A 57,671-nucleotide genomic window follows, 5' to 3' on the forward strand; every position below is an offset into this window, starting at 1 on the left:
GACTCTGCGCCGAAAATGTAACGGGGCTAAACACACCACCGAAGCTATGGCTTGATGCGTATGCATCAGGGGTAGGGGAGCGTTGTATGTAGGTTGAAGGTGTACCGTAAGGAGCGCTGGACAGCATACAAGTGAGAATGCCGGTATGAGTAACGAAAAGATCAGTGAGAATCTGATCCGCCGAAAGCCCAAGGTTTCCTGAGGAAGGCTCGTCCGCTCAGGGTAAGTCGGGACCTAAGGTGAGGCCGAAAGGCGTAATCGAAGGACAACAGGTTGAAATTCCTGTACCACCGTAAACCGTTATGAACGATGGGGTGACGCAGGAGGGTAGTGACGCGGACTGATGGATGTCCGTCCAAGCAGTGAGGCTGATGTGTAGGCAAATCCGCACATCGATAAGGCTGGGCTGTGATGGGGAGTGAAAATTACAGTAGCGAAGGTCATGATCTCACACTGCCAAGAAAAGCCTCTAGTCAGGGGAAGGTGCCCGTACCGCAAACCGACACAGGTAGGCGAGAAGAGAATTCTAAGGCGCGCGGAAGAACTCTCGTTAAGGAACTCGGCAAAATGACCCCGTAACTTCGGGAGAAGGGGTGCCTCGGTAGGGTGAATAGCCCGAGGGGGCCGCAGTGAAAAGGCCCAAGCGACTGTTTAGCAAAAACACAGGTCTGTGCGAAGCCGTAAGGCGAAGTATACGGGCTGACGCCTGCCCGGTGCTGGAAGGTTAAGGGGAGCGGTTAGGGGCAATCCGAAGCTGTGAACCGAAGCCCCAGTAAACGGCGGCCGTAACTATAACGGTCCTAAGGTAGCGAAATTCCTTGTCAGGTAAATTCTGACCCGCACGAATGGCGTAACGACTTGGGCGCTGTCTCAACGAGAGATCCGGTGAAATTTTAATACCTGTGAAGATGCAGGTTACCCGCGACAAGACGGAAAGACCCCATGGAGCTTTACTGCAGCTTGATATTGGATTTGGGTACGATCTGTACAGGATAGGTGGGAGCCTTTGAAGCATGAGCGCCAGCTTGTGTGGAGGCGACGTTGGGATACCACCCTGATCGTATCTAGGTTCTAACCTGGTACCGTAATCCGGTACGGGGACAGTGTCAGGCGGGCAGTTTGACTGGGGCGGTCGCCTCCTAAAGAGTAACGGAGGCGCCCCAAGGTTCCCTCAGAATGGTTGGAAATCATTCGAAGAGTGCAAAGGCATAAGGGAGCTTGACTGCGAGACCTACAAGTCGAGCAGGGACGAAAGTCGGGCTTAGTGATCCGGTGGTACCGCATGGAAGGGCCATCGCTCAACGGATAAAAGCTACCCTGGGGATAACAGGCTTATCTCCCCCAAGAGTCCACATCGACGGGGAGGTTTGGCACCTCGATGTCGGCTCATCGCATCCTGGGGCTGAAGTAGGTCCCAAGGGTTGGGCTGTTCGCCCATTAAAGCGGTACGCGAGCTGGGTTCAGAACGTCGTGAGACAGTTCGGTCCCTATCTGTCGTGGGCGTAGGAAATTTGAGAGGAGCTGTCCTTAGTACGAGAGGACCGGGATGGACGTACCGCTGGTGCACCAGTTGTTCCGCCAGGAGCATGGCTGGGTAGCTACGTACGGACGGGATAAGCGCTGAAAGCATCTAAGCGTGAAGCCCCCCTCAAGATGAGATTTCCCAATTAGTAAGACCCCTTGAAGACGACGAGGTAGATAGGTTGGAGGTGGAAGTGCAGCAATGCATGGAGCTGACCAATACTAATCGGTCGAGGGCTTATCCAAATATATTTCAATGTGCTGCAAATATCGTTTCGTATCTAGTTTTCAGGGAATCAATCTCTGTAACTGCATACAAGTTATGATGGAGAGATACCCAAGTGGCTATAAGGGGACCCTCTGCTAAGGGGTTAGACTGCGTAAGCGGTGCGAGGGTTCGAATCCCTCTCTCTCCGCCATTTGAATAACTTGGATGCAATAAGGTTTATATGGCGGTGTAGCTCAGCTGGCTAGAGCGTACGGTTCATACCCGTGAGGTCGGGGGTTCGATCCCCTCCGCCGCTACCATACATACCTGGAGGCTTAGCTCAGCTGGGAGAGCATCTGCCTTACAAGCAGAGGGTCGGGGGTTCGATCCCCTCAGCCTCCACCATGTATATTTTTATTACCTTGCCATGCCGGTGTAGCTCAATTGGTAGAGCAACTGACTTGTAATCAGTAGGTTGGGGGTTCAAGTCCTCTCGCCGGCACCATCTTTAATAATGCGGAACTGTGGTGTAGAGGCCTAACATGCCTGCCTGTCACGCAGGAGATCGCGGGTTCGAATCCCGTCAGTTCCGCCATTATTTACAAGCTTCAGGGATGAGAATCCATAACCGGGTTCGTCGGAGCATATCCTCGTTAGCACAGACTTCGCAGTCTGGAACGAAGAGAGAGTATTCCGTCAGTTCCGCCATTATTACTCCTAAGGAATAAAAATGGTCGGTTTTCCACAGATTAAAGTGGGAAGTGTTGCACTCCGCACTTTATTTTAATGTTATTCATGTTTGGCTCGGTAGCTCAGTCGGTAGAGCAGAGGACTGAAAATCCTCGTGTCGGCGGTTCGATTCCGTCCCGAGCCACCTTTATATTTTGGAGGATTAGCGAAGTGGCCAAACGCAGCAGACTGTAAATCTGTTCTCGTCCGAGTTCGGTGGTTCGAATCCATCATCCTCCACCAGTAATAAGAGCCATTAGCTCAGTTGGTAGAGCACCTGACTTTTAATCAGGGTGTCGAAGGTTCGAGTCCTTCATGGCTCATCCGAAAGGGTCGTCAACGTTGTTGACGGCTCTTTTTGTGTTGTTTTACTGAACTATTTCCTAAGGCACACGGACTTAAAGAGAAGGAATTGTCGTTTGTGCAGGATGATATGCTAAAATAAGAAAAAACGATAAAGTGGTGGAGTCATCAATGGTGGAGATGGAGCATATCGTTCAGAAACTGGAGCAGACCTTGGGTACCTCACTCGGCTTAAAAACATTGAATGAGCAGGAATCGCTATGGCTCACGGAATCGATGGCGATCACTTCGCGATACGGTGACCGGTTAGGTCGAGAAGAAAGTGCTGCAAGTTCAAATCGCCATGGAGAAAAAGTAAGCTCAAACACAACACGAATGGTTGATGGTGCTTATGTGCATAAGGAGCTTGGTGAGATTTGGTTTCCCGTTAATCAACAGGATCTGAGCCGAGTACTCGTGGCGGATTCCAATGCTTTGACGGAGTCGGAGATTGGGCTTGTCGCTCTTTTATTGGCGAACCTTCAGGAAGCGCCTTCAGGTGCGATGTCAAAGAATGCAGCCAAGGTTGAAGAAGAACGGCGCGCCCAGCAGTTGGGCGGTTGGTTGAAAGAGCGCCTTCAAGCCGGCGAGCTGCTTGCTGAACTGCCGGATGAGATGCTGATTCGGACAAGCTTGACGGAGGAAATGGTCCCCTTTCTACTCATTCATGAGAGCGAGCATGCTCCCACGCCAAGTTATAAAGCGCTGCTGCGGTTGTTGCGCAGTTATTTTGACGGGGATATCGTTCTTGTGCCGCTGCTGGATAAGGAATGGATTATCCTTGCCAATCAAGAGCTGTTGGGTGGCATAACGACGGATGATAAAGAGGAAGCATCCTCGGAAGCCGATCAGGATTTGCTGTCCTTATTCTGTATGGGGCTGTACGAGCTCATTTCAACGGAATGGGTGGGCGATTTTCATATTTCGGCGATCCCGGCAGTCAATGCGCTTCATGCTTTGCCGCAGACGGTTGGCATGCTGCGAGAGACCATGACCATTGGGCGTACTTTTCAGGTCAAGGAGCATATTCATCTGTCGACCGGTCTTCATCTGGAACGTCTGGTCTACAGCATTCCTGAGTATCAACGGAATCAATTCCTGCGGGAGTACGCTGCCGGACATACCGACTTATTCGAGGACAGTGAGACTTTGTCGACGCTGGAGTCTTTTTTTGAATTGGACTGCAATGTGAGCGAGACGGCCAAACACCTGTATATTCACCGAAATACGCTGCTGTACCGACTGGATAAGATCAAACAGGAGACGGGGCTTGACGTTCGCAGCTTCAGTGACGCGGTATTGGTGAAAATAACGCTTCTATTGTATAAAGTGACGAAAAGGAAATAGGTTTTTTGTGCAGATTGTGTATAGCAAGTCAGGTGCCTATGGGGTAATATAAGATTATAAATTAATTGTATTCGATTTCATAACATTCATATGAGGGGGCAAATGCACATGGCTGGTGTACGCTTAGAGCATATTTACAAAAAGTATGCAGGTGCGGATAAAGCAACTGTAATTGACGTTAATTTGGATATTAAAGATAAAGAATTCTTGGTATTGGTAGGTCCTTCCGGTTGCGGTAAGTCTACGACACTTCGTATGATCGCAGGTCTTGAGGAAATTTCCGAGGGTAAACTTTACATTGGCGACCGCGTTGTTAACGATGTAGCACCTAAAGATCGTGACATCGCGATGGTATTCCAATCCTACGCCTTGTATCCGCATATGAACGTATATCAGAACATGGCATTCGGTTTGAAACTCCGTAAAGTGAAGAAAGACGAAATCGATAAGCGTGTACGTGAAGCAGCGAAAATCCTGGATATCGAGCATTTGCTCGAGCGTAAACCGAAAGCTCTTTCCGGTGGTCAGCGTCAGCGTGTCGCCTTGGGCCGTGCGATTGTCCGTGATCCACAAGTCTTCTTGATGGATGAGCCGCTTTCCAACTTGGATGCGAAACTCCGCGGTCAGATGCGTGCTGAAATTACTAAGCTGGTGAAGCGTCTTGAAACCACTTGTATCTATGTAACGCATGACCAAACAGAAGCTATGACGATGGGTGACCGTATCGTTGTTATGCAGGATGGCATCATTCAACAAGCGGATTCTCCAGAGCAGCTGTACAACAATCCGAACAACCTGTTCGTTGCTGGTTTCATTGGTTCCCCAACCATGAACTTCATCAACGGTAAATTGTCCGAGCAAAACGGTGGCGTATACTTCACTTCCCAGGGCTTGAACGTTCAAGTTCCAGGCGGTAAGGCACAATTGCTCAAAAATAAATCCATGATTGGCAAAGAAGTAATCATGGGTGTTCGTCCGGAAGATATTCATGAAGAGCCAGTATTCCTGGAAGCTTCCCCGAACACAATCTTCACAGCGAAAGTGGACGTAACCGAGAACCTTGGTCACGAAATGCTCTTGTACCTCAGCGGCTTGGGCACCGACACAGTTATCGGCCGTGTAGACGGACGTTCGACTACTCGCGAAGGCGACAATGTGAAATTGGCACTCGACATGAACAAAGTTCATATCTTTGATAAAGAGTCTGAATTGAACGTATTGCTCGAAGATTAATCTTCAGCAATCGAGATCTCTTGAAAACCGCCCCTCAAGGGGCGGTTTTTTTAGGAGAAAAAGACATAAAACTAGGCAGTTTCTGCCCTTATCCGAAGGGTTCAGGCAATTCTAGCAGACGGTAGAAGTGGTCCTAGTAAAAGTGTGTAAAGCAGACAACCAATTGTCGATATAGAAAGAGAGTTATCTTTAGTAATAGAACATCTGTTTTTTAGTCGCAGTATGCCATAGCAGCGTAGCTTCACTCCTGGATAAGTCCAATGTCCTGCTATCGGATAGCCGGTTAGAATTGCATTCATTGGCTTTTTTCGATAAGATAAGCACAAAGCAAGGCATACATAAGCATTGAACGTATGGGTTGTTGGGGCGTATTCCATGAAGCATGACCGACCGCCGGCAAGGCTTGTGACGTCCTATTTAATTAGTAAAGTAACCGATCATGAAATATATCATCCAAAACGAACCGTGCAGCATGCCGGTTGCGTTGTGATGTCAACATACAATGGAAGAAGAGGGGTAAGACCATGGCCAAGAAAGTGAAGGTATCCGAGCTGGTCCAGCAGTTTCAGCTGGAGGTCATCGCAGGTGAGGAAGGCTTGAAACGTCAGATTACAACGGACGATCTGAATCGCCCGGGATTGGAAATGGCCGGTTATTTTGAATATCATCCGCGGGAACGGGTTCAGCTTATGGGGCGCACGGAGCTGGCTTTCTTCGGAATGCTGAAGCCGGAAGAGCGGAAAGAACGCATGCGCAGCCTGTGTACGGAAGAAACGCCTTGCATCGTGGTTACGCGTTCCCTGGAAGTGCCGGAAGAGCTGGTGGAGCTCGGCAATGAAAGAGGTTTGCCCGTGCTGCGCAGCAGCATGGCGACGACCATCCTGACAAGCCGATTCACGAGTTTCCTGGAACGCAGACTTGCGCCAACGACGACCATCCACGGGGTATTGTGCGATGTATATGGCGTGGGGATGCTGATCACGGGCTCGAGCGGTATCGGGAAAAGCGAAACGGCTCTGGAGCTCGTCAAACGCGGACACCGCTTAATCGCTGACGACGCGGTGGAGATCCGCCAGACGTCGGATTTTCAGCTGCATGGAACAGCGCCTGAGCTGATTCGCCATCTGCTGGAGATTCGCGGGGTCGGTATTATTAACGTTATGACATTATTCGGTGCTGGCGCCGTTCGGAATAATAAACGGATTACGCTTGTTGTTCGATTGGAGGCCTGGCAGCAGGATAAACAGTATGATCGTCTGGGATTAGATGAAGAGACAACACGAATTATAGAGACGGATATCCCTCTGGTCACCATTCCGGTTCGTCCAGGACGTAACCTTGCGGTTATTATTGAAGTGGCAGCTATGAACTACAGATTGAAGCAAATGGGACTGAATGCTGCACTGCAGTTTACGAACAAGCTGACGGCAACGATTGCTGAAGATATGGACGATTTGGACTAGGACTAGGGAGGGTTATAAGTGATGCAAACATTGCTCATCGATCCGGTGGCGTTCTCCATCGGATCGCTGCGTGTTCATTGGTATGGCTTGATTTTGGGCCTGGGTGCCTTGGCAGGTCTGCTGCTGGCCATTCGCGAAGGGAAGCGTTTTGGCATTCCGCAGGAATTTTTCATGGATTTGCTCTTGCTTGGGGTTCCTTCCGCTATTATCGGTGCTCGTATTTATTATGTAGCTTTTAAATGGGAAGACTATAAGGATAACTTCCTGGATGTGTTCAAAATATGGAATGGCGGGATTGCGATATTCGGCGCCCTGATCGGCGCCATTATCTGTGCGTTGATCTATGTTCGCCGAAAAGGCTACAACTTCTGGCGGATTGCCGATATCTGTGCGCCGTCCCTGTTGGCCGGCCAGATCATTGGACGATGGGGGAACTTCGTTAACCAGGAAGCCTATGGCGGTCCTGTCAGCGAGTCTTTCTTGCGCGGAGAGCTGCATTTGCCTGATTTTATCGTGAATCAAATGAACGTACAGGGCGTATTCCATCACCCTACCTTCTTATATGAATCGCTGTGGAACCTGTTGGGTATCGTCATACTGCTTATCATTCGCAGACAGAAATTTCTGCGGGCAGGCGAACTCTTCATCGGGTACTTCATCTGGTATTCCATCGGCCGGTTCTTTATTGAAGCGGTGCGGACGGACAGCTTGGCTTTCCAAGGGGCCACAGGACTTGCCGATTTCATTAACAATACGTTATGGGCACCGATGACTTGGATGGGCTTTGAACTGGGCCACCTGGATCCGGCTTATGGCAACATTCGAATCTCCCAGCTGCTGTCCGTGTTGATCGTCATTGGAGGCATCGTGCTGATCATAGTGCGCCGTGTGACGGGCCGCGCCAATGTGCGTTATTTGGACCCGATCGTGTCGACGAAGTCGGGAGCAGGTCCAACGCCGGAAGCCGATCTTCAAACGAACAAAACCGTCAAGTCTTCTGCGCCGGCTCCTGCTAAACAGCATAAACTGGCCGCAGAACCGGAGGAAATGGCGGATAAAGACGTTGTTACCCAAGCAGAGGAGACAGAAGTCAAATCCTCACCACGGGCAGAAGAAGACACTCCGACAATAAAACCGGATACGGAGGACAAAAAGGAGTAGTTGCAGCATGATCGAAACCGTACTGTTTGATTTGGACGGCACCATTATCGACACGAATGAATTGATTATCTCATCGTTTATGCATGTTTTCGAGGCGCAGGCCCCGGGACCGTTGACCAGAGAGCAGATCATTCCGCATATGGGAACCACGCTGGAACAGCAGCTGCAGGCTTTCTCAGGGGGCGTCGAGGATGTCAGTCCGCTTATCAAAGCCTATCGCTCTTTCAACACGATCCATCATGATGACATGGTCAAACCATTCCCGCATGTGAACGAAGTCGTGGAGCGCCTTCATCGTCACGGGCTTTCGCTCGGGATCGTAACCACGAAGATCCGTCCTTCCACCATGATGACGCTGGAGAAGTACGATCTGGAGCGCTTCATGTCGGCGATTGTTACGGTAAACGACGTGGAGCATCCGAAACCGCATCCGGAGCCCGTTCTGACGGCGATTGAGCAGCTGGGGGCCAATCCGGCCACCACTTTGATGATCGGAGACAGTCCAGTGGACATTCAGTCTGCCAAGGCGGCGGGCGTGAAGGCCGCCGCTGTAGCTTGGTCCCTCAAGGGTGAGCAAAAGCTGATGGAGTACGGGCCGGATTTTATATTGAAGGATATGAGAGATCTGTATGAAATCGTAGGACTTCAAGAGGAATAGGAGTTTTGGCAGCATGGCCAGAAAGATTACCCGTTATCCTGTAGAAGGCCCCAACGCGTTATGGCAAATCTACCGCACCGTGAGCCCGTTCAAGGGCGTCAAGAACTTCATTTTTATCCAGATCGCCCGGTATTGTCCTATCCTGCCTATGAAGAATTGGATCTATCGCCATATGCTCGGGATGAAAGTGGGGAAGCATACCGCGTTTGGATTGATGGTCATGGTGGATGTGTTTTTTCCGGAGAAAATAACCATCGGCGAGAATTCGGTCATCGGCTACAACACGACCATTCTGGCTCACGAGTATTTAATAAAGGAATATCGTTTGGGTGAAGTGCGGATCGGGGAGAACGTGCTCATCGGCGCGAATACCACGATTTTGCCTGGCGTAACGATCGGAGACGGCGCGGTCGTTGCTGCCGGATCTGTCGTACATAAGGATGTGGCACCAGGTGTTTTTGTAGGCGGGAATCCATTGCGAGAGCTGAAGAGGACATCGACGGAAAGCGAGTCAATTTGAGGTAATGTGACAAGTCAGGTTCTCAAGCTTGCTGAATTGTTGTAGAATGAGTAAAGGATAACCTGACACAAAGCGAACAATAGTCCCCGGGGTATGATGGCCTTGAGGGACTTTTTTGCCCGTCCATTCGCATACATTGACTCTATCAACAAACTCGAAAACAAGGAGGCGACGCCTGACATGGGTGCAACGCTGAACAAAAAGGAAAGGCTGCCGCAGCTCGATATCTATCGTGCGCTGGCCATCCTGGGCGTGCTTCACGTTCATGCGACTTCATTTGCAACGGTGGATGCGATTGATTCGCGATTCTATTATATTATTAATTTTTTGAATATTTTCTTTAAATACGGTACGCCCTCTTTTATATTCCTAAGCAGCTTTGTGCTGTTCTATAACTATGCGGACCGGACGCTGACCAAGGACTTGATCAAAAACTTCTACAAACGGCGGCTCTTGTACATTTTGCTGCCGTACGTGTTGTTCTCGATCATCTACTTCTTTGTGCGGATGTATCAGAACGGGATGCTGAACAGTTCGTTTGATCTATGGGCACAGATGCCGCTATTCTTTGAACGCTTGGCTCGAGGGCAGAATTATACGCACTTATACTTTGTATTTATCAGTTTGCAGTTCTATATTCTGTTTCCGATCTTCCTCAAGCTGTTCAAATCCTCACGGTTTCTCGTAAGGTGGGCGGTGCCGATCGGATTCCTGCTGCAATGGGGTTTCATCATCTGGAACAAATACGAGCTGCAGTACACGTTTAAAGGCAGCTTGGCCATTTCGTATTTAGCCTACTATATGCTGGGCGCTTATCTGGCGATGAATTACGATAAATTCAAGGGCTGGCTGACGTCATCATGGAAAAAGCAAACCTCTGGTCAAAGAGCAGGCACGATCGTTTTATGGGCCGGCTGGCTCGCGATGGCGCTGACGCATGTGCAGATTTGGTACAATCAGAGATTGCATGGCGCCAAATATGATTCCCTATTGTACGAGTTGTTGTGGAATCTGCACACCGTGTTCTCCGCGATAGTGCTGATGCAGCTGGCGAGCTGGCTGTATAGCAGCGGCTGGAAACTCATCGTGAAAGTGCTGACGCGGATTGGCGAGCTGTCTTTCGCGATCTATCTCGTGCACCCGCTCTGGCTGTTCCTGTATCGGGAATTCGATCCGAAGCTGAATCCGGTAACCGATGATTATCTGATCTGGATATACGGGGGGATGGTAACGGCATTGATCGTCAGTGCGTTAGTGGTGCAGACGGTGTTCCGGTGGATTCCAGGGTCGTGGATGCTGCTGGGCAGCGTTCCTCGATCATTGAAGCCATCCTCGAAAGCACCTGCGACACCATCGCAGAGAAAAGACACCGTTACGGGCGACAGCAAGAAATCGGTCGATCTATAGGAACATCAGGCCTAATGTTAAAACTTCTTATCCTTCATCATGAAGCAAAGCCGTCCGGGCTGCCGGGCGGTTTTTTTATTGGCGCCATCCGGATCCATGCAGGGGTTCAGCCAATTAGACAAGCAAGCCACGCTGGTCCGTTCTTGTGTTACAATTATACCCAGAAGTTAGACGGATCTATTGATGCGTAAGGCGGGTAACGACAGAGAACGATACATAGCAGAACGCATGCGTATGCATTGACGATCAGGCAGGATTCATGGTAATATAGCCAATATCCTTTAATTTATTAGCAAGGTACCACTTTACCATATTAAAGACTTTTACTGAATTTGAGGTGGAGCGTCATGTCTAAACCGAAAGGCTTCGAGAAACCGGCAGGTGTTCGTGATTATCTTCCTCATGCGGTCACCAAGCTGCGTCGGATTGAACGCGAAGTGCTTGCATGCATGGACCGCTGGGGTTACCGGCAGATTATGACACCAACGATGGAATATTACGATACGGTAGGCGTGGCAAGCTCTACGTCGGACCAGAAGCTGTTTAAACTATTGAATAAACGCGGAACGACGATGGTGCTGCGTTCCGATCTGACCGCTCCCATAGCGCGGGTCATGTCCTCGCTGCTGAAGGATGAGCCGCTTCCGGTGCGTTTGTCTTACCATGCCAATGTATTTCGCGCCATTGAGGAGGAAGCGGGGCGGGAAGCGGAATTCTTCCAGACCGGCGTCGAGCTTGTGGGCGATGATACGCCGGAAGCCGATGCCGAAGTGATTGCGCTGGCCATCGAATCTCTGAAGGCGGCAGGCGTGGAGAAATTCAAAATCGCGATGGGTCATATGGGTTATCTGAATGGCCTGCTTCAAGAAGTGCTGCCGGATCGGACGGAGGATCAGGAGAGCCTGAAGCAGGATTTGCTGAACCGCGACTACGTCGGATACCGCAACACCATTGCCAGCCTGAGCCTGACGGAGGTACAGCAGGACCAGCTGGAGGGAATCCTGAAGCTGCGTGGAGGCAGGGAGATTGCCGGGCAAGCTCTCGAGATTAGCAGCAATGAACTCGCGAGAGCTTCTATCGAGCATCTGAGCAAGGTATGGGAAGTGCTTGAGGCTTACGACGTCTCCAGACATGTTCTGTTTGACTTGACGATGCTCGGAGACTTCTCCTATTACACGGGAATGACGTTCGAGGGTTACGCTGCGGAGCTGGGCTCTCCCGTCGCAAGCGGCGGTCGTTACGACAAGCTGCTTCGGCAGTTTGGCCGTGCCGTTCCGGCAACAGGATTTGCACTCAAGACCAATCGCATTCTCGATGGGGTGCAAGGAGAGGAGATTGTCGAGGAATTGCCCATTCTGATCCGGTACACGGCTTCCCATCGAAAGGAAGGACTGGCTAGAGCCTCAGAACTTCGGGCGCAGGGACATTCCGTCATCACTTCGATCATACCGGATTCGGCTAATGCCCGAGATGCCGAGGTACCCGTTGTGTCCGGCAGTCTGCTCAATAGAGGATACCGAGAGGTCATTACCCTTCGATAGGAAGCGGATCTATACGATTATCATATAAGTTTAAGGTCAGGAGGATTCGAACGTGGCGGAAACGTTGAAAGTAGCGATGCCCAAAGGGCGCATATATAAAAAAGCATCCGCGCTGTTCCGTTCAGCCGGACTTCCGATACCCCTCGACGTGGATGAGACGCGCAAGCTGGTCATTCCCTTGCCGGAGGCAGGAATGGAATTTATCCTGGCGAAGCCGGTGGATGTGCCGACTTATGTGGAATACGGCGTGGCGGATATCGGTATCGTCGGCAAGGACGTGCTGATGGAAGAGAACAAGGACGTCTATGAGCTGCTTGATCTCGGCATTGCGCGGTGCAGGATGTCGGTCATCGGCTTGCCGGACTGGAAGCCGGGCATCAGGCAGCGGGTTGCCACCAAATATCCGAACGTGGCTTCACAGTATTTCCGTGAGCAGGGCCAGCAGGTTGAAGTGGTTAAACTGAACGGTTCCATCGAGCTTGCACCGCTCATCGGCTTGGCAGACCGGATCGTGGATATGGTGGAAACAGGCCAAACGCTTAAAGAGAACGGACTTGTAGAGATGACCAGCATCTTTGAAATTACAAGCCGCCTGATTGCCAATCGCGTCAGTTATCGGATGAAGAATGATGAAATTCAGGCATTGTGCGATCGGCTGCAAACGGTCATTATGTCTGAGGGAGCGAATATTTAGCGCTAAGAAATAAGGCACCAACTGGATGAGCATGGATGATCGAATGGATCATCCTTCATTCATTAAGAAACGCTATGCATGTAACATGATGGAGCGGGATTGGGGGAGATTAAGATGAAGGTAGTGTCAGCACGGGACTTTGAGCTGAAACGGGAAAATGATTACGGCACACCAGAGCAGAATGAAGTCGTGAAGGCGATTGTGCGGGATATTCGGTCCGAAGGAGATGTCGCCTTGCTGCGGCATACCGAACAATTGGACCGTGTCCGTCTGACCGCAGGTCAGCTTCGCGTAACAGATGAGGAGCTCAAGGCAGCTTATGATCATGTGGAGCCTTCGTTCGTGAAGGCGATACAAGCCGCGGCAGACAACATTCGCGCATTTCATGTGAAGCAGAAGCGGAATTCCTGGATGGATCTACAGCCGGACGGCAGCATCTTGGGACAAATCATTCGTCCGTTGAAACGCGTCGGTGTCTATGTGCCCGGTGGAAAGGCAGCCTATCCTTCATCCGTGCTGATGAACGTGATCCCGGCCCAAGTGGCAGGCGTGCCCGAAATCGTCATGGTCACTCCCCCGGCAACCGGCGGGAAGGACGGAATCAATCCCTATATTCTGGTGGCTGCAGCGGAGGCAGGCGTTACGGAAATCTACCGCGTAGGAGGAGCACAAGCCATTGCGGCATTGGCCTACGGCACGGACACCATTTCCCCCGTGGATAAGATTTGCGGGCCCGGCAATATTTACGTTGCCCTGGCCAAACGTGAAGTGTACGGGGCAGTCAATATTGACAGCCTGGCCGGTCCAAGCGAGATTGCGGTATTGGCCGATGAACATGCAGATGCTTCGTATATTGCAGCGGATCTGCTTTCCCAAGCTGAGCATGACGAGATGGCATCGGCCATTCTCGTGACGCCTTCCCGAAAGCTGGGCGAGGCCGTTGCCGCCGAAGTAGAGCGGCAGCTTGAGCTGCTGCCGCGGCGGGACATCGCCCGCGCTTCCGTGGACAGCTATGGTGCGGTTATCGTCACGGAATCCCTTCGGGAAGGGATCGAAGTCATTAACCGTTTAGCGCCGGAGCATCTGGAAATCGTGACGGAGGAGCCGATGGCGATCGTGGGCCAGATCGAGAACGCAGGCGCGATCTTCCTGGGACCGTATAGCTCGGAGCCGGTAGGCGATTATTTTGCAGGACCGAACCATATCATTCCGACGAATGGGACGGCACGGTTCGCATCGCCAGTGGATCTGGACGATTTCATTAAGAAATCGAGCTTGATCTACTACAGTAAAGAAGCGCTGCTGCGCGACGGCGAACAGATCATGGAGCTGGCCCGGCGCGAGGGGCTTGAGGGCCATGCCCGGGCGATCGAAATCCGGCTTGAACAAGAACGATAAGAAATCAGACCAGAACAGGCATCATTTGTTCATCATAAATATTCCGTATAGAGGAGGCAATCCACGTGAGCAGTTTGGATGCAGCAGCAAGATCAGCCGGCGTGAGCCGCAAAACCAATGAGACCGACATTGCCCTGGATTTCAATGTCGATGGGACCGGGATTTCGGAATTGGAGACCGATGTGCCGTTTCTGAATCATATGCTTGATTTGTTCACGAAGCATGGCCAGTTTGATCTTCGCGTCAAGGCAAAGGGCGATATCGAGATCGATGACCACCACACGGTGGAGGATATCGGGATCTGCTTAGGGCAGACGTTCCGCGAAGCGCTGGGCGATAAAAAAGGCATCAAACGTTATGCCAGCGTGTTTGTCCCGATGGATGAGGCGCTTGCTCAAGTTATCGTGGATATCAGCAACCGCCCGCATTTTGAATACCGGGCGGAGTATCCTTCGCAGCAGGTAGGCTCTTTTCATACCGAGCTTGTCCATGAATTTCTGTGGAAATTGGCGCTGGAAGCCCGGATCACGCTGCATGTCATCGTTCATTACGGACACAATACCCATCATATGATTGAAGCGGTGTTTAAGGCGCTCGGCCGTGCATTGGATGAGGCGACCACCGTGGATCCGCGGGTGACCGGCGTACCGTCCACGAAGGGAGTGCTCTAAACGATGGCCATTGCAATCGTGGATTACGGCATGGGCAATCTGCACAGCGTGAGCAAAGCGGTAGAGCGGCTTGGGTATCAGCCGCTCGTTACGGGGGAGCGGGAGGAGCTTCTGGCGGCGGATGGCATCATTCTGCCCGGAGTCGGCGCATTCGGAGATGCCATGGAGCAGCTCCGCGAAGCCTCGCTGGACTCGGTCATGAAGGAAGCAGCGGAGTCGGGAAAACCGCTGCTGGGGATCTGCCTCGGCATGCAGCTCCTGTTCAGCCGGAGCGAGGAGCATGGCAAGTATGAAGGGCTGGATATCCTGCCCGGATCGGTTGTGCGGTTTGCGGGTGGGGACTACAAGGTGCCGCATATGGGCTGGAATTCATTGCAGTTCGAGAAGCGGGAGCACCCGCTGTTTGCGGGACTTGAGGAAGGTCATGTGTATTTTGTCCACTCGTATCATGTTCTTCCTGAGGTTCAGGCTGATTTGCTGGCGGTTACCGATTACGGCCAGCCAGTGACGGCCATCGTGGGCCGCGGTTCGGTGTACGGCATGCAGTTCCATCCCGAGAAGAGCGGGGAGCTTGGGATGAGCCTGCTTCGCAATTTTTTGGCTTTAACGTAAGACGAACGAATAGACCAATTGGAAAGTGGGAATGGGGATGTCCTCTTTTATCATATATCCGGCAATCGATATTCGCGGCGGCAAATGCGTCAGGCTGGTCCAAGGCGATTATAATCAAGAAACGGTGTACAATGACAATCCGCTCGAGGTAGCCAAATCGTGGGAAGAGCAGGGCGGCACATTTATTCATCTCGTGGATTTGGACGGCGCGAAGGCAGGTCAGCCGGTGAACGACGACATTATCGGGAAGATTGCATCCAGCGTCCAGGTTCCGGTTCAAGTAGGCGGAGGCCTGCGCACGCTGGCGGATGTGGAGCGGCTGCTGTCGCTCGGCGTCAGCCGGGTTATCATCGGCACGGCAGCGATCGAAGACCGCGTCTTTACGGAAGAGGTGCTGGGCAAATACGGGGATAAGGTGGCCATCGGCATCGACGCGCGCAACGGATACGTCGCAACGAGAGGCTGGCTGGAAACGTCGGAGGTTCAAGCCGAGGTGTTGGCAAAAGAATTAGCGGCCAAAGGAGCGGAAACCTTCATCTTCACCGACATTTCCCGCGACGGGATGATGCAAGGACCAAACGTAGAGGCGATTGTCTCGCTGGCCAAAGCCAGCGGCCGCTCGGTCATCGCTTCGGGCGGCGTGACGAAGCTGGACGATCTGCTGGCGCTCAGCGCGCACAGCGGGGACGGTGTAGGCGGAGCGATCGTGGGCAAGGCGCTGTATACAGGCAATATTGATCTGAAAGAGGCTATTACGCGAATCCAATGAGGATTTGAACCAGTGTCTGTTCGAATCATCATGGATCGATAGAGTTCATATAGGGGAAGAGGGGAAAGGCATGCTGGCAAAACGGATCATACCTTGCCTGGACGTGAAAGACGGCCGGGTGGTGAAGGGCGTAAACTTTGTGAATCTCCGCGATGCGGGCGATCCCGTGGAATTGGCGGCGCTCTACGACCGGGAAGGCGCAGATGAGCTTGTCTTTTTGGATATATCGGCTTCGGTCGAAGGCAGGGCGACGATGGAAGAAGTCGTTCGGAGAACGGCAGGGGAAATCGCCATTCCTTTTACCGTGGGCGGAGGCATTTCGTCCGTGGAGGACATGAAGCGGATTCTGCGGGCGGGCGCGGATAAAATCGGAATGAATACGGCGGCGGTCAAGCAACCGGAGCTCATCTCGGCCGGGGCGCGCAAATTCGGGTCCCAATGCATCGTCGTGGCGATCGACGCCAAGTACAACGATGCGTGGGGAGAATGGGAAGTGTACACGCACGGCGGACGTACGCCTTCCGGCATCAAGGCGCTTGATTGGGTGAAGCAGGCGGAAAGCCTGGGTGCGGGCGAGATTCTGTTGACCAGCATGGATGCGGACGGAACGAAGGACGGCTTCGATCTGCCGCTGACATCGGCCGTCGCCTCGACCGTTCAGATCCCGGTCATTGCGTCCGGCGGCGCCGGCAAAGAGGATCACTTCTATGACGTATTCACTCAGGGCAAGGCGGATGCGGGTCTTGCCGCCACGATTTTCCACTATAAAGAGATCTCGATCCCTCATCTCAAGTTGCAGCTTAGCCAAAAAGGAGTGGATATACGGTGAGCGAAGATATGTTGAAAGATTTATCCCTGGAGCAGGTCAGCGAGCATATCCGTTGGGATGGCGCGGGCCTGGTGCCGGCGATTGTACAGGATGCAGAGAGCAAGCAGGTGCTGATGATGGCTTATATGAACCGGGAATCGCTGCGATTGACGCTGGAGAGCGGCGAGACTTGGTTCTGGAGCCGTTCGCGCGAAGAGCTGTGGCATAAGGGGGCAACTTCCGGAAATGTACAGAGCGTGGTATCGATGACATACGATTGCGACGGAGACACCCTCTTGCTGCAGGTGAATCCGAATGGACCTGCCTGTCATACCGGACAAACGACCTGCTTCCACAATGAGATTACCGTTCAAGGGCAGGAGAGCGAGCCTGCGAGCGAGGGGACGGCTGCGTCCGGCGAGCGCTTCGCGGTACTTGCCGAGCTGGAAGAGGTCATTGCCCAGCGTGAAGTGGAACGGCCGGAAGGGGCCTATACGACCTACCTGTTCGATAAAGGCGTGGACAAAATCCTTAAGAAGGTGGGCGAAGAAGCTTCCGAAACGATCATCGCCGCCAAAAATAAAGACAACGCCGAGCTGAAGCTTGAAGTCAGCGATCTGATCTATCACCTGCTGGTACTCCTTCAGGAGCGGAAGCTCCCGCTGGATGAGATCATGGATGAGCTGAGCCGCCGGCATGAACGGCCGCGCCGCGATTAGGAGGCTTACCGATGCATATTGATTACCATACCCATCATGCCCGGTGCGGACATGCCGAAGGGCAGCTGGAGGAGTATGTACGGCGCGCCATCGAACTCGGGATGGATCAACTGGGTTTATCGGACCATATGCCTTTGATACACGTGAATCCGGAGGCATACTATCCGGAGATGGCCATGCCGATGGACGAGCTGCCGCGTTACGTGGAAGAATGCCTGCAGCTGAAGGAGCGCTACAGAGGGCAGATTGACATTCGGATCGGACTCGAAGGCGATTATATCGAGGGCTATGAAGAACAGATCGAGCGGATCGTGAAGGACTATCCGTGGGATTATGTCATCGGATCGGTTCATTTTCTTGGCGAATGGGACATCACGGATTACCGCCAGACCCAGGGCTGGGAGGGCAAGGATCCACTTGAAGTCTATCGACAATATTATGATGCGGTGCAGAAGGCTGCCGCAACCGGCTTCTACGATATCATGGGACATCTGGACGTGATCAAGCGGTTCGGTTATGGGCCGGGCCCCGAACAGAAGCCGGACGTGATCGCATTGGAGCAAGCAGCGCTTGCGGCCGTGGCCCGGAGCGGGAAGGCGATGGAGCTGAACGCATCCGGTTTATCGAAGGCCTGCGAGGAGATGTTTCCAAGCCGGCGAATGCTGGAGGAAGCGATCAAGCAGGGCATTCCGTTGACTTTAGGGTCGGATGCTCATCAGCCCATGAAGCTTGGCGAGCATCTGGATCAGGCCCGGGCACTGTTGTCGGAGCTTGGCGTTCGGGAGCTTGCGACCTTCCGTAACCGGAAGCGGGAGATGGTGCTTTGGAATGTGGAAGGAAACGATGTATAATAAAGACAAGCACTAATTGCAAACAGGTTCATTGCAGACGGCTGTTTTCCCCTCCAGACTACCCTCGACGGGTTGCGGAGGCGGGAACGGCCTGATTTGACGATAACGCTTTCAATCCATCGTTGCATCGGCCGACTACTAACCACTCTCGTCAGGAGGTCCTCATGTATCGTTCATTACGATTGTTCGCCGGAACTTCCAATCCGGCGCTTGCCGCCAGCATCAGCCAGCAGTTGGGCGTTGAATTGGGAAAGATCAAGATTTCCCGCTTTCAAAGCGGCGAGGTTTATGTCCACTATGAAGAAAGCATCCGCAATTGCGACGTTTTTCTGCTGCAGTCCTTTTCTCACCCTATCAACGAAATGTTCGTAGAGCTGCTCGTGATGATCGATGCCGCCAAGCGTGCTTCCGCCAGAACGATCAACATCATTGTTCCGTATTACGGTTATGCCAGACAGGAACGAAAGGCCGCGCCGCGAGAGCCGATATCGGCCAAAATGGTAGCCGACGTGCTGACCACAGCCGGTGCCAACCGCGTGATAACCATTGATCTGCATGCACCTGCCATCCAGGGGTTCTTCAATATACCGGTGGATCATCTGACCGCGCTGGATTTGATTACGGAGTATCTGAAGTCCAAGAATATCGAGAATCCGGTTATCGTTTCTCCCGATGCCGGACGGGCGAAGACGGCCGAGAAGCTTTCGAGCCGCCTAGGATCGCCGTTTGCCATGATGGTCAAGCAGCGTCCTGCCCATAACGAAGCGGTTATAACCCATGTCATTGGGGACGTGGCGGGACGCACGCCGATTATTATCGAAGACTTGATTGACACGGGAACCACCATCGTGCAGGTGGTGGAAAGCTTAAAGGAACGGGGGGCCAATGATGCCATTGTGTGCGCGACCCATGGCCTGTTCTCCGGTGAAGCACTTGACCGTCTCGACCATGCTCATATCGAGGAGATCGTGGTCACGGACTCCATCGTGCTCCCGGACCATCACTGCAAGATGCGGTTAAAGGTGCTGTCTGTTGCGCCTATGCTGGCCCAGGCCACTCACATTATCATCGAGGGCGGATCGATCGCCACTTTATTCAAAGACGCCGGTGTGTAAACTGGTGTCTTTTTTTCTGCAAATGACGTCGTAACTTGTGTTATACTGTTGTGGATAGAGGAGCAAGTTAAAGGAGGTGCCTTGCTTTTCGTGAATGGTCATCCATATGGGTCCAGTGACCCCCACAATGTTATATCTATCGAAATGAATGCAAATTTCTTCTTCGATCGCGCGGTTCGTTCGCTAGATCGTTACCAATATGACAAGGCTCTGAAATATTTTCGCAAAGCTGTTGAATATGAACCCGATAATCCGGTGAATCATTGCAATATGGCGGGTATATTATCAGAGACGGGAGATTATAAAGCTTCCAACGATGTGCTGGCTCATATTCTGGAGCAGGTTGACCCGTTGATGACGGAATGCTATTTCTATATGGCGAACAATTATGCCAATATGGAACAGTTTGAGAAGGCGGAAGAAGCGCTTGTCACCTATCTGGAGGAAGATCCTAACGGTCAATTTCTGGATGAGGCCGAGGAAATGATGGAGCTGCTCCATTACGAGTTGAATCGTCCTGCCAAGCTGAACCGGATCAAGAGCCGCGAAGGCGTGGTCGAACATGAGCATGCCCGGGCACTGCTGGAGGAAGGGAAATTCGCCCAAGCGGTCAAGCTGTTAGAGGAAATCGTCAAGGATAATCCGGATTTTCTGGCTGCGCGCAACAATTTGGCCCTGGCTTACTACTATATGGGACGTTTCGATACCGCGAAGCGCACCATTGGCGAGGTGCTGGATCAGGAGCCGGGCAATCTGCACGGTTTATGCAATCTGGCCATCTTCTTTCAGCATGAGGGAAATCAGGAGCAGCGCGACCGATTGATGGACATGCTAACGGTAACGGTTCCGTTTCATCTGGAGCATGTGTTTAAGCTTGCTACGACGATGGGCATATTGGGGCAGCACGAAATTGCCTACGGTCATTTTCGCCGATTGCTGAAAGAGGATGAGTTTAACGGAGATCCAAGCCTGTATCATTATACGGCCGTTGCGGCCTGCAACAGCGGTTATTACGACAAGGCCGAGAAATATTGGCGGCAGGCGCTGAAGCTGGACGGAGATTCGGTGATTCCGGATTTCTATTTGGCCCAGCTGCAAAAGCGTAAAGAAACCGGTACCGATCAGATGAAAGTGAGTTACCACTATCACCTTCCGTTCGAAGAGCAGTTCAAACGCTGGGAGCATGACGGCGATAAACTGACGGAGGAAGCGAAGCAGAATCCGCTGATTCGTTCATCGTTCTTCTGGGCGCTCCGGCATGGCGATCCCCAGACCAAGCTGCAGGTGATCCGGACGCTGGAATTGATCGCCGATGAAGAGGTGCAGCATGCGCTGCAATCGTTCCTGCAAGGAACCGGGAGAGGACGCGGAGCTGAAGGATGCCGCCCGCCTGGTGCTCCAGCAGATGGAGGCCGCAAGCAATCGGTTGAAGGAGCGTCGCGACGATCGCGATTTATCCGGGGGCAAGACCCGCGAGGTGCTGCCGGATTGGCTGCCTTCCTGGAAGGCGGTGCTGGAGAAGGCCGAGCAAACCATGGACATGCGGGTTGACGCCTTTTGGAAAAAAGAGATGGAGAATCTCTGGTCCGAATTCCTGAGCCGGCTGTACCCGGATATTCCGAACATTCGGAATGTCGAGGGCTGGGCAGCGGCATTGGAATATCTGACGGCCAAGAAGCGCGGACGTACCCTGACTTATGAACAGGTGGCTGTCCGTTACGGGATTTCCCCATCCACCGTGAGCCGTTATGCACGTCAAATGGATAGCGTATGTGAAACGAAAGCACAACCGGATGATAGTTTCCGGCCATTTACGGAAAACATTTAAGTAAGAGCCCATATTCGGATACTTAGGAGACCTTGGTACATGATGGTACATGAAGATTCCGTAAGTCCTGAATAGGATAATAGCATGCAACAGAAATCGACACCTTAAAGGAGGCCGTATTCTATGTACAAATCAATCGTAATCGGAACAGGACCTGCCGGATTGACGGCAGCCATCTACTTGGCACGCGCAAACCTGAAGCCGCTCGTGATCGAAGGAATGCAACCGGGAGGCCAGCTGACGACAACGACGGAGGTCGAGAACTTCCCTGGATTCCCGCAGGGCATCATGGGTCCCGAGCTGATGGATAATATGCGTCAACAAGCGGAACGCTTCGGTGCAGAGTTCAAGAGTGCCTGGGTCGAGTCCGTTGATTTCTCCGAGCGTCCGTTCAAGGTGAATGTCGAGGGTATGGGCGAGCTTCTGGCCGAGTCCGTGATTATCTCGACGGGAGCTTCCGCGAAGTATCTCGGAATTCCGGGAGAGCAGGAGAACGTTGGACGGGGCGTAAGTACATGCGCCACATGCGACGGGTTCTTCTTCCGCGGGAAAAAAATCATTGTCATCGGCGGCGGCGACTCCGCAATGGAGGAGGCCAGCTTCCTGACGCGTTTCGCTTCCAGCGTAACGGTGGTGAACCGCCGCACCGAGCTGCGTGCATCTAAGATCATGCAGGATCGCGCGCGCGAGAACGAGAAGATCCAGTGGGCTTTGGACCGCACGCCGGTTGAGGTGGTAACCAGCGAAACCGGAGTTAAAGGGCTGAAGGTCCGCAACAACGAAACGGGCGAGGAAGAATTGATCGAAGCAGAAGGCGTGTTCGTGGCCATCGGACATACGCCGAACACGGGCTTCCTCGGCAATCAGATCACAACCGATCCGACCGGCTACATCCTGGTTAAACCAGGAACGACCGAGACGAACATCCCGGGCGTATTCGCCTGCGGCGACGTTCAGGATACGCGTTATCGCCAAGCCATCACGGCTGCAAGGAACAGGCTGTATGGCCGCTATGGATTGCGAGAAATATCTCGAGGGCCACATGGTCCATGATTGGAGCGAGACGCTGAATAAGTAATTCCTTGCCTAAGGGATTATCTATTGGAAAGAAGAAGCCCCAGAGCTATACGGCGGACGGGTTTGCGAGAGAACATCTCGTAAAATCCGTACCTGTTTAGCCAGGGGCTTTTTTTGCTGAGTTACAAGCTCAGCGCTTTGTTCGCATTTTTCACGTCATTCTCCAGCAGCTGCTTCAAATTGTAAGACGGATACAGGCCGCGCGCATACATGAAGTAGAAGATTTTTCCGTGCAGTTCAATGGCTTTGTTCAACTGCTTCTGAAGTGTTTCTCTTACGCTTGGAGTTGCTGCCTCGGTAATGGCAATGGCGTAGCTTCGGACCGAGGTTTTGGCAAACCCCAGCAGATGACCTGCGTAATACGCCGTCAGATCGGGACCGGAGAGACTGCGGGTTCCCGTGGGCGCTTCCGAATAATAAGGCAGAAGCTCCTTCAGGTTCTGTTCAACCCCTTGAATCGCTTCCATATACAGTCCATGGAGCTCCGGGTCTTTGATATCATGCACTGACATCTTGAACGCCATCAAGTGATTCGCCTGAAAGGCAGTTAATTCATGAATCTCCAGTGTTTCGTGCCAAGCGAGATGTCTCGGATTGTGACTCATGCTCAATAGGTTCTCCTCCAAAAATCAATATGCGATAGCCTATTCACCGAATGGAGGAACGGTGCATAGCACAACCCGAATCACCTTACAAATCTAAGGACATCCGCACCATGTCCCGGAGCCGCATGCCGTTCTCGTAAATTTCTTCATCATAATGACGGACAAAAAAGTCCCGGTCGATGCCTGTCATTCGAAATCCGCATTTCTGGTACAGCGCCAGCTGTGCCACCCCGGTACTTCCTGTTCCTACTTCAATCGTGGCATATCCGAGCTCCCGGGCCTGATCAACGGCATGATTCACGAGCTGTTTGCCATAGCCCCGGCCGTGCAGATTCTCGCTTACGGCAACGTTCACCAGCTCGATGGTATCGGGTCTGGTGGGCAGCAGGACATAGACCCCGATGGGTTGTGAGCTTTCTTCAGCGACATAGCAGTGACCGCGGTTTACGTATTCTTTGACAAGCCTTATCGATGGATCCGCAAGAAGGAGCAGGTCCATAGGGGGCGTTTCTTCATGAGTATTCAGCTTTCTAATGTTCACGAGCGTTCTCCCTTATGATTTCGATAGTGGTGTTACAAACAGGTTTATTGTACCACGCCTGCATCGCCAAGTTCCTGGAATTGGATGATTTCAACGGGCGGTTGAATTCTTCCGGGATTCAATGACCAGGTTATTGTATGCCCCGCGCAACGTCCCTACAATGTGGTTATATAGGAGCGTGATCCATATGAGAGACATGTTGGCCAAAAATATTAATCGTTACCGTAAAGAACGAAGACTTACCCAGGAAGGATTGGCGCATAAGCTGGGCGTTACGTTCCAGGCGGTATCCAAATGGGAGACCGGGCAGACCATGCCCGATATCGCGCTGCTTCCGGAGCTGTCCCGGCTGCTGGACGTCAGCATCGATAAGCTGTTTGGTTATTCTTCGACGGGCAAGCCGATCAGCATCTATGAAGAAGAGTACAAAACGCCGGAGTACTATTGGGGCACGGAACCGAACGCAGCCTGTTATCAGGTGCTTGAAATGATCCCGCCGACAAAAAGAGTAAGGCTGCTGGATATCGGGTGCGGGGAAGGGAAGGATGCCGTGTTTTTTGCCCGCAACGGGTATGAGGTCACGGCATTCGACGTTTCGGATGCGGGGATCGAGAAAACGAAGCGATTGGCCGATCACATCGGGGTACACGTGAACGTATTCAAGGCGGACATATCGGATTACCGTCTGGATTCGGAGTTTGACGTGCTGTATTCCAGCGGCGTGCTGCATTATATCCGACCCGAGTATCGCGAGGAGATTTTTGCCAATTACAAAAAATTTACCTCGGCAGAGGGATTCCACTGCCTGAATGTATTCGTGCAGAAGCCGTTCATTGCGCCTCCTCCCGAGGATGAGCCGTATGCTTATGACTGGAAGTCCGGAGAGCTTATGATGCATTATCACGATTGGCTGATTCACAGCTGCCCGGAGGTCATTTTTGATTGCAACTCATCGGGTATACCGCACCGGCATGCGATGAGTAAGTTGATTGCTCAGAAGGCGTAACGGGCGGCGATGGAGATCAAAGCCATCCTTGCTTTTTTATACAAATATGAGAGGGATAACATAGGCGACCCTTTCCGGTCATACATAAAGGTGTAGGGTTCAAATCGCAAGGGAGGTCTGACATTGAACAACCATGTCAACGCAGCCGGTTATCCGGCGCCGTCTGCAGGTTATGCAACGGGGTACCCTGCCTATCCTCCGCCCCAGCCCATACCGCCGTATTACGCGCCCCGAACGCCGGCAATCCCGCAGCCGGTGAACTACGCAGCGTTGGTTGAACCGGTATTTACTGACCATCTGCTCCGGCATAAAGGGGCCAAGGTGGTCATCATGACCACCGCGGGGAAAGTAGAGGGGGTTTTATCCGGGGTGGTGGTCGACCATGTCCAACTGACGATCGGGGATAACAAAGCACTGCATATTCGGCTGGCCGAAGTGGTGTACTTCGAGGGAGTTCCATTCTGACAAACAGGGATCCAAAATAGTTTAAACGAAAAAATACCGGCTGATAGGGCAGGATTAGACCGGTGAATCGCCAATTCATAGAGTACAGATCCGAAGGCGTTCCGATGGGGACGTCTTTTTATTCGATTGCAATTGAGGCCGAACGATTGGATGGGTCGGTATGGAGGAACGATGGAGATGATTCTAGATCATTTCGGGACGGTCCGATTTGGCTGCGGAAAGACTCGCGTTACGGACGGCGCTGACAGAGATGATCTAGGCGGAAAGGGAGATGTACATGAATTCATATCATATTCGAGTCGCAGGCCGGGAGGACGCACCCTTTTTGCGGGAGATGCTGTACGAGTCCCTGTATGTGCCCGAGGGAGGGGAGCCTTTTAGCCGGGATATTCTTGAGGAGCCGTTCATGAAAAAATACGTGGAGGACTGGGGGCGCGCGGGCGATCTGGGCTACATTGCCGTGAATGCAGCTGGCAAGCCGTCAGGCTCAATTACAATCCGGTATTTTGATGAAGGGAACAAAGGGTTCGGTTACGTGAGCGATGACATCCCGGAGCTGGGCATGGCGCTGATTCCCGAATCCCGCGGGCAAGGGCTAGGAACCGCCCTGATGAAGGAATTGTTCAGAGGGATGAAGGAGCGGGGGATTCAAAAGGTATCGTTAAGCGTCGCTCCGGACAATGCCGCAGCTATGAAATTGTATGAGCGTTTCGGATTCCAGGAGGCAGGCATGTGCGGAACCTCTATTACGATGGTTGCGGATGTAATCTGAAACGAACAATGGGATGATCCCATAAGAAGGATGGAGGAATAACGATGCTGGTATATGAGGCAGGGCCGATTACGGTTCGCGAGCTGGAGGAGAAAGATGAATCGTCCTTAGCTTCTTGGCTGTCCAATCCGGATGTGCTGCAGTATTACGAGGGACGGGACAATCCTCACGACGTGGAGCGGGTGCGGGAGCATTTCTATGTGGATGATGATGAGACTCGCTGCATTATCGAATATGAGGGGAAACCGATCGGGTATATCCAGTTCTATCTTCTCGATGAAGATACGTTAGGCGAGTATGGGTATGACGGGAACGATGCGGTCGGCAGAACATTCGCCACGGATCAATTCATCGGGGAGCCGGATTATTGGAATCGAGGCATCGGTACGAAGCTTATGACTTCCATGGTGGATTACCTCGTGTTTCAGAGGCAGGCCGACCGAATCGTGATGGACCCGCAGGCTTGGAATGAACGGGCCATCGCTTGTTACGAGAAGTGCGGCTTTCGGAAGGTCAGGCTGCTGGAGAAGCATGAACGGCATGAAGGAGAGCTGCGGGACTGCTGGATTATGGAGTATCGGACGGAGCGCGGCAGATCCGGTCCGAGTCGATGATGACCACCAACAATCCTCCATTATTTGAAAAGTTGAAAAACCATTTCATTCTTTTGCTCGTTATCATGTATATAAGCCTAATCGAGATAGCTGGTCGTTCCGCGTGAGGAGGGGTGTCCCGTGAATCGAAATAAAACCATGACCTTGATAGGTAAGGGTGAGTCTTGGAAAGCGACTTATGTCGTTTCCCATCAGGATAGGATCAATGCGAAGCTTACCGTGTTTCAGGATGCGCTTGGCGGAAGGCTGAAGCTTCAGTACTCGGGGAAGGAGCCTCTGGAACATGGGCAGATTAACTATCGGCTGGAGGACATGACGGGCCGCTTCCAGGAAGGCGGAATCGTCGTGGGGACCGACCATGCTGCCATGAAGGAGACCAAGGGTGCGCTGGATTTGGCGCATCTGCTCGATATGATGAACCCGAACAAGGATCTAACGATCCAGATAGAGTGGAATGGGCACCGTGAAGAATTCAAGCTGGGACTTCCGCGAAAGATTAGCTTTGGAAAAGCCGTCGGCAAACGGAAGGAATAACGGGACTTCATGGAAGCAGGGCTGGGGCCGACTCCCGCCAACATAAACGCGTAAGGCGGGAATAACGACCATGTTATTCCGATGACATTGAATCCATGCGTCTTGTATATGGTGACCTGCCCACACTGATGGTGTGGGTTATTCGGTTTGCGACGCGCGAGGCTGACAGGCATGTCGGCCTTGAAGCGGTTATGCGTTTTTTAAACGCATTTTAAACGAAGGGATCCCCGCCATTTAAACTTGGTCCTGTACTTTATAAGAAGTAGAACATCACGGAGGGAGTGAACGAGAGCATGCTGGAAGCCTATCTATTTCCGATATCCTATGCATTTTTAACCTTTCCCATAGCGGCTTTGCTGTGCGCAGTTCCCTTTCTGATCGTGCAGTATCGCAAATATGGTTATTTTAATAAATTCCGGGGATTTCTGCTGTATTTATTCCTGCTGTACATGATGAACGCAGTGTATCTTGTGCTCCTTCCTTTGCCTGCCTCGCGCCATAATGCTCCGATGGATGTGGCCTCGGTTATGCAGTGGATGCCGCTGAATTTCATACAGGACATCTTAAAGGAGACCAAAGTGGTATGGGGCGTGCCATCGACTTACACGCATTTGTTGAAGGAGAGAGCCTTCTTGCAGGTCGTGTTTAACGTCTTACTCGTGGTGCCGTTCGGCATGTTCCTTCGTTATTATGCGAGAGCGTCCTGGGTTGCGTGTCTGGCGGCCTCGTTCGGCTTGTCGTTGTTCTTTGAGGTAACCCAGGTGACCGGCATTTACGGCTTCTATGATCACCCGTACCGATTGTTTGACGTGGACGATCTGCTGATGAATACCCTGGGCGGAATGATGGGCCTCGTGCTGGCCGATTGGATGAAAAATCACCTGCCCCGCCTGGATCGTCTGGATGAGAAGGTGGATCTGTCGCAGAAGCGGGTCAGTTATACGCGCCGGGCCATTGCTTTTGGCATTGATGCAGCGGTCATACTGCCGATCATTGGCGTGCTGACCGTAATAAACGTGAGGGGTGCATACTTCTTTGCCGTGATTTTATATTATATCGTGCTGCCTTATATGATGCAGGGGCAGACGCTGGGGAAATGGGTCGTCCGGGTCCAGATCCGCGGAGCGGGCGAACATCTGAAGCTGAAGGAAGTGATTGTCCGCAACGGCCTGCTCTATGTGGTATGGGGCGGGTTCCATGCCTTGTTCATTACGGTTAATGTTACCGGTTCTAATGTCCTGCTTGCGATGTACGCGCTGGGGATATTGCTGCTGGACGCAGTTGTGTTCCTTCACGTGCTGTTATGTCTCATTCATCGCGACCGGAAGCTGCTGCATGAGGCCAAGAGTGGAACAAGGCTCGCTATCGTAGAGAATAAACCCGTGGATAAAGCGGATTAAAGCAGGTTACCACGGGTCTTCTTATTTGTTATAATGTGGAAAATGGATTCGTCGAGGAGGAGATACAACTGAAAGGCAAAATCCTCTCCATTTCTGCCATCATCCTGGGTTTGCTCTTCATTTCCAATCAGCATCTGGGCTATTCGTTCGGGGATGATCTGTTCCGCTGGGCAGGGATCTCTCCATGGACTAAGCAAGGCAACTATGGTCTTCATCTGCCCGTTATTGCAGGTCTTATCTTATTGACGATCGGCATTCTGCGGGTAACGAGCATTTATCGCCCGCTTTATCCGAAGATTTTGAGCCGGGTAATGATCGGCTGTGTCGCATGGATCGTCGTTTTTCCATTCGTGTCGGAGTCCATCATGTTTGTGGCGAATTTCAATTCGAGCGGAATATCCAGCGTCGCCTATACCAAAAAAGACAGCAAATGCGATTATCGTACAGAGAACGAGGCTATTCTGGCACGCTGTCAGATTCAAATTTACAGTTACGGCACCGAGCGGCAGGTAACGGTACGCCCGCTAAGCCTTGATATTGGCGGAAGGACGATTGATTTCGAGCCTAAGGTGGTTACGGTTCGGCCGCGAGGCCGGATAGAGATTCGCGAAACCTTTGACGGTTTCTTGGATCAGCCGGACCCTTCCTACAGTATGTCCGGCGGAACGAACGAGCCGGGCATCGAACTGATCGTCGATGGCAGGAGCAAGCAGGTGAAATAGCCTCCCGTTACGAACGAAGGTACATGACTCTGATATCCGAGGTGGACCATGCCGAATTTTCTTCGCACGGAAAGGTATATGAAAATATCGCTGATTACGCTTCTGTTGTTGGTCATGTGTTCATCGCCCGCTGCGCTTGCCTCATGGGCTTATTCGTTTGTCGTGAACGACGGGAAGATCTATGTCATGTCGGAAAATCCCGTGGAAGCGTCTGCGCTTGGAGACGTGGTGGGAAAGGTCACCTACCATACGGATCGGGAAGGGACCTACAGCGGTAACTTCTCCAATGTGTACCCGAAGGGTACGAAATACTATGCGGTCCAGGGAATCGCCCCCGAAACCGCCATAGCGGTTGAGACGCAGGCCGGCTATCTCATGGCTCATTATGAGGGCGAGTATGGGGGTGCCCGTGTTTCGTGGATGGTCATCAAGGATTGGATTGCCGCAGGGCTGATCCTGTTGATCGTTGGGTGCGTGGCGGTCATCGTATTAAAGAAGCGGAAGGATGGCTCATACAGGCGCTAGCAAAAAGAGCCGGACCGAGAGTTATGCTTCCAGCGCAAAACAAGCCGGTATTCTTTGAGCATGCTCATGGTATACCGGCTTGTTATCGGTTTGTACCAATATGCAGACAGTGGGTTCGCCTATAGAGGATTTATTTTTGCTACAATAGAAAATAGAAAGAAACGTTACGATAAGGAGATTGCCCATGAAACCGATTCGAAACTCGGCCAAAGCGATGATTGTCCGAGATCACCAAATCCTTTTAACGAAGAATGTAGACCAATGGGGGGACTTCTATCTGTTCCCTGGCGGCGGGCAAGAGAAGGGCGAAACCTTGGTGCAAGCCGTGGTTAGGGAGTGCCTGGAGGAAATCGGGCGCAGGGTGGAAGTTCAAGATCTGCTGCATGTCCGTGAATACATAGGGTCCAACCACGAGTTCGCGGAATGGGATTCCGACGTGCACCAAGTGGAGTTTTATTTTGAATGCCGTTTGGCGGATGAGGGGGATCTGTTTCAAGGACATAACCCGGATGAATACCAGGTGGGCGTGGAATGGATCGATTTGTCTTCATTGGATGGGATACGAATATATCCCCGCTCGCTGGTCAAGCCGCTGATGGATAAAGCGGGACGCTCAGCGGTTTGCTATGTCGGGGATACGAACTGATGGATGTCTGCAGGTTGGAAGGTCTCGAGGTTTGTTGTCAAAATCAATGGGATAACGGGGGATGCCGACTATGGATCAATGGGAATACAAAACGCTGAAATACAAAACCGGAGGATTCCTTGGGGGGAAAGTGAACGAAGAAGAATTCGAAGATTTACTGAACAGCTACGGGATTGACGGCTGGGAATTGATCTCGTGTTTCGATACGAGCGTGCATCAAGGCCAGTCCAGAGATATCATTGCCGTGATGAAACGAAAGGCTTATCTGGGGTAAGGACGAATCGAAGGGAGATGATCGGATGATCATTCGCGAGACGGAAGATGCTTTTGTTATGACGACCCAGGACGACCATGGCCGCTTCTCCGGCGATGTGGCCCGGGGCTTTCGGAGAGAGCTGTTTATGGATGAGACGGTTAAGGAAGAAGTGCTGCTGGCTATAACCGAGCATGACCGCGCCTGGCTTCGGATGGATGATACGCCGATCTGGAATGATGCAAGCCGGACTCCGTTCACTTTTATCGATTATCCGGTCATGCCAAAGATGCTGATGTATACCAAGGGCGTAGATGAGATCGAAGCGATGAGTCCGTATGCAGGGTATCTCTGCAGCCTTCATTTCGCGTCATTTATGAAAAACGCCACCGAAGCGCCGCTGGTGGAATTCTATCATGACGAGCTGGATCGGCAAAAACGGCTGCGTGATCATTATTCGTTTCCGGGCGAAGCCGTGATTCACAGGCAGTTTGGCCTGCTGCGGCTGTGCGACGACATCTCGCTCTATGTGAACATGAACGCGCCGGGTGTTTCCAAGGATCAGGAGCATCCATGGTTCAAAGAGGGCTTCGATATGACGATCGATGGGGAAAGGGTCTTGGCGGCCTGGGCCAGCGAACATGAGATCAGATTGAGTCCGTTTCTGTTCGAAGGAGCATGGTCGGCTACGGTGAAGTGGAAATACGTGCTGAAGGCGGAGATTGTTGCTCAGGGAGTGGCGAAGGCTTTTGATGGTGCGCCGTGGACCGAGCAGACGATAACTTTTATACGGTAGCCTGAATAAGCAATCATACTTCGCAGCCCAAAATATGATATGATCACGACAGCGGCACGTAGACTGGACAGACTTGATTCTGTAGGAATGTAGAGGATGAACAATGAAGAAAAAAGAATTTTTGATCGTGGCACTGCTTAATTTTTTGGCCGCGATAGCGTTCTTGGTGGTTGTTTTCATAACGGATCGAAGCTCATGGCAATGGGGATTCGGAATCGTTTCCTTGTTGTTTGCGATTGGTGGAGTAGGAAACTTGGTATTGCATGCCAAGAACAAATAACCCCCCTCCCCGCAGGGTGGTCCGGATTAGATTTCAGGAAAGAAGCATACACCAGGGAGCCGCAGGCTTCCTGGTTTTGTGCCGGTTCCAGGTTTTGATTTTATCAGCAGAAGGGGGAGGTTCCGATAACATGGATCATAAACGATTCATGTCTTTACTTGTGATCATATTTATGTGATAATATTCACAAATAAAAATCCGGCATCCATGATTGCTTTTTAATGGCGGTCGGCCGGGCTTCGATTCATCACAGCATGTTAACCGATATAGAAATGTCTTGATGTCGATGTTGTTTTAACAAGCAAAGGAGCGTTAATCATGAGGAATCATGGGATTTGTGTCAGCTGCGGCGGTAAGGTATATGCTGCCTCCAATCGTTGCGTTCAATGCGGAATACCGCAGCCGTCCGGTCCATCCAAACAAGCATTTATGCTGCAGGTCGCCGCGATGATCGGGGTCGGTTTGCTTATTTTTGCGGTCCCGGTAATTCTGCTGACCATGTGGGCGAAATATTAGTCCAATATGTAAATTGTATAAGTCAGCCCTTCTAGCAAGCCGTGAATCGGATTCATAAATGATGAATTCGCCACGGTTGGCAGGAGGGTTTTTTTCATGCTTGCAGAGAATAGTTTATAGGGGATTCTTCAATCTTGATTCCAAATGCCGATATTTGGGGTAGCTTTGCAGCTCTATGTTGGCAGAATCCTAACATTTATATAGAGAAGTAGGTCAGTCATGAACAAAAAACGGCGCGTGATGTTTGCGGGGTTGGCACTGGTTATACTCTTGCCCATATGGTTTATCGTTCGGTTTATCGTGACCCCGAATGTAAGTCCTGAAGCTTTCCAAGGAAGACTTGATTTAACAGCGTGGGACTTTTCGAAGGAAGGCGGGGTCCCGCTCAACGGGGAGTGGGAGTTCTATCGGGGACAGCTGTTAACCCCGGAGAGCTTTGGACAAGGAACACCGAATGAGAAGAAGCCGTCTCCCACAAGCGTCGTATCGATACCCGGCAAGTGGAACCGTTACGTTACGGAGAACGGCGAGTCCGGGCCAGAGGGTGTCGGAACGTTTAGGCTGGTTGTTCGATTAAAGGCGGAGGAAGGCATTTACGGCCTTCATACCGGCAACATACGGACGGCTAACCGGATCTTTATGAACGGTCAGGAGATCGGGGCCAGCGGCTCCCCCGGCATGTCGGAAGCGGGGAGCACACCGAACAATATTCCCTACGTCGGTTATGCCCAGATAAGCGGGAAGGAAGTTGAAATCCTGGTCCAGGTGACCAACTTTATCTATTCTTCAGGCGGCATCTATTCACCACTGATATTCGGGGATATGAAAGCGGTGATGAAGAGCCGTGAAACCGCCGTGTTTGTCGATCTGATGACCCTCGCGGGCTTCCTGATTCCTGCTATGTACTTTTTGCTGCTGTATCGAATGCAGCGGAACGAGAAAGCGCTCCTGTATCTGGGGCTCTTCTGTCTGTCCTCGATGATCTACGTGGCTACGCACGGCCAGAAGCTGTTGTCTTCGGTATGGCCCGATCTTTCATATGAATGGTTCATCCGGATTCAGCTGGTTTTTTCCGCCTTCGTGTATTATTTTTTGCTGCGGTATATAGCGGAAGCCGTTCATGGCCTTGTTCACCGATGGGCCCTGCGTTTAAGCAATGCGGCAACGATGATAGCCGTTGGAATCGGGCTTGCATTGCCCACGGTTGTCTTCTCGAAAATGGAGCCGGTCATTTATATGTTCTCGGTATTTATCATTGGATATATCACGTTCGTGATGGGAAGGGGAATTTGGCGAAGGTCTGCGGATACGGAATTTATGGTGATCGGCATTCTGAGCATTATGGTGGTGATTGCCGTCCATGTACTCAGCTTAATGGGAGTTTACAACAGCCTGGCCATCGTTCCGCTTGAGATGCTGCTGTTTGTGGTAACGCAGGCGATGCTGCTTGCTCAGCGCTTCTCCAGGGCGTTTACCGACGTAGACCAGCTTTCCCGAAGACTGCTGACCTTGGATGGTTTGAAGGACGAATTTATGGCGAATACATCGCATGAACTTCGAACCCCTCTGCATGGCATCGTGAATATTGCCCAGTCCCTGATGGACGGAAGCTCAGGCTCCGTGAGCGATCGACAGTCCAGGGAGTTGTCCATGATTGTGTCCACCGGCAAGCGGTTATCCACGCTCGTGAATGATATTCTCGATTTTAGCAAATTGAAAAATGGGGAGATTGTGCTTAAGCGGCAGCCGGTCGACCTGAAAGCCGTCACCCAATCCGTGCTCGAAGTGGTGACGCACCTTGCCGCGGGCAAACCGCTTTCCCTGAAGCAGGAATGGCCGGACAATCTGCCATGGCTGGATACCGATGAGGATCGATTGCGGCAAATTCTGTATAACCTGCTTGGGAATGCAGTGAAATTCACGGAGACGGGGACGGTACAGGTCACCGCGCATGCGCTGAACGGCCATGTGCGGATATCGGTGACGGATACGGGGATCGGCATCTCACCGGAGCGGCTGGTCGATGTGTTCAAATCCTACGATCAGATCGGATATGCATCCGATCGGGAATATAGCGGCACGGGCATCGGACTGAGCATTACGAAGAAACTGGTAGAGCTGGGCGGAGGGGAAATTTGGGCCGAGTCTATGCCCGGTGCGGGTTCAGCCTTTCACTTTATGCTGCCGTCTACGCAAATCCCCCCGCAGGCAACATGGGCCGGCTTCGGAGGAACGGGGGAAGTCCTGGTCGCCGCGGCAAAGGAACGCGTTCCCGAGCAGGATGAGCCTAGGCAGCATTCGAAGGGGTCTACCGTGCTGCTGGTTGACGATGATCCGGTTAATCTGCAGGTGCTTCGCAGCCTGCTATCGGCGGAAAATTACCATTTGATTACCGCAGGCAACGGAGCCCGGGCACTTGAGCACATCCGGTCGGGGCAAGGGATCGATTTGGTCATCACGGACTGGATGATGCCGGGGATGTCCGGATTGCAGCTGTGCATGACGGTCCGGCAGCAATTCACGCTCTTCGAGCTGCCCATGCTCATGCTGACAGCCCGAAGCTTGCCCGACGATGTTCGAACAGGCCTGCAGGCGGGGGCGAACGATTTCCTGAGAAAGCCGGTGGAAGCCGATGAGCTGCGAGCGAGGGTCCGGAATCTGCTGGAGCTCCGACGGTCCGTTCGGCAGACCATTTCGGCGGAGATGGCTTTCCTCCAAGCCCAGATCAAGCCGCACTTCATGTCGAACGCGTTGAATACCATTCTGGCCGTGCTGTATACGGATCCGGACAAAGCGACGCGGCTGCTGATCGAGCTGAGCCATTATCTGCGTGGCAGCTTCGACTTCCAGAACCGCGACCAGCTTGGCCCGCTGCAGAAGGAAATGGCCTTATTGCAGTCTTACTTGTTCCTGGAACAGGCGCGGTTCGAGGATCGTTTAACCGTTGAATATGATGTTCATGCGCCATTAGATGCCTTGGTACCGCCGCTCAGTATACAGCCGATCGTGGAAAACGCGGTGCGGCATGGGATTACGAAGCGGATATCCGGGGGAACGGTCCATATTTCCATTCATGAACGCGAAGAGCACATTACCATTTCCGTTTCGGATAACGGCGTCGGCATGAGCGAGGAGAAGGTTAACGCCTTGCTCTCCGCCGCGTCCGATTCGGATGGTGGCGTGGGGCTTCGAAACATACACGCCCGATTGCTTACGCTGTACGGCAAAGGCCTTCAAATCGAGAGTCGGCCCGGAAACGGTACTTCCGTAAGCTTTGAGGTGCCTTCTTCTCGTCCGTGATGTGACGAACAACGAATAGGGGGAGGGATTGACGACATGAAAGCCATCGTGATTGATGATGAGAATCCGGCGCTGATGCATATGCAGCGGCTCATTGAACGTGATGGGCGCCTGCAGGTGGCAGGCATGTTCACTCGGGCTCAGGATGCAATAGAGCAATGGCGATCCTGCAAGGCGGATGTTGTATTTTTGGACATCGATATGCCTGGAATGACCGGGCTGGAAGCAGGCGAAAGACTGGTACTGCTTGAGCCTGACGTTCATATCGTCTATGTGACGGCCGAAGCCGCGGATTCGCCGGAGTGGGGCGCCCGCCATTATTTATTGAAGCCGGTGGATCCGGAACGTTTCAGCCTCACGGTTACGCAGTTGGAGCAGCGCAGACATGAGCGGAGTTCCCTCTGATGGGCGGAACGCAATTCCGGAATTCGGGGTATTTTTTCGTTAAACTGGTCTTGTACCGGGATCCCCTTTACTCATTCATGTTAAAATATGCCTATCCTAAATAAAGGATGGGATCAACAGATGATACATAAAATGGAGGAATGGGCTGCCAACAGCCATTTTTCGGGAACGGTGCTCTTAACGGATCAAAATCGCAACATCATATGGAATGCCGCCTTCGGCTATTCCAATCGGGCCGACCGCATCCCGAATCAAGCGGACACCAGGTTCGGCATCGCTTCAGGCTGCAAGCTGTTCACCGGGATTGCGGTTTGTCAGCTTATTGAACAAGGCAAGCTGTCGCTGGACAGCAAGCTGAGCGAGTGTCTGGATATTCGCCTGCCGCATGTTAGCCCGGAGATTACGGTGTTTCATCTACTGAGCCACACCTCAGGCGTTCCGGATTACTTTGATGAAGAGGTCATGGACGACTTTGAGGATTTGTGGAAGGCCGTGCCGATGTATACGCTCCGGAGTGGAAGGGACTTTCTCCCTTTGTTCCAGAATGAGCCCATGAAATTTCAACCCGGCGAGAGATTCCACTATAACAATGCAGGATTTGTGTTGCTTGGCCTGATCGTTGAACAGCATGCCGGCCTGTCGTTTCGGGATTATGTCCAGCAGTTTGTTTTTGAGCCTTGCGGCATGAACGATTCGGGATATTTCCCGCTGGATCGCCTGCCTGCGAATACGGCTTACGGGTATATCGATGAGGAGGACGGTACGTGGAGAACGAATCAGTATGCCATTCCGATTCAGGGTTATGCCGATGGCGGGGCGTATGTGACGGCGCCGGACATGGCAAAGCTATGGAGAGGGCTCTTGTCCAATACGCTGCTCTCGGCATCGATGACGGAGCAGTTGCTGGCTGCCCATTCGCACGACCCGGACAGTGACCTGAAATATGGGCTTGGCGTCTGGATCACCGAGAAGAATGGAAATGTGTACAAATATCATGTCATGGGCTACGACCCTGGCGTGAATTTCCGATCCGCGTATTATCCGGACACCGGGCATACGTTGGTCGTAGCATCCAATGCCAGCGACGGCGCTTTTGAAATGATGCAAACCATAGAGGAAGCTTTATTCAATTGATACCGTGATAAAAACAGCCCCGGGCAATGAACACGCCCGGGGCTGTTTCTCTATGGGACGGTCGTTTACAAACCGTATTAAGCCATACCGCCCGCGCCTCGTAAAGGCCTCCAGGGGCTGCCGGCCTATATCCATCCCTTCTCTTCCGCCAACGAGATGGCCTCGATCCGGTTCTTGGCATTCAGCTTTCTTAGAATCTCGGACATATAGTTGCGGACCGTTCCGTAGGACAAGTGCAGCTTCGCTGCGATATCATTGGAGCTGTTTCCGTCTGCGGCCAGCCGCAGCACTTCCCGTTCGCGTTCGGTAAGCGGGTTGGCACCCGCACCGGACAACGTCCCGAATACGAGTTCAGGGGAAACTTCCCGGCGCCCATCCATCACTCTCCGGATGGCTTCCGCCAGCCGTTCGCTGGGCTCGTCCTTGAGCAGGTAGCCCTGGACGCCGGCCTGTACGGCCCGCTCGAAATAACCGGGCCTGGCGAACGTAGTCAGGATGATAACCCGGCTGGCATACCCGCGCCGCTTTACTTCCTCCGCCACCTCGAGGCCGCTGCGCACAGGCATTTCGATATCCAGCAAGCAAACATCCGGTTGATGGATGGCAATCTGCGATAGGGCTTCCTCGCCGTCGCCGGCTTGACCGATCACATCGATATCGTCTTCAAAATCAAGCAAGGAAGCCAGAGCGCCGCGCAGCATTCGCTGGTCCTCGGCTATCAGCACTTTGATGCTCATGGGTGGTGTCCTCCTTCCGGTTCTTGATGATGATCGGAACGCGAATGCTCAATTTCGTGCCTTGCGGCCCGGAGACGGCCTCAACGGTGCCCCCGATGAGGGACAGTCGTTCCGCCATCCCCTTCAAGCCATTGCTGTCGGTACTGGATGCCCGATCATCTTTGCCCTTAAGGCCGATTCCGTTGTCCGCCACCAACAGCCGCCATTCATTATCCAGCGACTCGATGTCGATTCGGCACTGGCTTGCCTGGCTGTGCTTCACCACGTTGGTCACGGCTTCCCGCAAGCAGAGGCTCAGAATGTTGTGGGCCAAGTCGGATATGCCCTCCAGCTTGGGATCACCGGTGGAGACCAGCTGGATATCGGCGCTCTCCAGAATGATCTGGGCCTCCAATAATTCCTCGGGCAGGGTGGCGGTCCGCATGTCGGATACCAGTTCACGCACTTGGCGAAGCGCGGCCCGCGAGGTATTCTGGATCTCCCGGGCCTCCAGTTGGGCCTTCACGGGGTCCTTAGCCGCCAGCTTCTCCACAAGCTGGCTCTTCAACGTGATGAGAGACAGGGTATGACCCAAGGTGTCGTGAAGATCCCTGGCAATACGCATCCGCTCTTCGCCTTTAATCAGATTGCGGATTTGCTCGTTAGCCTCGGCGAGCTCCCTCTCCAACTCCTGTCGCCGGTTCAGCGAGCGGATGCCGAAGGGCGAAAACAGCATGATGAGAAAGAAAGGAATCATAAAGAGCAGATCCTTTCCCAGCATGCTCGCGTTCTTGATTAAAGGAATCGTCTCGATGATGCCAAACAGCACAAGGGATATCGTGAATTTGCGCCGGTCGGTATACCAGCCGATGAAATTGGCCGTAAAAAAGCCCATGTACATGTAGGTCGGGTGATACCACATGCAGAGAATGAAAATGATGGACATCTGAATGCCCAGCCACACAAAGAAACGAGGGGTACCCGCGGCGAAGTAGAGCTGGCGGTAGGTGACAAGAAACAAGCCGATCAGCGCAAAGCCGATCCCCATCTTCCAGCCTTCCTCGCGCAGCATGTTGATCACGGGAAGGGACATATAAATGAGCCATAAATAGGGGAAAAACCCCAGCTGCGTTGGAAACACCTCGAACCCCGCGGATTTTGCCTCTTTCAATTTTTTCATGAAGCCATCATCCTATCTCCTTAATCGGCTTGTTGTTTTTTCCGAATATAGGTGGATAGTAACATAAATACGACCAAATATCCTGCCAAAACCATGAAATTGTCCAGGCCCGGCGCTTCTCCGCGCACGATCGACCAGGCGCCTCCGCCGAAATGGTAGGAAGGCATCCACTTGCCGATGGCCTGCATGATGGAAGGCATCGCTTCGATCGGGAACCACATCCCGCCCGTAACGGCCAGTCCCAAGTAGATGCCGTTGCTGACGCCGCTTGCCGTATCGACCCGTTTCATGGAGCCGATCAGGGTGCCGATGGCAAGAAACGGAACGGATGCGATCAGAATCCACAGTCCGCTGAGCAGCCACTGTCCGAAGGTGAGGGAGACGCCGTTAATCAGGTAGCCGGCTACGAAAATCACGATGATGCAGAGCAGATGCATAACCGTCTGCACAAACATTTTGCCGAAGAAGTACACGCTGCCGGGAAGCGGCGTTACACGCATGTATACGGCCCAGCCCTGTACTCGTTCCTGAACGAGTCGTATGCCGAGGGACATGATGGCGGTCCCCATGACGCTGAAGGATGCCATCGACATGAGATAATGCGCCTGCCATTGTCCGGCATCGTCCGCCCCCGTATTCACGACGCGGGTAAAAATGAAATAGAACAGGATCGGCATCGCCAGCGACCAGAAAATATAATACGGATTGCGTACCATCCGAAGCAATTCCATTCTGCATTGTAAGGTAATCAGTTTCCAGGTTGTCATGATTATACGGCCTCCCCTTGATCCATCGTTAATAGGTCAAATGCTTCATCCAGACTTCCTTGATCGATGCGAACGTCGCGTACGGCGAGCCCGGCCCGGAACAAGGCAGCCAGCGCCGTGTCCGTATCATCCGTGACGGCGTTCAAACGGCCATTGTTCTCAAACACATCGGTGACGCCGGGTACTTCACGCAGCAGCTCCTTGACCTGCCGGTGGTCTGCATCCACGATAAAGGAGACCGACCTTCGGGTCAGCTTGGCTTTGATCGCTTCCGGCGTGCCGTCTGCAGCCACCTGACCCTGATGGAACAGCAGTATGCGGTCTGCCATATCGTCCGCCTCTTGCAGGTAGTGCGTGGTGAACAGGATGGTTTTTCCCTGATCGGCCAGCTTGCGCACCGTCTGCCAGAATAACCGGCGTGCCGAGGTATCCAGGCCGACCGTCGGCTCGTCGAAGAATAACAGCTCGGGGTTGCCTGCAATCGCCAGCGCAAAGCTGAGTTTGCGTTTCTGGCCGCCGGACATTTTAACGGCCCATTTGTTAAGCTCTTCGGGTGTGAGCCCGCTTAGCAGGGCGATGTCGTCAAGCGACAGCGGATTCGGATAATAGCCGCGAATGAGGTTGATGATCTCGCGTGTGCGAAGCCCGTCCATGACGCTGACTTCTTGAAGCATGGCGCCGATCTTCTCTCTGACCTTCAAGTCCTTCGGGCTTTGGCCGAACAGGAGAACCTTGCCTTCGCTGGCGTCTTTAAGGCCCAGCATCATGGAGATGGCTGTTGATTTGCCGGCCCCGTTAGGACCGAGAATGGCTGTGATGGATCCTTTTTCTATCGTAAACGACACTTGGTTGACGGCTTTTTTGCTCCCGAACATCTTGGTTACCTGCCGCAGCTCTGCAATAGGTTCATGGATTGGGTTTGTCATGGAATCGCTCCTCCGTAATCGAAATGATCTGTTCTCATCATACGAAAGCGAAGGAGTTGCCGTTAGTAAAGGATGTCATCACTTCGGAGTGACTTTTGTCATGTTGGATTTATCGGGGGGAGTTGGGGAAGCAAGATTATGAACAAACAGGGGCGATTTCGAATGTGTGTGTATGCGTTTACACATGCGAATTTAAAGGGCTGGTTCGAGTTTCACGTCCGGTTGTCTTCTCTTGACCGCAGGAGTGCCTTCAATTATAGTGGGTACAGTAGGAGCAATCTATAATATAGAAGGAAAAAGGTGGCTTGAAACATGTCTGAGAACATCTACGTCGGTGTCGATCTTGGCGGAACAGCTATTAAAGTTGGAATATGTAACGAAGAAGGGCATCTTCTGCAGAAGTACGAAGGGCCGACGGAAACAGCCAAAGGCGTTGACACGGTTATCGACAACATTGAGAAATATGTGCGTCACATTGTGGAAGAATCGCCATACAGCTGGGATCAACTTGCTGGTGTGGGAGCTGGTTTCGCCGGGTTTACGAATATACGTGAAGGCATCATCATTCTGGCACCGAATGTAGGATTTAAAGATGTACCGATTCGCGCACTGCTTGAAGAGCGTCTCGGCAAGCCCGTCAAAATAGACAACGACGCCAATGTGGCTGCCCTGGGTGAGGCTTGGAGCGGCGCAGGACGCGGCGTTGAGAACTGCGTATGCTACACGCTCGGAACCGGCGTGGGCGGCGGCATTATCGTAAACGGCAAAATTTATCAAGGCTTTGGCGGCATGGCCGGCGAGCTTGGGCACATCTCGGTCGTGCCTGATCTGGAAGCCATTCAATGCGGATGCGGCGAAATGGGCTGTCTGGAGACGGTTTCATCGGCAACCGGCATTATCCGCATGGCGAAGGATGCCGTTGAGCGCGGCGACCGGACTTCCCTTGCGCATGTGGAGAGCATTGCGGCGAAGGAAGTGTTTGATGCTGCGAAAGCGGGCGATGAAGTCGCTATTCGCATCGTGAATCGCGCAGCCTATTACCTCGGCAAATCCATGGCAGCCGTAGCTGCCGTGTTAAATCCCGAAGCGTTTATCATCGGCGGCGGCGTTTCCAAAGCCGGGGACATTCTGTTTAATGAAGTTCGTGCCGTATTTGCTAAACTGACGCCGGAACCGCTTCAGCGCGGCGTACGGATCGTTCCAGCTGAGCTTGGCAACGACGCCGGCGTTGTTGGCGCAGCCGGTTTGCACTTGCGTTCGTAGTATTATTCACCATACATCGTCTGATCTAAACTTATAAGGGAGGGAAAGCTGATGCTGGAAGCAGCCGACCGCGGCAGCAACACATCATCCATGGCCACCCTGATCATCATCACCGGGATGTCGGGAGCAGGTAAGACCTTGGCCGTACAAAGTCTGGAGGATCTTGGATTCTTTTGCGTCGATAACCTGCCCCCGGTGCTCATTCCGAAATTCGCGGAGCTGATCGATCAATCGAAAGGTAAGATCGGCAAGGTTGCATTGGTCATCGACCTGCGTGGCCGCGAATTCTTCACCGCTTTATCGGAGTCGCTGAATTACATCAAGGACCACTTCACCATCCACTGCGAGATTCTGTTCCTGGATGCCACGGACTCCGTGCTTGTTCAGCGTTACAAGGAAAGCCGTCGCCGCCATCCGCTCGCTCCGGAAGGCATGCCGCTCGACGGTATCCGATTGGAGCGCAAAATGCTGGATGAACTGAAAAATTCGGCCACCCAGGTCATAGATACCAGCAACATGAAGCCTGTGCGGTTGAAGGAGAAGATCATCTCACGCTTCACGCATTTGGAGAGCAGCACGTTATCGGTCAACATTACGTCTTTTGGATTCAAGTACGGCATTCCGATTGACGCCGATCTGGTGTTTGATGTGCGTTTTCTGCCCAATCCGCATTATGTGGAGCATCTGCGGCCCAATACCGGCCAAAACAGCGATGTTTACGAGTACGTCATGAAATGGCCGGAGACGCAAGCTTTTCTGACCAAACTGCTCGATATGCTGCATTTCTTGATCCCGCAGTACCGCAAGGAAGGCAAGAGTCAGGTGATCATCGGCATTGGCTGTACCGGCGGGAAGCATCGTTCCGTAGCGATTGCCGAGTATCTCGGCAAAATGCTGGGCGTCAGCGAAACGGAGACGGTATCGGTGAGCCACCGCGACTCTGAGCGGGATCGGCATTAATTAAGGGAAGTGATAAATGTGGCTGTGCAAGCTAGAAAGCGCCCCCGCATCGTCGTGATGGGTGGAGGAACCGGGCTGTCCGTCATGCTGCGGGGACTCAAAGAAAAGCCTCTCGATATTACGGCCATCGTCACCGTTGCGGATGACGGGGGTAGCTCCGGCATACTGCGTAGCGAGTTGCAGATGCCGCCTCCGGGAGATATTCGTAATGTACTGACAGCACTCGCGGATGTGGAGCCGCTGTTATCCGATATATTGAAATACCGTTTCAAGAATGGCTCGGGACTGGCCGGGCACAGCCTCGGCAATTTGATCCTGGCTGCCATGACGGATTTGCACGGTGATTTTGTCACGGCAGTCAAGGAGATGAGCCGGGTTTTTGTTGTTCGCGGACAGGTGCTGCCCGCAGCGGGCGAAGCTGTCATTCTGCATGCGGAGATGGAGGACGGCACGATTGTGACCGGCGAATCCAAAATCCCGGAGGCCGGGCGCCGCATCAAGCGGATCTTCCTGGAGCCGGAACATGTGGAACCGCTGCCGGAAGCGCTGGAAGCGATTCAACAGGCCGATGCGATTCTGATCGGTCCGGGCAGCCTGTACACCAGTATTTTGCCCAATTTGCTGGTTCCCAAGCTTGCCGAAGCCATTGTCTCGTCCGAAGCGATCAAAATGTTTGTGTGCAACGTGATGACGCAGCCGGGAGAAACCGATAATTATACGGTGAGCGATCATTTGCAGGCCGTTTACGACCATATTGGTCTTCATCTGTTCGATTATGTTATTGTTAATGATGGTGAGATTCCGCCTCAGGTTCAGGACAAGTATGCACAGAAGGGCGCGAAGCCCGTGCTGCTGGACCGCGATGAGGTGACCAGCCGAGGATATAAACTTATTGCCGATAAGCTTGTGCTATTTAGAACATACTTAAGGCATGATGCTGACAAGCTGAGCAATCATATTTTTCAGCTGGTACAGGATTGGATTACACGAAAGGGGTGAGTACCTTGTCCTTTGCGGCACAGACGAAGAAAGAACTGACGATGATCGAAAGCCAGAGCTGCTGTGAAAAAGCCGAACTGTCCGCGCTCATTCGGATGAACGGCTCTGTTCAGCTTTCGAACAAAAAGGTAATCCTGGATATTTCGACGGAAAATGCCGCGATTGCAAGACGTATTTATTCCTTAATTAAGAAGCATTTCCAGGCGCATACCGAACTTTTGGTGCGTAAAAAAATGCGTTTGAAGAAGAATAACGTATATATCGTTCGTATTCCCGCCCAAGTTCAGGAGATCCTGAAAGAGCTTCGCATCGTCTCCGAAGGCTTTCTGTTTCAATCGCGCATCGACGAGCAGATCGTTCGCAAAAATTGCTGTAAGCGGGCTTATCTGCGAGGTGCCTTCATGGCAGGCGGATCCGTGAACAACCCGGAGGGGTCTTCGTACCATCTGGAAATTGCCTCGATGTATGAGGAGCATTGCCAGTCCCTGGTGGACCTGGCGAATGAATTTCATCTGAACGCACGCTGCATCGAGCGGAAGAAGGGCTTCATCTTCTACATCAAGGAAGGCGAAAAAATCATCGAATTCCTCAATTTGATCGGTGCCCATCAGGCCTTGTTCAAGTTTGAGGATGTCCGGATTATGCGGGACATGCGCAATTCGGTGAACCGGATCGTAAACTGCGAGACCGCCAACCTGAACAAAACGATCGGCGCGGCCGTCCGTCAGATTGAGAACATCAAGCTGCTCCAAAAGGAAGTGGGTCTTGAGAATTTGCCCGATAAACTGCGGGAAGTGGCAGAGATTCGGCTGGCTCATCCGGATATGAACCTGAAGGAAGTCGGCGAATTGCTCAAAGGAACCGTCAGTAAATCAGGCGTCAATCACCGTCTGCGCAAAATCGATGAATTGGCCGAAAAGATTCGGAATGCTTAAGATTTTTTCTTCTAGTGTCCTGTATGGTAAAATGGTATAATATTATAAAATGTCAATCGCGCTTTCAATGCAGCAGATTTATTAGATAGGGGGTAATTTTCATGACAAAGCACCCGGTAGTCGTTCGGTTAAAGACGGGTCTTCACGCTAGACCGGCCGCGCTGTTCGTTCAGGAAGCGAATAAATACTCATCTGAAATTTTTGTTGAAAAAGATGATAAAAAAGTAAATGCCAAAAGTATCATGGGAATTATGAGCCTTGCGATCAGCTCAGGAACGGAAGTTTACATTAGTGCTGAGGGAGCTGACGCTGAGCAAGCGGTTACTTCACTCGTGAACTTGGTGAGCAAAGAGGAACTCGAGAACCAATAGGGTAACCGTGATTCAAGTTTAAGAAAAGTCTTGTTACAGCAAGGCTTTTTTTGCTATCAGGCGCTGCCTTGGGGTTCTCGCTCGCTTGTCGCGTACATAAGAACATGATTGAAGAGAAGGGGCGGAGACATCCGTCCTTTTTTAAATCCGTTTTTGGAGTCGCCGCAAAGCATTGGGAATAAGCATCGAAGCATAAGCTCCACTTGGTGGGGTTATTTTGCGTTGTTTTCCGAATCGTAAGCCATCGTTTAACTTCAGTTTAACTTGCTGATATATTCTCTTCTTACAGACAATATAAAGGGATGGGAAGGGAAGGGAGTACAATGAGTCCAACGGGTACTGCTATACAGGAAATCAAGCGCGAAGAACAGGCCGGGAGCAAGAAGGCAGGTTCTCAGGCGTTCTTCCGGTTATTGAAGGAAACGAAACCGCCGATGCTGCTGCTGATCGGGGCGATCCTGCTGAATGTGATCTCAACCTTGGTCGGGCTTGTCATACCGATGTTTACGAAGAGCCTGGTGGATGGCTTCTCGCTGACGGATATGAATCGGTCCCATATCATTGGGCTCGGCATCGCGTTTGTGGTGCAGACGATTGCTGCCGGGGTCTCGATTTTTCTGTTAAGCTATACGGGACAAAAGATGGTGGCTGCCCTGAGGGAGCGGCTGTGGAAAAAGCTGCTTGTGCTGCCGATCCGCTATTTCGATCATAACCGTTCGGGGGAATCGGTCAGCCGGATGACGAATGATACAGGAGTGATCAAAAGCCTCATATCAGACCATGTGGCCGGATTCTTCAGCGGGATCATCTCCATTGTGGGTTCCATTGGGGTGCTCCTTTATCTAAACTGGAAAATGACGCTGACGATGTTTATCGTCATTCCGATAGCGGCGCTGATCCTTGTCCCGCTCGGCAGGAAGATGTACAAAATATCGCTGGGCATGCAGGACGAGACGGCGTCGTTTACGGCGAATATCAGCCAGGTGCTGTCGGAGATTCGGCTGGTTAAAGCCTCTAATGCGGAGAATAGAGAGTATGAGAACGGGAACAAAGGCATCACCAACCTGCTGAATTTCGGTATCAAGGAAGGCGTAGTCTCTGCCTGGATCGCACCGCTGATGTCTTTTGTGCTGATGATGCTGCTGGTGGTGGTGATCGGGTATGGCGGATTGCAGGTATCCACCGGAGCGCTGACCGCGGGAGAGCTGGTTGCGTTCATCCTGTACCTGATTCAGATCGTCATGCCGATGACGCAGTTAACGACGTTTTTTACCCAGCTGCAGAAGGCGAAGGGAGCGACGGAGCGAATATTGGAAACCCTGGATGCAGACGAAGAATCCATTACGGCCGGTGACGAGGTGGCGGATGCCAACCAGCGGGTGTCGATCGAGAACCTTTCGTTCGGGTATAAGCCCGATGAGCTTGTGCTGCATGATATCAGCTTTCAGATGGAGCCGGGGACGGTCACGGCCGTGGTCGGGCCGAGCGGCGGAGGGAAAACGACGCTGTTCTCCATGCTGGAGCGCTTCTACCTGCCGCAGAAGGGACAGATCCGCTTGGGCAAGACGCCCATAGATACCTTCTCCTTACGCTCCTGGCGCGGATTGATCGGCTATGTATCGCAGGAAAGTCCGATGATTGCCGGAACCATACGCGACAACTTATGTTACGGAATGGACCGCGAAGTGAGTGACGCTGAGCTTCGAAGAGCGGCAGAAATGGCGTATGCTGATGGATTTATTGATGAACTGCCAAGCGGCTTTGATACGGATGTGGGCGAACGGGGCGTGAAGCTCTCGGGCGGACAGCGGCAGCGGATTGCCATCGCCAGGGCTCTGCTGCGGGATCCCAAGATCCTGATGCTGGACGAAGCCACCTCCAGTCTGGACAGCCGTTCCGAGATCGAGGTGCAGAAGGCGCTCAAGAACCTCATGGCTGGACGGACGACGATCATTATCGCGCACCGGTTATCCACGGTGGTGGGGGCCGATCAGATCATATTTATAGAAAAAGGAACGGTGACCGGCCGGGGAACGCATGATGAATTGATCGGGCAGCATGATATGTACAGGGAGTTTGCCGTTCAGCAGCTGCAGATGAATGAGGCAATCGAGGCTTAAAAGCAGCTTGTAGAGCCATAGAAGGAAGGGGGGCCATCATGGCAAAAATATTGGTTGTGGACGACGATCCGAACATCCGCGAACTTATCAAGGTGTTCCTGGAGGAGGCGGGGCTGGAAGAGGTGATGGAGGCCTCGGATGGCGTCGAGGCCCTGTCCGTGATGGAGCAAGTTTCGGTCGATCTGGTCGTGATGGATATCATGATGCCCAATATGGACGGATGGGAGCTCTGTCGGGAGATTCGGAGGAATACCGGCATTCCGGTGTTGATGCTGACGGCAAAAGGGGAGACGAGACAGATCGTGAAGGGTTTTGAGCTGGGCACGGACGATTATCTCGTGAAGCCTTTTGAGCCCGCGGAGCTTGTCGTACGCGTCAAAGCGCTGCTGAAGCGATATCAGGTAGCCGCATCGCAGACGGTCACGATCGGTAACCTGCAGATGAACCGTAAAACTTATGAGGCCAAAGCCGGCGATGCGGTTTTTACCTTGCCGTTAAAGGAGTTTGAGCTGCTCTTCAAACTGGCCAGTTATCCGGGGAGCACGTTGACGCGCGACCGGCTGATCGAGGATATATGGGGGTATGACTTTGAAGGGAACGAACGCACGCTGGACGTTCACGTGAATCGCTTGCGGGAACGGTTCCCGGAGGAGAAGTACCGGTTCAGGATTCGAACGGTTCGCGGCCTGGGGTATCGCCTGGAGGCAGGTGAGAGCTGATGAGGAGACCGCTCAAAATCTTGTGGAAAATCGTTCGGGAGACGATTCAGACCATCCTAATCTTCGCGGTCTTGGGAGCGTCATGGACGGCGGCGACCTACGTGACGCGGTTTCTTTACAACTGGACGGGAACGCCGCCATGGGATTATGCCGTCCAGCTGATCGACTTGTTTGTCGGCGTCATCATTTTCTTCCTGTGCATGCTGGTCGTGGGGATGTTCTTCAAGCACCGGCAAATGGCCATGCTGAATTCCATTACGGATGCTATGCGCCGGATCTCCCAGGGGGATTTCAGTGTGAAGATGGATGAACACCAATGGCGCGGGGAGTTCAGGATGATTGCTTCCGGCATTAACGACATGGCCGGCGAGCTGGGGCGCATGGAGACGATGCGGCAGGATTTCATCTCCAACGTGTCCCATGAAATCCAATCCCCGCTCACTTCGATTCGGGGTTTTGCAAGGGCGCTCCGAAATCCGCGTCTCACCGAGGAGAAGAGAGCCCGTTACCTGGAGATCATCGAGGGAGAGGGCCGCCGTTTGTCGCAGCTGAGTGACAATCTGTTGAAGCTATCATCTCTGGAAGGCGATCAGCCTGCCTTCGAAAGGGCCCGTTACCGGCTCGACGGGCAGCTGCGCGCCGTCGTGTTGGCGCATGAGCCGCAGTGGCTGGCGAAACGGATTCAGGTGGATCTGGATCTCGCCGAGGTCGAGATTGAGGCGACGGAGGATCTGCTGAGTCAAGTGTGGACCAACTTGCTGCACAACAGCATCAAGTTCACGCCCGAGGACGGCATGATCACCATTGTGCTGAAAGCAGGGGAAGACGGAGCCGAGGTTACCATGACCGATACGGGGGTCGGGATGTCGGACTCGGATCAGCTGCATATCTTCGAGCGCTTCTACAAAGCGGACAAATCGCGTAATCGCGCGGCTGGCGGCAGCGGGCTTGGGTTGTCGATCGTGAAGCGGATCGTGGATATCCACCAAGGGAGAATAACGGTCCAATCGGAGCCGGGGAAGGGATCGGCATTTACCGTGGTGGTGCCATACAAGAGTTCCGGCGATACAAAGCAGTGATCGTGTGCGGCTTGGTGTTTGGAGTTATAAAGTTTGAGGCAGCCGGAGCTGGATAACCACCCAAGAAATCGGTGATGGTTGCGGGCTCTCCTTCAGGAACTGGGGAGGGCACATGGGGCGGAGTGTTTTGTCTTTTCTGAGCAAAGGTGGTCACTGCGTGGGAACATGGCTGGCTTCCAGGCACTTTTAGTAGGGGGCGGGTCATAGCCATAAATAAGGAGTAAGGACTTGTCGTCCTTACTCCTTATGGAGTTATACGCGATGCGATATGTACAAGCTTTCCGTTGACGGGGAGAGTATGTGATTAGCTAAAACCGAGCAGATAGCAGCACGTTCGTACAAGCAGTAGCAATACAAGTCATATGAGCATATGAGCAATTCAAACATTAATAGGAATACAGGAAGTCAAGCATTACCAAAAGCAATCAATGCAAGCAATACAAAAAAAAGGTAAGTATGCAAATGATCCAAGCAATGCAAGTGATTCAAGCATAGGAGTACACGCAATACAAGCAGTACAAGCAATACAAGCAGTACAAGCAGTACAAGCAATACAAGCATTATACGCAATATAAGAAACAAGCGATATAAGCCAAACCAGTAATACAAGTAGTTTAGACATTACAAGTAAGTCAACCAACTCAAGAAACCCAGCAACTCCAGCAACAAGTGATTCAAGGCATTACAGGGATGATACGAGAGCAATATAAGCTTTTCCTGGCAATCTTGGGGATTTATCGGACACCATAGACCTTATTTGCCAAAATCATGGCCATATTTGGAAATAGCGGACACTAGATCCGTTATTCAAGAATTTGTATCGGCAAATGCCGCTTTTTTGAAGGAATAACGGATCCTCGGTCCGGTAATTTTCGAAAAGTCCCTATTTTCCCTCGAATAAGGTCCTCTCGGTCCGTTAGCTGCTCTAAAGCAGCATGCAGCCATCGTATAACTATCGAAGTGGGCTCTAAATGATAAGATGCAGATGCCATAGCCACACGATAACATACAGATATCATTCCATAGCCGTACGATAACAAGCAGATGCCAACCATAGTCGTACGAGATATCATGCAGATGCCATACCATAACCGTACGATTATAGGCAGATGTCATTCCATAGCCGTACGATATCATGCAGATGCCTCATAGCCGTACGATAATATGCAGATGCCATTCCATAACCGTACGATTATAGGCTGATGTCATTCCATAGCCGTACAATAACCGGTTGGTTCACTCTAACGGGCCAGCCGGACCATAGGTTGCAGCTTTGAACTGTCGACAACCATCCAAGCACACCCCGAGGCCACTCACCGTGCGCACAGGTGTAGTAGGCACGGTGTATGCAGCCGCACGGTAACAGATCGGTGAAGCTGGTTCAGCAGCACCGTTACAGCACCTTCTCCAGAAAGCTGATGGTCCGCTCATGCTTCGGGCTGCCGAACACCTCTTCCGGCGGACCTTCCTCTACGATATACCCGCCGTCCATGAAGATGACCCGGTCCGCAACCTCGCGGGCAAACCCCATCTCATGCGTAACGATCATCATCGTCATGCCCTCGCGCGCCAGGTCCTTCATGACGCCGAGCACCTCGCCGACCATCTCCGGGTCCAGCGCCGAGGTCGGCTCGTCGAACAGCATGATGTCGGGATTCATCGCCAAAGCCCGGGCAATCGCCACGCGCTGCTTCTGGCCGCCGGACAGCTGGCTCGGGAAAGCCTCCGCCTTATCGGAGAGGCCTACTCGGTCCAGCAGCTTCAGCGCCGTGGCACGTGCCTCGGCGGCGTTTTGCTTGCCCAGCTCGACCGGGGCGAAGGTAATGTTCTTCAGCACGTTGAAGTGCGGAAAGAGATTAAAATGCTGGAACACCATGCCGATGTTCTCGCGCGCCTTATTGATGTTCGTTTTAGGGTCATTGATATCCTGATCATGGACAAAGACCCTGCCAGCCGAAATTTCCTCCAGCCGGTTGATGCAGCGCAGAAAGGTGCTTTTGCCCGAGCCCGATGGCCCGATCACGCAGACAACCTCGCCTTCCTGGACTTGCATATCGATTCCCTTCAGCACCTCGTTCGTGCCAAAGCTCTTCTTCAGTCCTTCTATGCGGATTTTATCCATGACGCACCTTCCTTTCCAGACGGTCCGAAATTTTCGTCAGAATCGTGATCACGACCAGATACATGATGGCCACCACGAGCCAGATATCAAACGAGGCGAACGTTCTCGCAATGATGATCTTCCCGGATTGGGTCAGCTCGACCAGACCGATCACCGACAGGATGGACGTATCCTTCAGCGTGATCACCAGCTGGTTAATAAAGGTCGGAATCATGACTTTGATCGCCTGCGGAATGATGATTTTCATCATGGCTTTGCGGTATGGCAGTCCGAGCGAGCGGGCCGCCTCCAGCTGTCCGGGGTCAATGGATTGAATGCCGCCGCGAATAATCTCCGTGACATAAGCGCCGGCATTCAAGCTCAGCGTCAGGACCGCTGCGACGATCGGCGACATCGTGAAGCCGAACGCCTGCGGAATGCCGAAGTAGATGAAGAAGGCAAGCACCAGCAGCGGAATGCCGCGGAAGATGTCCACGAATACGGTGGCGATGCCCCGGAGCCATCGATTGCGACCGACCTTCATGAAACCGAAGATCAGCCCTAGGAAAAACGCAAAAAACAGCGACACGATGGTCAGCAGCAGCGTATTGCCAAGGCCCTTCAGCAGGGAAGGCAGCGACTCCACGATTAGTCCCCAGCGGCTTTGACTCGGTGCGCTTACGGCATTCTCCCCGATATATTTTTCCTTAATGCGATCGTACTCTCCACTTGCTTTCAGATTCACCAAACCAGCGTTGAACTTCTGCAGAAGCTCCTGGTTCCGTCCCTTGCTGACGGCGAATCCGTAGGAGGCGCCGGGCTCCATCTCCGTAACGATCTTCAGACCGTTGTTCTGTTCCACTCCATAAGCGAGTACGGGAAAATCGTCAAAGCAGGCAACGGAATTGCCGGTTTTGACATCGTCATACATTTGGGCCGAATCGTCAAAAGGCACGATGGTGAAGCCGTACTTGGAGGATATGGATTCCGCGAAGCTGTAACCCTCCGTACCGGTTTTGACAGCAACCTTTTTCCCCCTTAAATCCTCATAGGATTTGATGGATTCCTGGTCCTGGCGGATGGCCATGACAACGCCCGAATCAAAATAGGGATCGGAAAAATCGAATTTCTGCTTCCGTTCATCCGTGATACTCATGCCCGCGATGACGCCGTCCACCTGATTGGCTTCCAGCGCCTGAACCGCCGCATTGAAGCCGAGCGGCTTGATCTCGTATTTGAAGTTCTGGTCTTTCGCGATCGCATCCAGCAGATCCATATCGATGCCGACAAATTTGCCGCTCGCATCCTGGAATTCAAACGGGGCGAACGTAACGTCCGTTCCGATCTGATAGGTTTTGCCGGAGGCTGGCTCTCCCGCCGCGCTTACCGATCCATAGGGAACGCCAACGGCCGTGAGGAGCAGCAGTGACATGAACACGTAGAATACACGCAATGATTTCATAATGACCTCCTGTTCTTAACACCGTGTAAGTTAGTTACCCATTAAGGCTTCCATGTTAAACAGCAGCTTCCGGCTTCATTCGGTATCTTATTTGGCTAAATAGCCAATCATGCCTAGAAATACCAATGAATTGGGCGTAAAAAATTTATTACAAGAAAAATATCAAAACGCTCCGATTCGGATGCAACATTTACCAATGCCCTCACGTTAGAAGGGTAAGGCAAGCATGGCAGCGATGCCAATATCGAAGGAGGCTGACAAAGATGAAAAGATGGGTCAAACAAGTAGGTTCTATCATGATTGCAGGCGCACTGCTGACTGGCAGCACGGCTTGGGTCGGGTTGAGCGGAGCAACCGAGGTGCACGCGGCGGAGGCAGCACAGCAAAACCTTCTTACCGTACTTGGTAAAGGCGAGATCTCGGTGAAGCCAGATATCGTTTATCTTTCCATCGGGGCAGAATCATATGCGGAAACCGCAAAATCCGCACAGAAGAGCAATGCGCTGAAAATGGATAAGATTACGAAGCTGTTGAAAGAAACCTGGAAGATCGACGACAAGGATATCAAAACCGAGCAGTTCTATGTACAACCGAACTATACGTACTCCGATGAGAATGGACGTAAAGTGAAAAATTACACCGCCTATCATTCCCTGGAAGTTACGCTTCGCGATCTGAGCAAAGTCGGGGACCTGCTCGATGCAGCATCCGATGCCGGCGCCAATTCCATCGGCAACGCCCGTTTCTCGGTTGAGAACCGCGATGCATTCGAAGCGCAAGTGATTGATAAGGCGATGGCGAACGCGGACCTGAAGGCACAAGCGATGGCGAAGGCGTCCAAGCGTCAACTCGGTATCGTACTGAACATTGTGGAAGGTTCCGTTGGCGTAGATACCATCTATGGCCTCGAAAAAATGGCGATGGAGGCTCAGTCCACGGCAGCGGACGCTGGAGCAAACACATCCGTGAAGCCGGGCGAGATCAAAATCACGACACAGCTGTACGTGCAATACCAGTTGAAGTAGTCGCTTTAATCGACGCAGCATGCGAAAAAACCGTTCATTCCGGTCTTTATCGGGCGAACGGTTTTTTCGCATGTCTGTTAAAAAATGAAATACCATTATCCGGTGCCATATCCGGCCCTTCCCCTGTCGAAATACACAGAAAAGTGTTGTGTATAGGGGGAAAACGAGGTATAGTGAATATGCGAAAAACTGAACTTTGATCTAACGTTTAAAGCCATACCCATGGATATGGCTTTTTTTTCTTAGTAGAGACTTCTAACCGCCTCCACCCTTAAGAAACGGATTCTGCCAACCTGAGCATAACAGGCAGTAGGACCGTTTCTTCTTAGTGGAGAACGTTTTTGTGCATACTGGTAATAGGATGTACACATGGAAACGAACAGGTCACATTTTGAAGAAGGGGTTGATGCATGTGATTGAACTTGTCCAGATCGAGAAGCATTTTCAGGGACAAGCGGTCGTGCATCCGCTGTCGCTCTCCATTAAAGAAGGGGAATTCCTGACTTTGCTGGGCCCCAGCGGCTGCGGCAAAACGACGATTCTCCGAATGATAGCAGGATTCGAGCAGCCGACCGAAGGACAGGTATGGCTGGCGGGTCAGAATGTGACGGATATGCCTGCGAACAAGCGGGATTTGAATTTGGTATTCCAACACTATGCTCTGTTTCCGCATATGACCGTAGAAGACAATATCGCTTTTGGACTGAAAATGAAAAAAATGCCGCGCCAGCTCATCAAGGAGCGCGTGGACGAGGCTGTTGCGATGACGCAGCTGACCGCCTTGCGGGAACGCTTCCCGCACCAGTTGTCCGGCGGACAGCAGCAGCGCGTGGCCATTGCACGCGCCATCGCCAACAAGCCGAAGGTGCTGCTGCTGGATGAACCGCTCGGCGCACTGGATTTGCAGCTGCGGAAGAACCTGCAGTCCGAGCTCAAGCATTTGCAGCGGACGCTCGGAATCACGTTTGTATATGTAACGCACGACCAAGAGGAAGCCATGATGCTATCCGACCGGATCGTCATCATGAACCATGGACGGGTAGAGCAAATCGGCACGCCGCGCGAGATCTATGCGAGACCGCAAACGCTGTTTGCCGCCACGTTTGTAGGGGAGAATAACGTCTTCTCCTCGCCTGAGGGGCTTTTTGCCGTACGGCCGGAGAAACTCATTCCCCAGCGGGAATCGGGTGCCAAGAAGAGCGGCGTGATTGAGGATGTGCAGTACCTCGGCAGCGTTCATAAGCTGCTGGTCCAATTGGACGATGAGCCGATGAAGGTCACGATTGCCCTGGATATCTCGGATGACCATCCGTGGGAGGTTGGCGAACGGGTTGGGGTGAACTGGAACGCCAAGGATGAGGTGATCATCGGGCCATGAGGAAATCAAGGTTCCTGTTGACTCCGGTGCTGCTGTGGTTATCCCTGTTCCTAATCGTTCCGATGCTGATCGTGGTCGGCATTTCCTTTCTCTCGCGGGATTCGCTCGGGAATGTCGTGTTTTCCTTCAGTCTGGAAGGATACAAGACTTTTTTTGATCCATTATATTTGGGCATCTACTGGGATACCTTGGTACTGTCGCTGCTGACTACGGTGATCTGCTTGTTAGTCAGCTATCCTTTGGCCTATTATATAGCCAACGCTTCCCCGCGTATCCAAACCTGGGGATTGATTCTGATCACGGTTCCGTTCTGGATCAACTTTTTGATCCGAACCTATGCGTGGGTTCTGCTGCTCCGGACGCAAGGCGTGGTAAACAGCCTGCTGATGTGGGTTGGATGGATCGACGAGCCGATTCAGATGCTGTATACGTACGGCGCCGTACTGCTCGGGATGGTGTATAACTTCATTCCGTTCATGGTGCTGCCGATTTACGTGGCCTTGGAGCAGATGGACAAACGTCTGCTGGATGCGGCCAGCGATCTGGGCGCTTCCAGATGGAAGGCATTTCGGCATATTACCTTGCCTCAGAGCAAGTCCGGCATCATGACGGGTGCGGTTCTGGTCTACGTATCGACTTCCGGGATGTTTGTCGTCACGGATATATTGGGGGGCGCCAAGTCCTCCATGATCAGCAATATCATTCAGCAGCAGTTCCTGGGTGCGCGCAACTGGCCCTTTGGAGCGGCGTTATCGGTTATTTTTGTGATTACGTCCTTGGTGCTGATCCTGCTCTTTAACCGGGCGATGCAAGCCCGCCATCAACGCGTAGGGGAGGGGAGATAAGTGAAAAAGAAGAATCACCCGCTGCTCGGGGTTCACTCTTTCCTTATGATGGCTTTCATCTATGTACCCATCGTCATGATTATCATCTATTCCTTTAACGATACGCGGCTTAGCGGCAATTGGGAAGGCTTTACGATGGATTGGTATGTGTCGCTATTCCAGAATCGGCACGTGATGGAAGCGCTGATGAACAGTTTGACGGTGGCCGTCATCTCGACGATCGTTTCCACCCTGCTCGGGACTGCAGCGGCGCTCTCGCTTCGGAATTTGGGGCGTAAAGGCCGCAGCGGCATGAATGGCCTGCTGTATCTGCCGGTCATCATCCCGGATATTATTATGGGGCTGTCGCTGCTGGTGCTGTTCAGTCAACTGAACATGCCGCTTGGCAAGGCAACGGTGATCATCGCCCATATTACGTTCAGCCTGTCGTACGTCTATGTCGTGGTAACGGCCCGACTGTCGGGGATGGGCAAACAGCTGGACGAGGCTGCCCAGGATTTGGGCGCCACGCCTTGGCAAACGTTCCGGCACGTCACGCTGCCGCAGATTGCACCGGGCATTATCTCCGGCGCATTGATTGCTTTCACGCTGTCGCTGGACGATTTTATGGTCAGCTTTTTCGTCGCCGGCCCAAGCTCAACAACGCTGCCGATCTATATATACGCTCAGGTGAAGCGCGGCATCTCGCCAGAGATCAACGCGCTGTGTACGCTGCTCATACTGGTCAGCATCACGCTGATCCTGTTAGCCCAATATATTCTTAACCGCGGCAATGGGCAGAAGAAACACAAAACATTACCGATCTAAGCGATAGAAACGCTTTTTTCGAAATAAAATTAAAACATGCAAGTGGAAAGAGAGGAGATATTGAATTGAAAAAATCAAGATGGACCCGCCTGCTGACGGCAGGCATGGTTGCGGTATTGTCTGTAGGACTGCTGGCCGGCTGCGGCTCGGATAAGGAGACGCTTCATATTTACAGCTGGGCGGATAACTTCGATCCCGAGGTGCTGAAGGACTTTGAGGAGAAGTTCGACGTGAAGGTAACCTACGACAACTACGCGAACAATGAAGACCTGCTGGCTAAGATCAAGGCTGGCGGCAGCGGTTATGACCTCATTCAGCCGTCCGATTATATGGTCAAAACGATGATTGAATCGGAGCTGCTTGAGCCGCTTGACATGAATAATATCCCGAACTTCGTCAATATTACGGATACTTTCAAAGATCCGTCTTATGACCCGGGCAATAAATATTCGATCGTTTACACGTCCGGCGTAACGGGAATTGCATATAACAAGAAGTATGTGAAGGACGAAATCAACAGCTGGGAAGACCTCTGGAATCCGGAATACAAGGGCAAAGTCCTGCTTCTGGACGACAACCGGGAAATGATCGGCATGGCGCTGAAAAAGCAAGGGAAATCCAACAGCAGCACGGATGAGGCGGAAATCACGGCTGCATCCGATGAGCTGAAGACACTGCTGCCCAATGTCCTTGCGTTTGATACGGACAATATTAAGCAGAAGATGATTCAGGAGGAAGGCTGGATTGCCACGGTTTGGTCCGGAGACGCGGCGTTCATCGCGGCGGAGAATCCGGATGTAGCGTATGTGGTGCCTGAAGAAGGAGCGACCAT

54 protein-coding genes, 8 tRNA genes, 1 rRNA gene and 2 pseudogenes (2 of these 65 only partly in view) are annotated in these 57,671 nt (G+C 52.4%); 57 read left to right on the top strand and 8 right to left on the bottom strand.

The window, feature by feature from the left end:
• From P0X86_RS00355 to trxB, 28 genes and pseudogenes are all read left to right on the top strand, one after another.
• Positions 1–1,767, top strand: a 23S ribosomal RNA gene (locus P0X86_RS00355) (it extends 1,163 nt beyond the left edge of the window).
• An 81-nt stretch (positions 1,768–1,848) separates the two neighbouring features.
• Positions 1,849–1,940 (top strand) — tRNA-Ser (locus P0X86_RS00360).
• A gap of 32 nt (positions 1,941–1,972) precedes the next feature.
• Positions 1,973–2,049 (top strand) — tRNA-Met (locus P0X86_RS00365).
• Positions 2,050–2,058: 9 nt separating this feature from the next.
• Positions 2,059–2,134, top strand: a tRNA-Val gene (locus tag P0X86_RS00370).
• Positions 2,135–2,158: 24 nt separating this feature from the next.
• A tRNA-Thr gene (locus P0X86_RS00375) sits at positions 2,159–2,234 on the top strand.
• A 13-nt stretch (positions 2,235–2,247) separates the two neighbouring features.
• Positions 2,248–2,324 (top strand) — tRNA-Asp (locus P0X86_RS00380).
• Between the two features lie 206 nt (positions 2,325–2,530).
• A tRNA-Phe gene (locus P0X86_RS00385) sits at positions 2,531–2,603 on the top strand.
• Positions 2,604–2,615: 12 nt separating this feature from the next.
• A tRNA-Tyr gene (locus tag P0X86_RS00390) sits at positions 2,616–2,701 on the top strand.
• A 7-nt stretch (positions 2,702–2,708) separates the two neighbouring features.
• Positions 2,709–2,781: transfer RNA gene (locus P0X86_RS00395), tRNA-Lys, on the top strand.
• A gap of 151 nt (positions 2,782–2,932) precedes the next feature.
• On the top strand, positions 2,933–4,147 hold the full coding sequence (locus P0X86_RS00400) for a PucR family transcriptional regulator (RefSeq protein WP_012818390.1): 1,215 nt from the start codon (positions 2,933–2,935) through the stop codon (positions 4,145–4,147).
• Between the two features lie 108 nt (positions 4,148–4,255).
• Complete coding sequence (locus P0X86_RS00405; RefSeq protein ID WP_012818391.1) at positions 4,256–5,380, top strand: ABC transporter ATP-binding protein; 1,125 nt, start codon at positions 4,256–4,258, stop codon at positions 5,378–5,380.
• A gap of 524 nt (positions 5,381–5,904) precedes the next feature.
• The gene (gene hprK / locus P0X86_RS00410) at positions 5,905–6,843 is read left to right on the top strand and encodes an HPr(Ser) kinase/phosphatase (RefSeq protein WP_009595669.1); all 939 of its coding nucleotides are present in this window, start codon (positions 5,905–5,907) and stop codon (positions 6,841–6,843) included.
• Between the two features lie 21 nt (positions 6,844–6,864).
• A complete protein-coding gene (lgt, locus tag P0X86_RS00415) occupies positions 6,865–8,004 on the top strand; it encodes a prolipoprotein diacylglyceryl transferase (RefSeq protein WP_277748974.1) in 1,140 nt (379 codons plus the stop codon).
• Between the two features lie 7 nt (positions 8,005–8,011).
• On the top strand, positions 8,012–8,662 hold the full coding sequence (ppaX, locus tag P0X86_RS00420) for a pyrophosphatase PpaX (RefSeq protein WP_036663929.1): 651 nt from the start codon (positions 8,012–8,014) through the stop codon (positions 8,660–8,662).
• 13 nt (positions 8,663–8,675) lie between these two features.
• A complete protein-coding gene (locus tag P0X86_RS00425) occupies positions 8,676–9,182 on the top strand; it encodes an acyltransferase (RefSeq protein WP_096777118.1) in 507 nt (168 codons plus the stop codon).
• A 180-nt stretch (positions 9,183–9,362) separates the two neighbouring features.
• On the top strand, positions 9,363–10,589 hold the full coding sequence (locus tag P0X86_RS00430; protein WP_277747474.1) for an acyltransferase: 1,227 nt from the start codon (positions 9,363–9,365) through the stop codon (positions 10,587–10,589).
• 347 nt (positions 10,590–10,936) lie between these two features.
• On the top strand, positions 10,937–12,130 hold the full coding sequence (locus P0X86_RS00435; protein ID WP_277747475.1) for an ATP phosphoribosyltransferase regulatory subunit: 1,194 nt from the start codon (positions 10,937–10,939) through the stop codon (positions 12,128–12,130).
• A gap of 52 nt (positions 12,131–12,182) precedes the next feature.
• The gene (gene hisG / locus P0X86_RS00440) at positions 12,183–12,824 is read left to right on the top strand and encodes an ATP phosphoribosyltransferase (RefSeq protein WP_012818397.1); all 642 of its coding nucleotides are present in this window, start codon (positions 12,183–12,185) and stop codon (positions 12,822–12,824) included.
• 114 nt (positions 12,825–12,938) lie between these two features.
• Positions 12,939–14,222 carry a histidinol dehydrogenase gene (gene hisD / locus P0X86_RS00445; RefSeq protein ID WP_096777120.1) on the top strand — a complete coding sequence of 428 codons (1,284 nt, stop codon included), beginning with the start codon at positions 12,939–12,941 and terminating at the stop codon, positions 14,220–14,222.
• Positions 14,223–14,287: 65 nt separating this feature from the next.
• Positions 14,288–14,893 carry an imidazoleglycerol-phosphate dehydratase HisB gene (gene hisB, locus P0X86_RS00450; protein WP_009595657.1) on the top strand — a complete coding sequence of 202 codons (606 nt, stop codon included), beginning with the start codon at positions 14,288–14,290 and terminating at the stop codon, positions 14,891–14,893.
• A gap of 3 nt (positions 14,894–14,896) precedes the next feature.
• Positions 14,897–15,505, top strand: coding sequence for an imidazole glycerol phosphate synthase subunit HisH (gene hisH, locus P0X86_RS00455; RefSeq protein WP_090910390.1), 609 nt, complete (start codon positions 14,897–14,899; stop codon positions 15,503–15,505).
• A gap of 37 nt (positions 15,506–15,542) precedes the next feature.
• Positions 15,543–16,274, top strand: a complete 732-nt coding sequence (gene hisA, locus P0X86_RS00460) for a 1-(5-phosphoribosyl)-5-[(5-phosphoribosylamino)methylideneamino]imidazole-4-carboxamide isomerase (RefSeq protein WP_175320827.1) — start codon at positions 15,543–15,545, stop codon at positions 16,272–16,274.
• Between the two features lie 70 nt (positions 16,275–16,344).
• A complete protein-coding gene (hisF, locus tag P0X86_RS00465) occupies positions 16,345–17,103 on the top strand; it encodes an imidazole glycerol phosphate synthase subunit HisF (RefSeq protein ID WP_096777122.1) in 759 nt (252 codons plus the stop codon).
• Positions 17,100–17,801: a bifunctional phosphoribosyl-AMP cyclohydrolase/phosphoribosyl-ATP diphosphatase HisIE gene (gene hisIE, locus P0X86_RS00470; RefSeq protein WP_277747476.1), complete on the top strand. Its 702-nt coding sequence runs from the start codon at positions 17,100–17,102 to the stop codon at positions 17,799–17,801. The genes hisF and hisIE overlap by 4 nt, the downstream gene beginning before the upstream one ends.
• 11 nt (positions 17,802–17,812) lie before the next feature.
• Positions 17,813–18,652, top strand: a complete 840-nt coding sequence (hisJ, locus tag P0X86_RS00475; RefSeq protein WP_277747477.1) for a histidinol-phosphatase HisJ — start codon at positions 17,813–17,815, stop codon at positions 18,650–18,652.
• A gap of 164 nt (positions 18,653–18,816) precedes the next feature.
• Positions 18,817–19,767 carry a ribose-phosphate diphosphokinase gene (locus P0X86_RS00480; RefSeq protein ID WP_012818404.1) on the top strand — a complete coding sequence of 317 codons (951 nt, stop codon included), beginning with the start codon at positions 18,817–18,819 and terminating at the stop codon, positions 19,765–19,767.
• Between the two features lie 144 nt (positions 19,768–19,911).
• Positions 19,912–21,595: pseudogene (locus P0X86_RS00485) on the top strand (tetratricopeptide repeat protein).
• 123 nt (positions 21,596–21,718) lie between these two features.
• A pseudogene (gene trxB, locus P0X86_RS00490) lies at positions 21,719–22,673 on the top strand (thioredoxin-disulfide reductase).
• 121 nt (positions 22,674–22,794) lie between these two features.
• On the opposite strand, the gene P0X86_RS00495 reads toward trxB, so the two are convergent.
• Both P0X86_RS00495 and P0X86_RS00500 read right to left on the bottom strand, forming a co-directional pair.
• A complete protein-coding gene (locus tag P0X86_RS00495; protein ID WP_096777125.1) occupies positions 22,795–23,277 on the bottom strand; it encodes a spore coat protein in 483 nt (160 codons plus the stop codon).
• An 85-nt stretch (positions 23,278–23,362) separates the two neighbouring features.
• The gene (locus tag P0X86_RS00500; RefSeq protein WP_012818408.1) at positions 23,363–23,818 is read right to left on the bottom strand and encodes a GNAT family N-acetyltransferase; all 456 of its coding nucleotides are present in this window, start codon (positions 23,816–23,818) and stop codon (positions 23,363–23,365) included.
• 187 nt (positions 23,819–24,005) lie between these two features.
• Between P0X86_RS00500 and P0X86_RS00505 the strand changes: the two genes are divergently transcribed.
• From P0X86_RS00505 to P0X86_RS00580, 16 genes are all read left to right on the top strand, one after another.
• A complete protein-coding gene (locus tag P0X86_RS00505; RefSeq protein WP_277747478.1) occupies positions 24,006–24,824 on the top strand; it encodes a methyltransferase domain-containing protein in 819 nt (272 codons plus the stop codon).
• 123 nt (positions 24,825–24,947) lie between these two features.
• On the top strand, positions 24,948–25,289 hold the full coding sequence (locus P0X86_RS00510; protein ID WP_277747479.1) for a DUF2642 domain-containing protein: 342 nt from the start codon (positions 24,948–24,950) through the stop codon (positions 25,287–25,289).
• Positions 25,290–25,566: 277 nt separating this feature from the next.
• A complete protein-coding gene (locus P0X86_RS00515; protein WP_036662817.1) occupies positions 25,567–26,061 on the top strand; it encodes a GNAT family N-acetyltransferase in 495 nt (164 codons plus the stop codon).
• Between the two features lie 44 nt (positions 26,062–26,105).
• On the top strand, positions 26,106–26,675 hold the full coding sequence (locus tag P0X86_RS00520) for a GNAT family N-acetyltransferase (RefSeq protein ID WP_277747480.1): 570 nt from the start codon (positions 26,106–26,108) through the stop codon (positions 26,673–26,675).
• A gap of 120 nt (positions 26,676–26,795) precedes the next feature.
• Positions 26,796–27,209, top strand: a complete 414-nt coding sequence (locus P0X86_RS00525; protein WP_277747481.1) for a hypothetical protein — start codon at positions 26,796–26,798, stop codon at positions 27,207–27,209.
• A 293-nt stretch (positions 27,210–27,502) separates the two neighbouring features.
• Positions 27,503–28,609 (top strand): VanZ family protein, encoded by a 1,107-nt coding sequence (locus P0X86_RS00530; RefSeq protein ID WP_096777131.1) that lies wholly within the window; start codon positions 27,503–27,505, stop codon positions 28,607–28,609.
• A 35-nt stretch (positions 28,610–28,644) separates the two neighbouring features.
• Entirely contained in the window at positions 28,645–29,331 is a 687-nt protein-coding gene (locus P0X86_RS00535) for a cytochrome c oxidase subunit 3 family protein (protein ID WP_277747483.1), read from the top strand.
• Positions 29,332–29,379: 48 nt separating this feature from the next.
• Complete coding sequence (locus P0X86_RS00540; protein WP_277747484.1) at positions 29,380–29,856, top strand: hypothetical protein; 477 nt, start codon at positions 29,380–29,382, stop codon at positions 29,854–29,856.
• Positions 29,857–30,040: 184 nt separating this feature from the next.
• Positions 30,041–30,502, top strand: a complete 462-nt coding sequence (locus P0X86_RS00545; protein ID WP_012818419.1) for an NUDIX domain-containing protein — start codon at positions 30,041–30,043, stop codon at positions 30,500–30,502.
• Between the two features lie 70 nt (positions 30,503–30,572).
• Entirely contained in the window at positions 30,573–30,776 is a 204-nt protein-coding gene (locus P0X86_RS00550; RefSeq protein ID WP_009595662.1) for a DUF4177 domain-containing protein, read from the top strand.
• Positions 30,777–30,801: 25 nt separating this feature from the next.
• Positions 30,802–31,551 (top strand): DUF3891 family protein, encoded by a 750-nt coding sequence (locus P0X86_RS00555; protein ID WP_277747485.1) that lies wholly within the window; start codon positions 30,802–30,804, stop codon positions 31,549–31,551.
• Positions 31,552–31,654: 103 nt separating this feature from the next.
• The gene (locus tag P0X86_RS00560; RefSeq protein WP_009595674.1) at positions 31,655–31,831 is read left to right on the top strand and encodes a hypothetical protein; all 177 of its coding nucleotides are present in this window, start codon (positions 31,655–31,657) and stop codon (positions 31,829–31,831) included.
• Positions 31,832–32,149: 318 nt separating this feature from the next.
• Positions 32,150–32,347: a hypothetical protein gene (locus tag P0X86_RS00565; RefSeq protein ID WP_012818421.1), complete on the top strand. Its 198-nt coding sequence runs from the start codon at positions 32,150–32,152 to the stop codon at positions 32,345–32,347.
• Positions 32,348–32,566: 219 nt separating this feature from the next.
• Entirely contained in the window at positions 32,567–35,647 is a 3,081-nt protein-coding gene (locus P0X86_RS00570) for a hybrid sensor histidine kinase/response regulator (protein ID WP_277747486.1), read from the top strand.
• Between the two features lie 36 nt (positions 35,648–35,683).
• Entirely contained in the window at positions 35,684–36,052 is a 369-nt protein-coding gene (locus P0X86_RS00575; RefSeq protein ID WP_277747487.1) for a LytR/AlgR family response regulator transcription factor, read from the top strand.
• Between the two features lie 120 nt (positions 36,053–36,172).
• Entirely contained in the window at positions 36,173–37,186 is a 1,014-nt protein-coding gene (locus tag P0X86_RS00580; RefSeq protein WP_096777136.1) for a serine hydrolase domain-containing protein, read from the top strand.
• 125 nt (positions 37,187–37,311) lie between these two features.
• Here the strand turns inward: P0X86_RS00580 and P0X86_RS00585 are convergent, their stop codons facing one another.
• The 4 genes from P0X86_RS00585 to P0X86_RS00600 are packed head-to-tail and all read right to left on the bottom strand — an operon-like array spanning position 37,312 to position 40,775.
• Positions 37,312–37,923 carry a response regulator transcription factor gene (locus tag P0X86_RS00585; RefSeq protein ID WP_277747488.1) on the bottom strand — a complete coding sequence of 204 codons (612 nt, stop codon included), beginning with the start codon at positions 37,921–37,923 and terminating at the stop codon, positions 37,312–37,314.
• The gene (locus P0X86_RS00590; protein WP_277747489.1) at positions 37,856–39,082 is read right to left on the bottom strand and encodes a sensor histidine kinase; all 1,227 of its coding nucleotides are present in this window, start codon (positions 39,080–39,082) and stop codon (positions 37,856–37,858) included. The genes P0X86_RS00585 and P0X86_RS00590 overlap by 68 nt, the downstream gene beginning before the upstream one ends.
• A gap of 20 nt (positions 39,083–39,102) precedes the next feature.
• On the bottom strand, positions 39,103–39,849 hold the full coding sequence (locus P0X86_RS00595; protein WP_012818425.1) for an ABC transporter permease: 747 nt from the start codon (positions 39,847–39,849) through the stop codon (positions 39,103–39,105).
• Between the two features lie 2 nt (positions 39,850–39,851).
• A complete protein-coding gene (locus P0X86_RS00600) occupies positions 39,852–40,775 on the bottom strand; it encodes an ABC transporter ATP-binding protein (RefSeq protein ID WP_192570100.1) in 924 nt (307 codons plus the stop codon).
• Between the two features lie 312 nt (positions 40,776–41,087).
• Here P0X86_RS00600 and P0X86_RS00605 point away from each other — a divergent pair, with 312 nt between their 5' ends.
• The 8 genes from P0X86_RS00605 (at position 41,088) to P0X86_RS00640 (ending at position 49,221) form a co-directional block, all read left to right on the top strand.
• Entirely contained in the window at positions 41,088–42,038 is a 951-nt protein-coding gene (locus tag P0X86_RS00605; RefSeq protein ID WP_009593637.1) for an ROK family glucokinase, read from the top strand.
• Positions 42,039–42,089: 51 nt separating this feature from the next.
• Entirely contained in the window at positions 42,090–42,998 is a 909-nt protein-coding gene (gene rapZ, locus P0X86_RS00610; RefSeq protein WP_009593644.1) for an RNase adapter RapZ, read from the top strand.
• 57 nt (positions 42,999–43,055) lie between these two features.
• Complete coding sequence (locus P0X86_RS00615; protein WP_175320789.1) at positions 43,056–43,997, top strand: gluconeogenesis factor YvcK family protein; 942 nt, start codon at positions 43,056–43,058, stop codon at positions 43,995–43,997.
• 5 nt (positions 43,998–44,002) lie between these two features.
• A complete protein-coding gene (gene whiA / locus P0X86_RS00620) occupies positions 44,003–44,932 on the top strand; it encodes a DNA-binding protein WhiA (RefSeq protein ID WP_009593666.1) in 930 nt (309 codons plus the stop codon).
• Positions 44,933–45,033: 101 nt separating this feature from the next.
• Positions 45,034–45,303: an HPr family phosphocarrier protein gene (locus tag P0X86_RS00625; protein ID WP_006207570.1), complete on the top strand. Its 270-nt coding sequence runs from the start codon at positions 45,034–45,036 to the stop codon at positions 45,301–45,303.
• A gap of 323 nt (positions 45,304–45,626) precedes the next feature.
• Positions 45,627–47,423 carry an ABC transporter ATP-binding protein gene (locus P0X86_RS00630; protein WP_277747490.1) on the top strand — a complete coding sequence of 599 codons (1,797 nt, stop codon included), beginning with the start codon at positions 45,627–45,629 and terminating at the stop codon, positions 47,421–47,423.
• 38 nt (positions 47,424–47,461) lie between these two features.
• On the top strand, positions 47,462–48,142 hold the full coding sequence (locus tag P0X86_RS00635; protein ID WP_277747491.1) for a response regulator transcription factor: 681 nt from the start codon (positions 47,462–47,464) through the stop codon (positions 48,140–48,142).
• On the top strand, positions 48,142–49,221 hold the full coding sequence (locus tag P0X86_RS00640; RefSeq protein ID WP_192570097.1) for a sensor histidine kinase: 1,080 nt from the start codon (positions 48,142–48,144) through the stop codon (positions 49,219–49,221). The genes P0X86_RS00635 and P0X86_RS00640 overlap by 1 nt, the downstream gene beginning before the upstream one ends.
• Positions 49,222–50,614: 1,393 nt before the next feature.
• On the opposite strand, the gene P0X86_RS00645 is transcribed toward P0X86_RS00640, so the two are convergent.
• Both P0X86_RS00645 and P0X86_RS00650 read right to left on the bottom strand, forming a co-directional pair.
• Complete coding sequence (locus tag P0X86_RS00645; RefSeq protein ID WP_012818432.1) at positions 50,615–51,343, bottom strand: amino acid ABC transporter ATP-binding protein; 729 nt, start codon at positions 51,341–51,343, stop codon at positions 50,615–50,617.
• A complete protein-coding gene (locus P0X86_RS00650) occupies positions 51,336–52,775 on the bottom strand; it encodes an amino acid ABC transporter substrate-binding protein/permease (RefSeq protein ID WP_481858288.1) in 1,440 nt (479 codons plus the stop codon). The genes P0X86_RS00645 and P0X86_RS00650 overlap by 8 nt, the downstream gene beginning before the upstream one ends.
• Before the next feature lie 272 nt (positions 52,776–53,047).
• On the opposite strand from P0X86_RS00650, the gene P0X86_RS00655 reads away from it, so the two are divergent.
• The 5 genes from P0X86_RS00655 to P0X86_RS00675 form a co-directional block, all read left to right on the top strand.
• The gene (locus P0X86_RS00655; RefSeq protein WP_096777142.1) at positions 53,048–53,809 is read left to right on the top strand and encodes an SIMPL domain-containing protein; all 762 of its coding nucleotides are present in this window, start codon (positions 53,048–53,050) and stop codon (positions 53,807–53,809) included.
• Between the two features lie 406 nt (positions 53,810–54,215).
• Positions 54,216–55,187: an ABC transporter ATP-binding protein gene (locus P0X86_RS00660; protein WP_009593655.1), complete on the top strand. Its 972-nt coding sequence runs from the start codon at positions 54,216–54,218 to the stop codon at positions 55,185–55,187.
• Positions 55,184–56,032 carry an ABC transporter permease gene (locus P0X86_RS00665; RefSeq protein ID WP_036664936.1) on the top strand — a complete coding sequence of 283 codons (849 nt, stop codon included), beginning with the start codon at positions 55,184–55,186 and terminating at the stop codon, positions 56,030–56,032. Before P0X86_RS00660 ends, P0X86_RS00665 begins: the two co-directional genes overlap by 4 nt.
• Positions 56,033–56,839: an ABC transporter permease gene (locus tag P0X86_RS00670; RefSeq protein WP_096777144.1), complete on the top strand. Its 807-nt coding sequence runs from the start codon at positions 56,033–56,035 to the stop codon at positions 56,837–56,839.
• 65 nt (positions 56,840–56,904) lie between these two features.
• On the top strand, positions 56,905–57,671 hold the 5' portion of the coding sequence (locus P0X86_RS00675; RefSeq protein WP_009593633.1) for an ABC transporter substrate-binding protein. It continues 286 nt past the right edge of the window; only the first 767 of its 1,053 coding nucleotides appear in the window; the start codon lies at positions 56,905–56,907; its stop codon lies off the right edge, out of view.

This window comes from Paenibacillus sp. BR1-192 (assembly GCF_029542445.1).
In the GTDB taxonomy this organism is placed as follows: domain Bacteria; phylum Bacillota; class Bacilli; order Paenibacillales; family Paenibacillaceae; genus Paenibacillus_AQ; species Paenibacillus_AQ lautus_A.

Bases quoted from the DNA above. Each gene is read 5' to 3' on its own strand.
- P0X86_RS00480 (WP_012818404.1), top strand. From the start codon at position 18,817: ATGTATCGTTCATTACGATTGTTCGCCGGAACTTCCAATCCGGCGCTT.
- P0X86_RS00625 (WP_006207570.1), top strand. From the start codon at position 45,034: ATGACAAAGCACCCGGTAGTCGTTCGGTTAAAGACGGGTCTTCACGCT.
- P0X86_RS00665 (WP_036664936.1), top strand. From the start codon at position 55,184: ATGAGGAAATCAAGGTTCCTGTTGACTCCGGTGCTGCTGTGGTTATCC.
- P0X86_RS00405 (WP_012818391.1), top strand. From the start codon at position 4,256: ATGGCTGGTGTACGCTTAGAGCATATTTACAAAAAGTATGCAGGTGCG.
- P0X86_RS00555 (WP_277747485.1), top strand. From the start codon at position 30,802: ATGATCATTCGCGAGACGGAAGATGCTTTTGTTATGACGACCCAGGAC.
- P0X86_RS00495 (WP_096777125.1), bottom strand. From the start codon at position 23,277: ATGAGTCACAATCCGAGACATCTCGCTTGGCACGAAACACTGGAGATT.
- P0X86_RS00560 (WP_009595674.1), top strand. From the start codon at position 31,655: ATGAAGAAAAAAGAATTTTTGATCGTGGCACTGCTTAATTTTTTGGCC.
- P0X86_RS00595 (WP_012818425.1), bottom strand. From the start codon at position 39,849: ATGACAACCTGGAAACTGATTACCTTACAATGCAGAATGGAATTGCTT.
- P0X86_RS00515 (WP_036662817.1), top strand. From the start codon at position 25,567: ATGAATTCATATCATATTCGAGTCGCAGGCCGGGAGGACGCACCCTTT.
- P0X86_RS00545 (WP_012818419.1), top strand. From the start codon at position 30,041: ATGAAACCGATTCGAAACTCGGCCAAAGCGATGATTGTCCGAGATCAC.
- P0X86_RS00660 (WP_009593655.1), top strand. From the start codon at position 54,216: ATGCATGTGATTGAACTTGTCCAGATCGAGAAGCATTTTCAGGGACAA.
- P0X86_RS00505 (WP_277747478.1), top strand. From the start codon at position 24,006: ATGAGAGACATGTTGGCCAAAAATATTAATCGTTACCGTAAAGAACGA.
- P0X86_RS00435 (WP_277747475.1), top strand. From the start codon at position 10,937: ATGTCTAAACCGAAAGGCTTCGAGAAACCGGCAGGTGTTCGTGATTAT.
- hisJ (WP_277747477.1), top strand. From the start codon at position 17,813: ATGCATATTGATTACCATACCCATCATGCCCGGTGCGGACATGCCGAA.
- P0X86_RS00655 (WP_096777142.1), top strand. From the start codon at position 53,048: ATGAAAAGATGGGTCAAACAAGTAGGTTCTATCATGATTGCAGGCGCA.
- P0X86_RS00600 (WP_192570100.1), bottom strand. From the start codon at position 40,775: ATGACAAACCCAATCCATGAACCTATTGCAGAGCTGCGGCAGGTAACC.
- P0X86_RS00590 (WP_277747489.1), bottom strand. From the start codon at position 39,082: ATGAAAAAATTGAAAGAGGCAAAATCCGCGGGGTTCGAGGTGTTTCCA.
- P0X86_RS00615 (WP_175320789.1), top strand. From the start codon at position 43,056: ATGGGTGGAGGAACCGGGCTGTCCGTCATGCTGCGGGGACTCAAAGAA.
- P0X86_RS00630 (WP_277747490.1), top strand. From the start codon at position 45,627: ATGAGTCCAACGGGTACTGCTATACAGGAAATCAAGCGCGAAGAACAG.
- P0X86_RS00540 (WP_277747484.1), top strand. From the start codon at position 29,380: ATGCCGAATTTTCTTCGCACGGAAAGGTATATGAAAATATCGCTGATT.
- P0X86_RS00400 (WP_012818390.1), top strand. From the start codon at position 2,933: ATGGTGGAGATGGAGCATATCGTTCAGAAACTGGAGCAGACCTTGGGT.
- P0X86_RS00425 (WP_096777118.1), top strand. From the start codon at position 8,676: ATGGCCAGAAAGATTACCCGTTATCCTGTAGAAGGCCCCAACGCGTTA.
- P0X86_RS00605 (WP_009593637.1), top strand. From the start codon at position 41,088: ATGTCTGAGAACATCTACGTCGGTGTCGATCTTGGCGGAACAGCTATT.
- hisF (WP_096777122.1), top strand. From the start codon at position 16,345: ATGCTGGCAAAACGGATCATACCTTGCCTGGACGTGAAAGACGGCCGG.
- P0X86_RS00575 (WP_277747487.1), top strand. From the start codon at position 35,684: ATGAAAGCCATCGTGATTGATGATGAGAATCCGGCGCTGATGCATATG.
- P0X86_RS00565 (WP_012818421.1), top strand. From the start codon at position 32,150: ATGAGGAATCATGGGATTTGTGTCAGCTGCGGCGGTAAGGTATATGCT.
- rapZ (WP_009593644.1), top strand. From the start codon at position 42,090: ATGCTGGAAGCAGCCGACCGCGGCAGCAACACATCATCCATGGCCACC.
- P0X86_RS00640 (WP_192570097.1), top strand. From the start codon at position 48,142: ATGAGGAGACCGCTCAAAATCTTGTGGAAAATCGTTCGGGAGACGATT.
- P0X86_RS00580 (WP_096777136.1), top strand. From the start codon at position 36,173: ATGATACATAAAATGGAGGAATGGGCTGCCAACAGCCATTTTTCGGGA.
- P0X86_RS00635 (WP_277747491.1), top strand. From the start codon at position 47,462: ATGGCAAAAATATTGGTTGTGGACGACGATCCGAACATCCGCGAACTT.
- P0X86_RS00520 (WP_277747480.1), top strand. From the start codon at position 26,106: ATGCTGGTATATGAGGCAGGGCCGATTACGGTTCGCGAGCTGGAGGAG.
- P0X86_RS00570 (WP_277747486.1), top strand. From the start codon at position 32,567: ATGAACAAAAAACGGCGCGTGATGTTTGCGGGGTTGGCACTGGTTATA.
- hprK (WP_009595669.1), top strand. From the start codon at position 5,905: ATGGCCAAGAAAGTGAAGGTATCCGAGCTGGTCCAGCAGTTTCAGCTG.
- P0X86_RS00585 (WP_277747488.1), bottom strand. From the start codon at position 37,923: ATGAGCATCAAAGTGCTGATAGCCGAGGACCAGCGAATGCTGCGCGGC.
- ppaX (WP_036663929.1), top strand. From the start codon at position 8,012: ATGATCGAAACCGTACTGTTTGATTTGGACGGCACCATTATCGACACG.
- hisD (WP_096777120.1), top strand. From the start codon at position 12,939: ATGAAGGTAGTGTCAGCACGGGACTTTGAGCTGAAACGGGAAAATGAT.
- lgt (WP_277748974.1), top strand. From the start codon at position 6,865: ATGCAAACATTGCTCATCGATCCGGTGGCGTTCTCCATCGGATCGCTG.
- hisH (WP_090910390.1), top strand. From the start codon at position 14,897: ATGGCCATTGCAATCGTGGATTACGGCATGGGCAATCTGCACAGCGTG.
- P0X86_RS00645 (WP_012818432.1), bottom strand. From the start codon at position 51,343: ATGGATAAAATCCGCATAGAAGGACTGAAGAAGAGCTTTGGCACGAAC.
- P0X86_RS00530 (WP_096777131.1), top strand. From the start codon at position 27,503: ATGCTGGAAGCCTATCTATTTCCGATATCCTATGCATTTTTAACCTTT.
- P0X86_RS00550 (WP_009595662.1), top strand. From the start codon at position 30,573: ATGGATCAATGGGAATACAAAACGCTGAAATACAAAACCGGAGGATTC.
- P0X86_RS00430 (WP_277747474.1), top strand. From the start codon at position 9,363: ATGGGTGCAACGCTGAACAAAAAGGAAAGGCTGCCGCAGCTCGATATC.
- hisA (WP_175320827.1), top strand. From the start codon at position 15,543: ATGTCCTCTTTTATCATATATCCGGCAATCGATATTCGCGGCGGCAAA.